The 44642-nt window shown below is 64.6% G+C and carries 28 protein-coding genes, 1 tRNA gene, 5 pseudogenes and 1 other annotated feature; of the genes and pseudogenes, 8 read left to right on the top strand and 26 right to left on the bottom strand.

The features are described from left to right. Positions 1-124 precede the first annotated feature (124 nt). Positions 125-1663 (top strand): AMP-binding protein, encoded by a 1539-nt coding sequence (locus tag ACIDOCELLA78_RS93935; RefSeq protein WP_249676452.1) that lies wholly within the window; start codon positions 125-127, stop codon positions 1661-1663. 42 nt (positions 1664-1705) lie between these two features. Here the strand turns inward: ACIDOCELLA78_RS93935 and ACIDOCELLA78_RS93930 are convergent, their stop codons facing one another. From ACIDOCELLA78_RS93930 to ACIDOCELLA78_RS93895, 8 genes and pseudogenes are all read right to left on the bottom strand, one after another. After that, on the bottom strand, positions 1706-2284 hold the full coding sequence (locus ACIDOCELLA78_RS93930) for a YceI family protein (RefSeq protein ID WP_201729489.1): 579 nt from the start codon (positions 2282-2284) through the stop codon (positions 1706-1708). 110 nt (positions 2285-2394) lie between these two features. Next, entirely contained in the window at positions 2395-4179 is a 1785-nt protein-coding gene (locus ACIDOCELLA78_RS93925; protein ID WP_201729488.1) for a glycoside hydrolase family 15 protein, read from the bottom strand. Between the two features lie 67 nt (positions 4180-4246). After that, entirely contained in the window at positions 4247-5515 is a 1269-nt protein-coding gene (gene rpiA / locus ACIDOCELLA78_RS93920) for a ribose 5-phosphate isomerase A (protein ID WP_201729487.1), read from the bottom strand. Beyond that, complete coding sequence (pgl, locus tag ACIDOCELLA78_RS93915) at positions 5505-6104, bottom strand: 6-phosphogluconolactonase (RefSeq protein ID WP_249676454.1); 600 nt, start codon at positions 6102-6104, stop codon at positions 5505-5507. Before pgl ends, rpiA begins: the two co-directional genes overlap by 11 nt. A 151-nt stretch (positions 6105-6255) precedes the next feature. Then, the gene (locus ACIDOCELLA78_RS93910) at positions 6256-7077 is read right to left on the bottom strand and encodes a Cof-type HAD-IIB family hydrolase (protein WP_201729486.1); all 822 of its coding nucleotides are present in this window, start codon (positions 7075-7077) and stop codon (positions 6256-6258) included. Between the two features lie 190 nt (positions 7078-7267). Next, positions 7268-8677 (bottom strand): annotated as a pseudogene (zwf, locus tag ACIDOCELLA78_RS93905) (glucose-6-phosphate dehydrogenase); the annotation flags it as partial. After that, on the bottom strand, positions 8674-9678 hold the full coding sequence (gene gnd / locus ACIDOCELLA78_RS93900; RefSeq protein WP_201729485.1) for a phosphogluconate dehydrogenase (NAD(+)-dependent, decarboxylating): 1005 nt from the start codon (positions 9676-9678) through the stop codon (positions 8674-8676). The pseudogene zwf and the gene gnd, both read right to left, overlap by 4 nt. A gap of 341 nt (positions 9679-10019) precedes the next feature. Beyond that, on the bottom strand, positions 10020-12851 hold the full coding sequence (locus ACIDOCELLA78_RS93895; RefSeq protein ID WP_201729484.1) for a bifunctional transaldolase/phosoglucose isomerase: 2832 nt from the start codon (positions 12849-12851) through the stop codon (positions 10020-10022). 279 nt (positions 12852-13130) lie between these two features. Here ACIDOCELLA78_RS93895 and lepA point away from each other — a divergent pair, with 279 nt between their 5' ends. From lepA to ACIDOCELLA78_RS93880, 3 genes are all read left to right on the top strand, one after another. Further along, on the top strand, positions 13131-14936 hold the full coding sequence (lepA, locus tag ACIDOCELLA78_RS93890) for a translation elongation factor 4 (protein ID WP_201729483.1): 1806 nt from the start codon (positions 13131-13133) through the stop codon (positions 14934-14936). Between the two features lie 5 nt (positions 14937-14941). Next, positions 14942-16297: a DNA recombination protein RmuC gene (rmuC, locus tag ACIDOCELLA78_RS93885; protein ID WP_201729482.1), complete on the top strand. Its 1356-nt coding sequence runs from the start codon at positions 14942-14944 to the stop codon at positions 16295-16297. A 53-nt stretch (positions 16298-16350) separates the two neighbouring features. After that, positions 16351-16440: transfer RNA gene (locus tag ACIDOCELLA78_RS93880), tRNA-Ser, on the top strand. A gap of 564 nt (positions 16441-17004) precedes the next feature. On the opposite strand, the pseudogene ACIDOCELLA78_RS93875 reads toward ACIDOCELLA78_RS93880, so the two are convergent. From ACIDOCELLA78_RS93875 to ACIDOCELLA78_RS93830, 10 genes and pseudogenes are all read right to left on the bottom strand, one after another. Next, positions 17005-18030, bottom strand: a pseudogene (locus tag ACIDOCELLA78_RS93875) (recombinase family protein); the annotation flags it as partial. A gap of 379 nt (positions 18031-18409) precedes the next feature. Then, positions 18410-18916, bottom strand: coding sequence for a GNAT family N-acetyltransferase (locus ACIDOCELLA78_RS93870; RefSeq protein ID WP_201729481.1), 507 nt, complete (start codon positions 18914-18916; stop codon positions 18410-18412). Next, entirely contained in the window at positions 18913-19203 is a 291-nt protein-coding gene (locus ACIDOCELLA78_RS93865; RefSeq protein WP_201729480.1) for a DUF1778 domain-containing protein, read from the bottom strand. The genes ACIDOCELLA78_RS93870 and ACIDOCELLA78_RS93865 overlap by 4 nt, the downstream gene beginning before the upstream one ends. Before the next feature lie 56 nt (positions 19204-19259). Further along, positions 19260-21371: a DUF3363 domain-containing protein gene (locus ACIDOCELLA78_RS93860; protein WP_201729479.1), complete on the bottom strand. Its 2112-nt coding sequence runs from the start codon at positions 21369-21371 to the stop codon at positions 19260-19262. Positions 21372-21802: 431 nt separating this feature from the next. Next, positions 21803-24820, bottom strand: coding sequence for a type I restriction endonuclease subunit R (locus ACIDOCELLA78_RS93855; RefSeq protein WP_201729478.1), 3018 nt, complete (start codon positions 24818-24820; stop codon positions 21803-21805). Then, a complete protein-coding gene (locus ACIDOCELLA78_RS93850; protein WP_201729477.1) occupies positions 24807-25004 on the bottom strand; it encodes a restriction endonuclease subunit S in 198 nt (65 codons plus the stop codon). The genes ACIDOCELLA78_RS93855 and ACIDOCELLA78_RS93850 overlap by 14 nt, the downstream gene beginning before the upstream one ends. Before the next feature lie 20 nt (positions 25005-25024). After that, complete coding sequence (locus ACIDOCELLA78_RS93845) at positions 25025-26059, bottom strand: IS630 family transposase (protein ID WP_201727480.1); 1035 nt, start codon at positions 26057-26059, stop codon at positions 25025-25027. A 32-nt stretch (positions 26060-26091) separates the two neighbouring features. Continuing rightward, complete coding sequence (locus ACIDOCELLA78_RS93840) at positions 26092-27294, bottom strand: restriction endonuclease subunit S (protein ID WP_201729476.1); 1203 nt, start codon at positions 27292-27294, stop codon at positions 26092-26094. Then, positions 27291-29657: a class I SAM-dependent DNA methyltransferase gene (locus ACIDOCELLA78_RS93835; RefSeq protein ID WP_201729475.1), complete on the bottom strand. Its 2367-nt coding sequence runs from the start codon at positions 29655-29657 to the stop codon at positions 27291-27293. The genes ACIDOCELLA78_RS93840 and ACIDOCELLA78_RS93835 overlap by 4 nt, the downstream gene beginning before the upstream one ends. Further along, on the bottom strand, positions 29654-31873 hold the full coding sequence (locus ACIDOCELLA78_RS93830; RefSeq protein WP_201729474.1) for a helix-turn-helix domain-containing protein: 2220 nt from the start codon (positions 31871-31873) through the stop codon (positions 29654-29656). The genes ACIDOCELLA78_RS93835 and ACIDOCELLA78_RS93830 overlap by 4 nt, the downstream gene beginning before the upstream one ends. 232 nt (positions 31874-32105) lie before the next feature. Here ACIDOCELLA78_RS93830 and ACIDOCELLA78_RS93825 point away from each other — a divergent pair, with 232 nt between their 5' ends. The 3 genes from ACIDOCELLA78_RS93825 to ACIDOCELLA78_RS93815 all read left to right on the top strand — a co-directional run bounded on the left by ACIDOCELLA78_RS93825 (position 32106) and on the right by ACIDOCELLA78_RS93815 (position 37557). After that, positions 32106-35870: an AAA family ATPase gene (locus tag ACIDOCELLA78_RS93825; RefSeq protein WP_201729473.1), complete on the top strand. Its 3765-nt coding sequence runs from the start codon at positions 32106-32108 to the stop codon at positions 35868-35870. Between the two features lie 221 nt (positions 35871-36091). Next, a complete protein-coding gene (locus ACIDOCELLA78_RS93820; RefSeq protein ID WP_249676447.1) occupies positions 36092-36277 on the top strand; it encodes an Arm DNA-binding domain-containing protein in 186 nt (61 codons plus the stop codon). A 48-nt stretch (positions 36278-36325) separates the two neighbouring features. After that, a protein-coding gene (locus ACIDOCELLA78_RS93815) for an IS3 family transposase (protein WP_201729472.1) occupies positions 36326-37557 on the top strand; the annotation gives its coding sequence in 2 pieces (ribosomal slippage) (positions 36326-36617 and positions 36617-37557; 1233 coding nt in all). Further along, positions 36610-36726 (top strand) — a sequence feature (AL1L pseudoknot). It overlaps the preceding gene by 117 nt. A 332-nt stretch (positions 37558-37889) precedes the next feature. On the opposite strand, the gene ACIDOCELLA78_RS93810 is transcribed toward ACIDOCELLA78_RS93815, so the two are convergent. The 8 genes and pseudogenes from ACIDOCELLA78_RS93810 to ACIDOCELLA78_RS93775 all read right to left on the bottom strand — a co-directional run bounded on the left by ACIDOCELLA78_RS93810 (position 37890) and on the right by ACIDOCELLA78_RS93775 (position 43056). Continuing rightward, the gene (locus tag ACIDOCELLA78_RS93810; RefSeq protein WP_249674923.1) at positions 37890-38153 is read right to left on the bottom strand and encodes a hypothetical protein; all 264 of its coding nucleotides are present in this window, start codon (positions 38151-38153) and stop codon (positions 37890-37892) included. Then, positions 38114-39031 (bottom strand): annotated as a pseudogene (gene tnpC / locus ACIDOCELLA78_RS93805) (IS66 family transposase); the annotation flags it as partial. The gene ACIDOCELLA78_RS93810 and the pseudogene tnpC, both read right to left, overlap by 40 nt. Before the next feature lie 71 nt (positions 39032-39102). Beyond that, the gene (istB, locus tag ACIDOCELLA78_RS93800) at positions 39103-39897 is read right to left on the bottom strand and encodes an IS21-like element helper ATPase IstB (protein WP_013641220.1); all 795 of its coding nucleotides are present in this window, start codon (positions 39895-39897) and stop codon (positions 39103-39105) included. Beyond that, on the bottom strand, positions 39887-41416 hold the full coding sequence (gene istA / locus ACIDOCELLA78_RS93795; protein ID WP_201727493.1) for an IS21 family transposase: 1530 nt from the start codon (positions 41414-41416) through the stop codon (positions 39887-39889). Before istA (ACIDOCELLA78_RS93795) ends, istB begins: the two co-directional genes overlap by 11 nt. Positions 41417-41522: 106 nt before the next feature. After that, positions 41523-42227 (bottom strand): annotated as a pseudogene (locus tag ACIDOCELLA78_RS93790) (IS66 family transposase zinc-finger binding domain-containing protein); the annotation flags it as partial. 81 nt (positions 42228-42308) lie between these two features. Next, positions 42309-42656, bottom strand: coding sequence for an IS66 family insertion sequence element accessory protein TnpB (gene tnpB, locus ACIDOCELLA78_RS93785; protein ID WP_201727519.1), 348 nt, complete (start codon positions 42654-42656; stop codon positions 42309-42311). Then, a complete protein-coding gene (locus tag ACIDOCELLA78_RS93780; protein ID WP_201729471.1) occupies positions 42653-42811 on the bottom strand; it encodes a hypothetical protein in 159 nt (52 codons plus the stop codon). Before ACIDOCELLA78_RS93780 ends, tnpB begins: the two co-directional genes overlap by 4 nt. Further along, positions 42808-43056 (bottom strand): transposase, encoded by a 249-nt coding sequence (locus tag ACIDOCELLA78_RS93775; protein ID WP_214006287.1) that lies wholly within the window; start codon positions 43054-43056, stop codon positions 42808-42810. The genes ACIDOCELLA78_RS93780 and ACIDOCELLA78_RS93775 overlap by 4 nt, the downstream gene beginning before the upstream one ends. Before the next feature lie 208 nt (positions 43057-43264). Here ACIDOCELLA78_RS93775 and istA (ACIDOCELLA78_RS93770) point away from each other — a divergent pair. Continuing rightward, positions 43265-44642: pseudogene (gene istA / locus ACIDOCELLA78_RS93770) on the top strand (IS21 family transposase); the annotation flags it as partial.

Below are 44642 nucleotides of genomic sequence, written 5' to 3'. Positions count from 1 at the left end.
ATCGCGACGGCGTGCCTCACGACATCGGCGAGCAGATCGACGGCATTCCCTCGCTCAACCACATGCTGGAGGCCTGGGTGCGGGACTATGGTTCACGCCCGCCTTCGTCAGCGCCGGCTCGCCGATGACTTATGCGCAAACCCGCGAGCGCGCCGGCGCCTTCGCCGGGTTCCTGCAATCACGCGGGCTTGGAAAAGGCGACCGTGTCGCGCTGATGATGCCGAATTCGCTGCAATATCCGGTCGCGGTGTTTGGCACGCTGCTGGCCGGCGCCACCGTCGTCAACGTCAATCCGCTCTACACCGCGCGCGAGCTGAACCACCAGCTGCGCGACAGCGGCGCACGCCTGCTCGTGGTCTTCGAGAATTTCGCCGCCACCGCCGAACGCGGCATCGAGGGCACCGAGATCGAAACCGTCGTCCTCGCCGCCATGGGAGATCTGATCGGCGGACTCCACGGGATCGTGCTCGATGTTTCGCTCCGCTACCTGGCAAGGACAGTGCCTCGGCACGGGCTGCGCGGCGTGCGGTTCAACGCCGCGCTGGCGCAAGGGCGCAGGGCTGGTCTCACCGAGGTCACGACCGGGCCGGAGGACATCGCCTTCCTGCAATATACCGGCGGGACGACCGGGGTGGCCAAGGGCGCGATGCTGACGCACCGCAACATCATCGCCAATGTTCTTCAGACCTCTGCCTGGAGCGGTGGCGAGCTTGCCGGCGAGCGGCTCAACATCCTCACGTTGTTGCCGCTCTACCATGTGTTCTCGCTGACAGTGAACCTGTTCATGTTCATGGCGCTCGGCGGCCGCAACGTGCTGATCGCCAACCCACGCGACACCGGGAGGGTGCTGCGCAGCATCCGCCACGAGAAATTCGAGGTGATGGTCGGGATCAACACCCTGTTCAACAACCTGCTTAACCATGAGGGCTTCCGCCGCCTCGATGTCTCGCGGCTGCGCCTCGTCATCGCCGGCGGCGCGGCGACCCAGTCCGAAGTCGCGGCGCGCTGGCAGGCGGCGACCGGCCTGCCGGTGAGCGAGGGGTATGGGCTGACCGAGTGCTCGCCCGTGGTCTGCATGAACCCGATCGACATGCAGCATCCCGAACGGATGGGATTCAACGGCACGGTCGGCCTGCCACTGCCCTCGACCATGGTGCGGCTGCGGCGTGCCGATGGCAGCTGGGCCGGCATCGGCGAGGAGGGCGAGATCTGCGTGCGCGGCCCGCAAGTGATGCGCGGCTACTGGCAGCGCCCGGCGGAAACCGCGCTGATGATCGACGCGGCGGGCTGGCTGGCGACCGGGGATATCGGCGTGATGGATGAGCAAGGCTTCATCCGCCTCGTCGACCGGCTGAAGGAAATGATCCTGGTCTCGGGCTTCAACGTCTATCCCTCCGAGATCGAGGAGGTGGTGATGATGCATCCGGACGTGCTGGAGGCCGCCGCCATCGGCGTGGCCGACGATGCCTCCGGCGAGCGGGTGAAGATCATCGTCGTGCCGAAATCGGACCGGCTGACCGAGGCCGCGCTGCTCGAACACTGCCGGCGCAACCTCACCTCCTACAAGATGCCGAAAATCGTCGAGTTCCGGCACGAGGAACTGCCGAAATCCCCGGTCGGCAAGATCCTCCGACGCGAGCTGCGCACCCCGGCGGCACACTGACGCGCCGCTCCGTCGCGCCCCGGCCGCCCGGCTGGAATCCGATCAGCCAGCCGGGTGCGGCCTGCGGCCATCGAGCGAAATGTCGTCGATCACGGTGATGGTGCGGCCGACCAGCATATCCAGCCCGTCGATCCCCCAGTGCTCCCGGTCGAGCCGGCCGATCGAATGAAATCCGACCAGCTTGCCGCCGGAGAAACGCTTCGTCAGGGCCATGCTGAAGCGATGGGTCTGCCCGTGCATCGTCAGCCTGCCGTCGATCCGGGTGCCGCCCGCTTTGCAACGCCCGATGAAGCGGGTCTGCGGATATTGATCGGGATCGAGAAACCCGCGCGACATCACCTGCGCCCGCACCAGGGCGTTCGGCAAGGCGAGGCTGGCGGTGGCGAACGTCACGTCGATCCGGCAGGTATTCGCCGCAGGGTCGAACACGAGCGTGCCGGAGAGCTGCCGGTATGTGCCGGTGATGGTGAAGAGCAGCGCGGTCGAATGAGTCTGCGCCAGCATGTTCCCCGGCGTCAGCCGCAGCTGCTCCTCGCCTGCGCGGGCGTTGCCGCCGAGGAGCGGCACCGCTGCGAGGGTCAGGGCGGACAGCGCGGCGAGGCGGTTGGCAAGGCGTGGCATGGCAGTCTCCCGGACCGGACGACCAATCGTCGCACGCGGGGATGAACATTTGGTAATTCTGTCCCGGCGGCCGGCCGTGGTCAATGACGATGCGCCGCCGCCGTGCGGCCTTATCCCGCCACTTGTGCCGCGCCACTCAGCCGCAGCGCCGCGTTGACCAGCGCGACATGGGTGAACGCCTGCGGGAAATTGCCGATCTGCCGGCGGTTGACCGTGTCGTATTCCTCGGCGAACAACCCGACATCGTTGCGCAGGGCAACGAGTTTCTCGAACAAGGCCTCGGCCGCTTCCTGCCGGCCCATCATCGCGTAATTGTCCACCAGCCAGAAGCTGCACGCGAGGAACACGCCCTCGTTGCCCTCCAGACCATCCTTGCCGGTCTGCGTATCGTAGCGGCGGACGAAGCCGTCCTGCATCAGGGTGCGCTCGATCGCGGCGATGGTGCCGAGCATCCGCGGGTCGTCCGGCGGCAGAAACCCCACGATCGTCATCAGCAACAGGCTGGCATCGAGGGTTTTCGAGCCATAGGCCTGCACGAAGCTGTTCATCCCGCTGTCGAACCCCTTCGCACAGACCTCGTCGTGGATCTGCTGACGGACCTCGCGCCAGCGCGCCACCGGACCGTCATAGCCATATTCCTCGACCGAGCGGATCGCCCGGTCGAAGGCGACCCAGGCCATCACCTTGGAATGGACGAATTGCTGCCGCCCGCCGCGCACCTCCCAGATCCCCTCGTCCGGCTCGGCCCAGATCCGCTCGAGGGTTTCGAGCAGCACGCGGCGGATGCTCCAGCTGTTCTCATCGCGCTGCGCGCCGCCGACATGCGCCTGGTAGAGCGCGTTCATCACCTCGCCGAACACATCGAGCTGGCGCTGCCCTGCCGCTCCATTGCCGACGCGCACCGGGCGAGAGCCCTCGTAGCCGTCGAGCCAGTCGATCGTCCGCTCCTCCAGCCGCCGCTCCCCGGCGATGCCGTACATGATCTGGATGTCGTCCGCGCCGCCGGCGATCGCGCGGTCGAGCCAGCGCGACCAGGCATGCGCCTCCTCGCGATAGCCCGCATTCATCAGCGCCTGGAGCGTGAAACTCGCATCGCGCAGCCAGCAGAACCGATAATCCCAGTTACGCCCGCCGCCGAGCTGCTCGGGCAGCGAAGTCGTCGCCGCGGCGACGATGCCGCCGGTTTCCCAATGGGTCAGCGCCCGCAGCGTGATCAGCGACCGGCGGACGATTTCCGCCCACCGCCCGGCCACCGGCACCCGCCGCGCCCAGCCGCGCCAGCTCTCCGCCGCCTGTTCCACCCCCGCCGCGATATTGAACCGCCGCGGCACCCGTCGGTGCGAGGGCAGCCATTCGAGGCCGAATTCGACCGTCTCGCCGGCGGCGACGCTGAACGCCGCCTCGGTGTGCTGGTTGCGCCCGGTCATCGGCACATCGCCCCACACCGCCACCATATCCGGCCCGGCGATGGCGACCAGCCCCTCATGGCCCGGCAGCCGCTGCACCCAGGGCACGACCGCGCCGAAGCCGAAGCGGAAGACGAGATCGAGGCGCAGATCGACCCGCCCGGACAGGCCGGTGACGATGCGGGCCAGCCGCGTCGTATCGTGCGGATGCGGCACCATGCAGTCGGTGATCCTGACGGCGCCGTCATCGGTGTGAAGGTCGGTTTCCAGCACCAGCGTCTCCGGCCGGTAGCGCCGCTCCACCCGCCGCACCGGCGCGTCAGGGGCGATCCGCCAGCGGCCATTCTCGCGCGTGCCGAGCAGAGCCGCGAAACACGGATCGGAATCGAAACGTGGCAGGCAGAGGAAATCGATCGATCCGTCCTTGCCCACCAACGCCGCCGTCTGCCGGTCGCCGATGATCGCGTAATCCTCAATTCTCTGGCTCATGATAGCTCCCGTTGCCTGTGCGCCCGCCACCGCGCCGCCGCGGCCGCGGACATCCCGAAACCGGATGTCAGCCTCCCTGTCGCCGCGCGAGTTCCGCAACGACCCGCCGCACGATGGAAACGGGTGGCTCATCGATCCGCACCACGATCGCATCTTCGTCCGCCATCGGCGGTTCCAGCGTGGCGAGCTGGCTGTCGAGCAGCGAGGCCGGCATGAAATGGCCGCGCCGCGCCGCGATCCGTGCAGCCAGCAGCGCCCGCGACCCATCGAGATGGACGAGCGTGAACGGCCCCGCGCCCGCGCGCACCAGATCTCGATAACGGCGCGTCAGCAGAGAGCTGACGATCACGCCGCCCGTGGCGTTCGCCCGCCATTCGCCAAGGCGCATGGCGATGCGGTGTAGCCAGGGCATCCGGTCCTCGTCGTCGAGCGGCTGGCCCGCGTGCATCTTGGCGCGGTTCGCCGGCGGGTGCAGATCGTCGCCATCGCAAAACGGCACGCCGAGGGCATCGGCCAGAAGAAGGCCAATGGTGGATTTGCCGGATGCCGAAACCCCCATCACCGCGAGGCGCGGCGGCGCAGCCGGCTTCGGCAGTTCGAGGCAGCGCAGCATGGCGGCTACCGGCGCAAGCCCGGCGGCCGAAACCGGATCGCCGTCGAAGGCGCGGGCGGCGCCGTGCTCATCACCGATGATCGCCGCAGCACAGCCGGAGAGGAAAAACCCGGTCTCGACGATGCCGGCGATCGTGCGCAATGCGGTGTCGATCGTCTGCGGCGCGATGTCGGCCGGCAGGGTGCAATCGGCGATGTGATGGCCGCCATCGGAGACGAAGAGTCCTCCCGGTGCCGCGCGCAGCACCGGGGCAAGACCCAGCTCGGCGAGCCGCGCGCAGGTGCGCTCCGCCCCGTGCCGGACGATCTCGACCGGCAGACGCGCGCGCCCGCCGAGCCGCGAGACCAGCTTGCTCCGGTCGGCGATGACGATGAAGCGCCGCGCCGATTGCGCCACCAGTTTCTCGCGCAGCAGCGCGCCACCGGCGCCCTTGATCAGCCGCAGCGTGCCGAACTCGATTTCGTCGGCGCCATCCACCGCCAGATCGAGCACGCCATCGAGCGGGGCGAGGCGCAGGCCGAGCGCCGCCGCCTGCGCGGCCGTCCGCTCCGACGTCGCGACGCATTCGATATCGAGCGCCTCGGCGCGGACGCGCGCGGCAAGCTGGTCGATGAACTGCGCGGCCGTCGTCCCGGTGCCGAGCCCCACCCGCATGCCGGAGGCGACAAGGCCAGCCGCTTCACGCGCCGCCGCGCGCTTGCCGATTTCAGGATCAATGCCCATGCGTCGCCTCAGCCTGCCCAGCGCCCGGCGGCCGCACGATCGGCGAGCCAGACCAGCCGCCCCCCGGGTTCAGGCGGGACGCCGGAACATCGCGATCCGTGCCGCCAAGAACGCGGTCAAGCATCTCGCGCTTGCCGGCGCCGGAGACAAGAAACACCACCAGCCGCGCGCTCTCCAGGATCGGGTAGGTGAGGGTGACGCGCGGTTCCGGCCGCCCCGTCGTCACCGGCACAACCCAGCGCTGGCGTTCCCCGAGCAACTCCTCCTGCCCGGGCAGCAGGGAGGCGGTGTGGCCGTCATCGCCCATGCCGAGCAGGCACAGATCGAAGACCGGCCTCGCCGGATCGAGGCGCGCCGCGCCGTGAAGGGCGATGAGGTCCCGCTGATAGGCGGCGGCGGCCTGATCGACGGTCAGGCCCGCGAACGGCACCGGGTGCAGGCGGGGCGCTACAGGCAGATGCGCGATCAACGCCTCGCGGATCATCCGGACATTGCTCTTCTCGTCCTCCGGCGCGACGAACCGCTCGTCGCCGAGCACGAGATCGACGCGCGCCCAGTCGATCGTGTCGCGCCAGGGCGCCCCGGCCAGCCGCTCATACAGTGCCCGCGGGGTCGATCCGCCGGCAAGGCAGGCGAGGAAGCGCTCGCCGCCGCCGCGGCGGCTTCCGCGAAAAGCCGCGCCCCCTGCTCCGCGAAGGCCTCTGCATCCGGCACCACAACAAGTTCGCCACGCACGGGTTTCATCCGCGTCTCCCCTCCAGCACGAAGCGCTTCATCGCTTCGGCAAAGCCGTCCTCGTCATTCGATACAGTCACGTGATGGGCCTTGCGCCTCACATCGTGCTCCGCATTGCCCATCGCGATCGCGCAGCCGCTGCGGGCGAACATCGCAACATCGTTGGGCATGTCGCCGATGGTCGCGATCCGCGCGTGCGGAATGCCCAGATGCTCGGCCAGCGCATCGACGACCGCGCCCTTGTTCGCCCGCGTGCTGGTGATATCGAGATAATAGGGCTGCGAGCAATCTGCCGTCACGCCCTCGCCAAACGCCTTGCGCGCGGCATCGCGGCAGGATGTCATCCGCGCTTCGTCGTCGGTCACGCCGACGATCTTAACCACGCCATGCAGGGCGGCAAGGTCGAACCGCCCGACGATCTCGGGGGCGAACGCCACCGTTCGCCGCTCGCGCGCGACATGCGGCGCGGCGCCGTCGCGCACCAGCCAGCGGTCATGCGTATAGACCCAGGCATCGAGCCCGTGATCGTCGAGCAGCCCGACCGCCCGGCCGATCACCCCGTCATCGAGATCGTGCGCGGCAACGACCTGGCTGAAATCGGGCGCCATCATCACGCCGCCGTTGAAGCCGGCCAGCGGCGTGTCGATGCCGAGCGGTTTGCTCAGCATCCGCATGCCGCGCGGCGGCCGCCCGCTGGTGATCGCGAAGCGGATGCCAGCCTCCCGCAACGCGGCCACGACCTGCGTGGTTGCCGGCGTCAGCCGCTTGTCGTCGGTGACCAGCGTGCCATCGACATCGGCGATCACGAGATCGATCGCCCGGCTCACGACCCGTCCTCCGCCGGATCGAGCGCGACCGGGCGCCACCGCCGCGTCGGATCATCGTCGGACAGCAATCTTTCCGCCTCCTCCGGCCCGGCGCTGAAACTGCGGTAATTCGGAAACCCGCCGCCGGCCTGCCGCTCCAGTCATCGAGCACCTCGCCGACCACGCGCCAGGTTTCCTCGACCATGTCGGCCCGCTGAAACAGCGTCTGGTCGCCGGTCATGCAGTCATACAGCAGGGTTTCGTAGCCGACATTCGGCTCCGGATCGAACCGGTCGCGATAGCGGAACTGCATCTGCGCCGGAGCCAGTTGCATGGTCTGGCCGGGCCGCTTCACCTCGAACTCGATGGCGATGCCCTCATCGGGCTGGATGCGCAGCACCAGCCAGTTGGGCGGCAGATCGTCGATCGACGCGCCCTTGAACGGCGCCAGCGGCTGCTTGCGGAAGCGGATGGCGATTTCCGTCATCCGTTCGGAAAGATGCTTGCCGGTGCGGAGATAGAACGGCACGCCGGCCCAGCGCCAGTTGTCGATGGCCAGCCGCAGCGCGACATAGGTTTCGGTGTTCGAATCCGCCGCGACGCCGGGCTCCTCGCGATAGGCGCGCGCCCGTCGTCCGGAAACCTCGCCGGTGTCATACTGCCCGCGCACGGCGTCCTCCGGGCGCACCGTGCGGATGGCGGAGAAGAGTTCCAGCTTCTTGTCGCGGATCGCCTCGGCCCGCACGCCGACCGGCGGTTCCATCGCGACCATGGCGACGAGCTGGAACACATGGTTGGGCACCATGTCGCGAAGTGCTCCGGCCTGCTCGTAGAATTTCGCCCGTCCCTCGACGCCGACCGTCTCGGCGACGGTGATCTGGACGTGATCGATGCGGTCGCGGTTCCAGAGCGGGTCGAAGAGCCCGTTGCCGAACCGCAGCGCCATGATGTTCTGCACCGTTTCCTTGCCGAGGAAATGATCGATCCGGTAGATCTGCCGCTCCGCGACCACGTCCAGCAGCCGCCGGTTCAGCGCCTTCGCCGAGGCGAGGTCGTGGCCGAACGGTTTTTCGATCACGATCCGCCGCCAGGGGCCCTCGCCCGACTCCCCCTCGGCCAGCAGGCCGGCCTTGCCGAGATGCTCGACGATCGGCGCGAAGAACCGGTCGGCCACGGCGAGGTAGAACAGCCGGTTGCCGCCGGTGCCTTGCGATGTTTCGATCGCCTCGAGACGGGATTTCAGGGTTTCGTAGAATTCGTCCCGGGTGAAATCGCCCTGAACGTAATCGGCATGGGCCGTCAGGCGCTCCCATGCGGCATCGTCGACCCGCCCGATCTGGTCTTCGGCCTCGGGATCACCGACGAAGCTTTCCAGCATCGCGCGCAGCGAGGCGGTCCAGCCGCGAGCATCGAGATCGGCGATATCGGCGCCCAGCAGGCCGAAATGTTCGGGCACCAGCCCGGTATTGGCGAGGTTGAAAAGGGCCGGCACCAGCAGCCGCTTGGTCAGGTCGCCGGCGGCGCCGAAAATCACGACGCTGCACGGTCCGGCCGGCGCGGCCGAGACGACGCCTGCCGCCCCCGCATCGGGACGGGAGGGATGTTGCGCGAGGGGGTTCATTCGTTCCCTCCCCGCGGCGCGCCGGGCTGCCCCTGCTCGATATGGCCGCCGAATCCCTGGCGCATGGCCGAGAGGATCTTCTCGCCGAATGTATGGTCGAGCCGCGAGCGGAAGCGGGCGAAGAGGGCGGCGGTCAGCACATCCGCCGGCACCGCCTCCTCGATCGCGGCGTTGATTGTCCAGCGCCCCTCGCCGGAATCCTCGACATAGCCGCTATAGTCCGAAAGCGCCCCGTCGCGCGCCAGCGCCGCGGCCGTCAGGTCGAGCAGCCAGGATGAGATCACGCTGCCGCGCCGCCACACCTCGGCGATGTCGGCGACATCGAGATCATAGCGCTCGGCTTCGGGCAGCGCCTCGGCGTCGCGGTTGCGCAGGATCGCGAAACCTTCCGCATAGGCCTGCATCAATCCGTATTCGATGCCGTTATGCACCATCTTCACGAAATGCCCGGCGCCGTTCGGCCCGGCATGGATGTAGCCAAGCTCGGCCCGCGGATCGCGCGCGGCGCGGGCCGGCGTGCGCTCGATCCCGCCAAGCCCGGGCGCGAGCGTGCGGAACACCGGGTCGAGCCGGCGGACGATCTCGTCCTCGCCGCCGATCATCATGCAATAGCCGCGCTCCAGCCCCCACACGCCGCCCGAGGTGCCGACATCGACGAAGTGGATGCCGTTGCGCCCCAGCCGCGCGGCATGTGCGATGTCGTCGCGATAGAAGCTGTTGCCGCCATCGATGACGACGTCGTCCCGCCCGAGCATCTCGCCCAGCGCGTCGATCGTCTCGCTGGTGATCCGCCCGGCCGGCAACATCACCCAGATGGCGCGGGGCGGCTCCAACGATTTGACGAGACCGGCGAGATCGCGCGCCCCCGTCGCCCCCGCCGCCGCCAGCGTCTCGACGGCATCCGCGGATGTGTCGAACACCACGCAGTCATGGCCGCCGCGCATCAGACGGCGGGCAATGTTGCCGCCCATCCGGCCAAGGCCGATCACACCGATCTTCATGGCTCTGTCTCCGTTCCTGTTGCCGCGCCGGACCGCTGACGGTCCCGCGATGCGGGGCCGCCGGGCCAGGCGCTCGTCAAAGGTCTCCGGTCGGGCGCGGAGCTGCGCGCCCGCTAGAGCATCATCCGATCAGATGGAGTCATCTGATCGGATAAATATGCTCTATTTATCAATACCATAGAGCACTACATCCGATCCGGATGGATCGGAAAGTGCTCTAGTGTCGCGACGCTGAAACCCGATGGATTTCAGGTTCAAGGCCGACACTGGAAAACTCAGTATCCCGGCGGCCTGCCCATCCCTGAAATTCCCCCACGAATTTCAGGGACAGGACACCAGGGTCAGGCGAAGGCGTGGTCGATGGCCTTCGCCAGTTCGGCCAGACCCGCCTCCACCTCGGTGAGGTGAACGCGGATGGCCCGGCGCTCGCGTTCGACGAGGACGCCGAGATCGCCTTCCGCCTGCGCCCCCTTCACCTGGCCGAAACTGTAGCGATGGCCGGGCACGGGAAGATCCGCCGCATCGTCAGCGGTGATCTGCAGGAAGACGCCGGTATTCGGCCCACCCTTGTAGGCCTGGCCGGTGGAGTGGAGGAAGCGCGGCCCGAAGCCGACGCAGGTCGCAACCTTGCGTGCGTCGCGCAACCGCAAGCGAATGGACGCCAGCGCCGCCTCGTGCGCCCGCGTATGTTCGATATAGGCGAGCAGGCCGATATAGTCCCCGGCATGGGCGCGGTGGAAATGCTGCTTCAGCCAGGCCGCCAGCGTGTTGTGCCGGCCGAGCGCAGCTTCATTGGCCGCATCGGCATAGATGGCGATGCCGTTCGCGCGGAACACCGGCTCGGGAGATGCGACCGGCGTGCCCGCCTCGTACGCGTCGGTCAGCGCGCGGGTCTTGACCTTGCTCGCCTCGACATCCGGCTGGTCGAACGGATTGATGCCGATGATGGCGCCGGCCACCGCGGTCGCCATTTCCCAGCGGAAGAATTCCTGGCCGATCTGCGCCACGTCGTCGAGCACGATCCGCACCACCGGGTGCCCGGCCTTGGCCAGTGCGGCGAGCTTCGCATCCTGCGCCGCATCCTCCTCGCCCTTGAGGACGAGTTGGGCGAAGACGCGGTCATCGCCATAGACATCCGGCGCGCCCAGCGCCTCGCCATCGACCGGGATCAGCCCATGGCCATGCTTGCCGGTCGATTCGGCGATCAGCTGTTCGAGCCAGGCGCCGAGGCCGGCGATGCGCTTCGTGGTCACGATCGTGACCTTGTCACGGCCGAACCTCGTTGCCGCGGTGCCGAGTAGCAGCCCGAGCCGCACACCGGGATTGCGGTCCGCCGGCACGCTCGCGGCGCAGGAGGCGACCATGCGAGCCGTCCGCGCCAGCAGGTCGGACACATCGATCCCCATCGCCGCCGCCGGCACCAGGCCGAATTTCGACAGCACCGAGTAGCGCCCCCCGATCGATTTCACGCCATGGAAGAGATGCGCGAAATGCGCCTGTTTCGCGACCTGTTCGAGCGAGGAGCCCGGATCGGTGACAGCGGTGAAATGCCGCGCCCAGCCGGCCTCGCCCACCGTCTCGATCATGCGGGCGCGGAAATGCGCGAGCATGATGTTCGGCTCAAGCGTGCTGCCGGATTTCGACGAGACGATGAACATCGTCTTAGCGAGATCGAGCTTCGCCTCCAGCGCGCGGAGCTGGGCGGGGTCGGTGCTGTCGAGCATGTGAAAGCGCGGCGAGCCGGGCTGGTGGCCGAAACTGATGGCGAGCACCTCGGGGCCGAGGCTCGATCCGCCCATGCCGAGCAGTGCCACATGGGTGAAGCCGGCCTCGCGGATCGTGTTGGCGAAACGGACCAGCGTGCCGACATGCGCGTGCTCCTGCCCGACGATGCCGAGCCAGCCGAGCCAGTCGGCCTCGTCCGCACCGCTCCACACGCCGGCATCGCCCGCCCATAACCGGCGGATCGTGCCATCGTCCCGCCAGCCGGCGGCGGCCTCGTCCACCGCGCGGGCGATGTCCTCCGGTGCCTCGATGCGCGCCGCATTGACCGCGACCAGCGCCTCGCGCTTCGCCGCGACCGCGCCGAGCAGCTTGTCGAACGCCTCGGCGAACTGCCGCACGCCGTCCTCGACCAGGTCCTGGGTAACGCTCGCCAGCGAAATCCCCTGCGCCTCGATCGCGGTGAGTGCTGCGTGCGCCGCCTCGACCTCATGTTCCACCGCGTCACGCACCACCGTGCCGTGATCGCGGAACGCGTCCATCGTCGCCGGCGGCATGGTGTTCACCGTGTCGCGGCCGATCAGCCGCTCGACATAGAGCGTGTCGGGATAGGCGGGATTCTTCACGCTGGTCGAGGCCCAGAGCAGGCGCTGCACCTGCGCCCCCCTGGCCGCCAGCGCGGCCCAGGCCTCGCCGGCGAAGATCCGGCGGAAACTCTGATAGGCGACCTTCGCATTGGCGATCGCCGCCTGGCCGAGCAGCGGCTGGATCGTGCCGGCCGGCCCGCCGGCATCGATCCTGGCCTGCAACTCACGGTCGATCACGTTGTCGATCCGGCTGACGAAGAAGCTCGCCACGCTGGCCACCTTCGAGACATCGCCGCCCTTCGCCGCATAATCCTCAAGCCCGGCGATGTAGGACTGCGCCACCGCCTCATAGCGCGGCACGGCAAACAGCAGCGTGACATTGACCGACAGCCCCTCGGCGATCAGCGCGTGGATCGCGGGGATTCCGGCCGAGGTGGCCGGCACCTTGATCATGAGGTTCGGCCGGTCCACCGCCGCCCAGAGCCGCCGCGCCTCGTCGATCGTCCCCTGCGTGTCGTTGGCGAGATAGGGCGACACCTCGAGGCTGATGAACCCGTCGCGCCCGCCGGTGGCGCGGTGAACCGGCGCCAGCGCGTCCGCCGCCGCCTGGATGTCGGCGATCGCCAGATGCTCGTAGATCTCCATCGGCGTGCCGTCATGCGCGGCGACGAAGCGCTCGAATGCCGCGCCATATTCCGGCGCGTGCGCGATCGCCTTCTCGAAGATCGCCGGGTTCGACGTCACCCCCATGATCCCGTCGCGCTCGATCATGGCGGCAAGCTCGCCCCCCTCGATCAGGCCGCGCTGCACGAAATCGAGCCAGGGCGCCTGCCCGGCTTCAGCGAGTTGTTTCAGGGGGTTCATGCAGATCTCCTCAACGCAGGTCGTGATGGACGACGGTCCGGTGCCGGAGCGGGCGTATCGGCAGGACGCCGATCCTGCCCGGGACATGGGAAGGCACAGCCCCGATGTCACGTCCCGCCGCGTCACCGTTCCGTGACCGCAAGCGTGTGTGGCGCAACCGACCGCTCTTTTCAATGGCGCGACGCGACCGAGATATACGGGTGAGCGCCGGCCGGACGGGCGCTGGCGATCCCGCGCAATGAAGCTGACAGAAGCCCCGATCTCGATTAAAGAGCGCGCATGACCTCGACCCCCACCGAACTGATCCGCAACTTCTCGATCATCGCCCATATCGACCACGGCAAATCGACCCTGGCCGACCGGCTGATCCAGACCACCGGCGCGCTCTCCGCCCGCGAGATGACCGAGCAGGTGCTCGACAACATGGATATCGAGAAAGAGCGCGGGATCACCATCAAGGCGCAGACCGTGCGCCTCAACTACAAGGCGAAGGACGGCAAGACCTATGTCCTGAACCTGATGGACACGCCGGGCCATGTCGACTTCGCCTATGAGGTGAGCCGCTCGCTCGCCGCCTGCGAGGGCTCGCTGCTGGTGGTCGACGCCTCGCAGGGCGTGGAGGCGCAGACGCTGGCGAATGTGTATCAGGCGATCGACGCCAATCACGAGATCGTCCCGGTACTGAACAAGATCGACCTGCCGGCCGCCGAGCCCGAGCGGGTGAAGCAGCAGATCGAGGACGTGATCGGGCTCGACGCATCTGACGCGGTGGAAATCTCCGCCAAGACCGGCATCAATATCGAAGCGGTGCTGGAAGCGCTCGTCACCCGCCTGCCGCCGCCGAAGGGCGACGATACCGCCCCGCTCAAGGCCATGCTGGTCGATAGCTGGTATGACCCGTATCTCGGCGTGATCATTCTGGTGCGCGTGCGCGACGGGCGGCTGCGCAAGGGCCAGCGCGTGCGCATGATGTCGACCGGCGCCGTCCACACCATCGACCAGGTCGGCACCTTCTCGCCCAAGCTCACCCCGCAGGCCGATCTCGGCCCCGGCGAGATCGGCTACATCACCGCCGCCATCAAGACCGTGGCCGATTGCAACGTGGGCGACACGATCACCGACGACCGCGCCCCCGCCACCGAACCCCTGCCCGGCTTCAAGCCATCGATCCCGGTGGTCTGGTGCGGACTGTATCCGGTCGATGCCGACGATTTCGAGAAGCTGCGCGACAGCCTCGCCAAGCTGCGGCTGAACGATGCGAGCTTCCATTACGAGGCCGAGACCTCGGCGGCGCTCGGCTTCGGCTTCCGCTGCGGCTTTCTCGGCCTGCTGCATCTGGAAATCATCCAGGAGCGCCTGTCGCGCGAATTCGATCTCGACCTGATCGCGACCGCGCCCTCGGTGGTCTACCGGCTCTACAAGACGAGCGGCGAGATGATGGAGCTTCACAACCCGGCGGACATGCCGGACGGCTCGATCATCGACCATATCGAGGAGCCGTGGATCCGCGCCACCATCATGGTGCCGGACGACTATCTCGGCGCCGTGCTCACCCTCTGCAACGAGCGCCGCGGCCAGCAGGTCGACCTCACCTATGTCGGCAACCGGGCAATGGCGGTCTACCGGCTGCCGCTCAACGAGGTGGTGTTCGATTTCTACGACCGGCTGAAATCGGTCAGCCGCGGCTACGCCAGCTTCGACTACCAGATGGACGACTATGTCGAGGGGGACCTCGTGAAGATCTCCATCCTGGTCAACCAGGAGCCGGTGGATGCGCTGGCCTTCATCGCCCATCGCTCGGTCGCCGACACCCGCGGCCGCGCGATCTGCGCCAAGCTGAAGGACCTGATCCCCCGGCAGCTCTTCAAGATCGCCATCCAGGCGGCGATTGGCGGTCGGGTAATCGCCCGTGAAACGCTGGGCGCGCTGTCGAAGGACGTCACCGCCAAGTGCTATGGCGGCGACATCAGCCGCAAGCGCAAGCTGCTGGAGAAGCAGAAGGAGGGCAAGAAGCGGATGCGCCAGTTCGGCAAGGTCGAAATCCCGCAGACCGCCTTCCTCGCGGCGCTGAAGATGGACGCCTGAGCCCAGTGCTCGCCGCCGCCATCGCCGCCACCATCGCCGCCCTGGGCGCCGCGATCCTCGTCGTCCTCGCGCTCCTGCAATCCCGCCAGATCGCCGCCCTGCGCGCCGAGGTGGCCGAACAGTCCCGCGCCGGGCTGCGCGAGGCGTTCGACCGGGTGCAGGAGGGCGCGCGGGCGCAGGGCGAGCAGCTCGCGCGCCTGCACGGCGCCATGAGCGAGCTTTCCCTCCTGCTCGCCGGCAAGCTGGCCGAGGCCGAATCGGCGGCGCAGGCTGGCCGCGCCCAAGGGCTCAGCGAAACGATGGCCGCGATCGCCCGGCTGACCGAGAGCCAGACCCTGCTCGCCGACCGGATGAACCGCGATCTCGCCGGCGTTTCGCTTGCCCTGCGCGAGGGGCAGGAGGCGCTGCGCGGCCGTGTCGAGCAGAAGCTCGACGAAATCCGCACCGGCAACGAGGCCAAGCTCGACGCGATGCGCGCCGCGGTGGACGAAAAGCTGCAATCGGCGCTGGAGCAGAAGATCGGCGAGAGCTTCCAGCGCGTGGCCGAACAGTTCGCCCAGGTGCAACAGGCGATCGGCCAGGTGCAGTCGGTCGCCACCCAGGTGGGCGATCTCAAGCGGCTGTTCGCCAACGTCAAATCACGCGGCGGCTGGGGCGAGGCGCAGATCCGCCAGACGCTCGACGACACGCTGCCGCCCGGCACGTTCGAGGCCAATTTCCGCGCCGATCCGAACGGCGCCGAGGCGGTGGAATTCGCGCTCCGGATGCCGGTGCGCGAAGGGGATCAGCCGGTCTGGCTGCCGATCGACGCGAAATTCCCGACCGAGGATTACGACCGCCTGCTGCTCGCCGCCGAGGCGGGCGACCGCGATGGCGAAACCCAGGCGCTGCGGGCGCTGAGCACCCGCATCCGCGACGAGGCGAAGAAGATCGCGCAGAAATACATCCGCCCGCCGCGCACCACCGACATCGCGATTCTCTACCTGCCGAGCGAAGGCCTGTTCGCCGAGGTCGCCCGGATTCCCGGCCTGGTCGAGCAGGTGCAGCGCGAGCACCGGGTGCTGATCCAGAGCCCAAGCCTGCTGCCGGCCTTGCTGCACACGATCCGGGTCGGTCATTTCACCGTCCAGCTCGAGCGCCGCGCCGGCGAAATCGGCCGCATCCTCTCGGCGGTGAAGCTCGAATGGGGCAAACTCGGCGAAAGCATCGAAGCGCTGGCGAAGCGCGCCGAACAGCTCTCGAAAGGGATCGACAGCACCCAGGTGCGCATCCGCGCCGTCGGCCGCAAACTGCGCGACATCGACGAGCTCGACCCCACCGAAGCCCCTGCCCTGCTCGGCCTCGACACAGCAGAGGAATAACGCCACCCCCCGCTTGAGCCCGGCGCGGTTGTTGGCTATGAAGCCGTTGCGCCGGAGGGATGGCCGAGCGGTCGAAGGCGCACGCTTGGAAAGCGTGTGTGCGTGAAAACGTACCGTGGGTTCGAATCCCACTCCCTCCGCCACTTCAGTCCCTGAGTGGGCACTGAATTTACGCCATTTTTTCCGGTTAGCACCTTTAGCAGCCGGGACTTCGATCCCATGATCCGGACCTCGCCATCTGCGACTTCCACGCGCTGGGCGAGCGCACGAAGATGGTCGCGGCGATAGCCGCCACCTTCAAGGCGGATATGCCGCCGCGCGGTTTCGGCCAAGGTGCGCACCATCTGCGGGGTAATGGCCTTGCTGCCGGAGTTCTCAAGCATGGCCTGGGCGCGTTCGGCGTCGGCCTTCGCCTGGTCGCGGATGGCCTTCAGGCCGTCGATGCGGTCCTTGAGCGCCGGATCGTTCAAGTCGGCGACACCCGCCTCTATGGCGTCGTAGAGGCGCTTGAGGCGGGCTTCGGCTTCCGCCGCACGCCGGTTCAGTTCCCCAATGTGCTCACGCTGGCGCTCCGATCTCTCCTGCCGGCGGTCGAGCACGGTGGCGAGGATCGTTTCCAGCCTTTCGGGCTGGAGGAGACGGTCTTCGAGATGGCTGGCGACAAGATCGTCCAGCTTGTCCATCGGCACGGCCATACCTTCGCAGGCTGTTGGCCCCTGCCGGGCTTTCATCGAACAGGCGTAATAACGATAGCGCCCGCCCTTGCCGGTGCGGATGGTCATGGCGCCGCCGCACTTGGCGCAGTGGATCAGGCCGGTGAGCATCGTCGGGCCGCTGATGACGGCGGATGGCGTCACCGTGGGATGTCGGGCCTTGAGCAGCGCCTGCACCGCGTCGAAGGTCTCGCGGTCGATGAGCGGCGGGACGGGCACGACCACGATCTCGCTGACCGGCTTCAATTCCTTGGACTTCGACCGTTTGTTGAACTCATGCTCGCCCATATAGGTGCGGCGGGTCAGGATGCGGTGGACTTGGCCGATGCCCCAACGGCCTCCGTCGCGCGTGAAGATGCGGTTGCGGTTCAGGTGGCTGACGATGTTCTTCACGCCCATCTGGCCCTTGGCGCCGTCGCCGTGGAGCGCCAGCCGGTAGATCAGGCGCACCGTTTCGGCGTGGAGCGGGTCTATCTCCAGCTTCTTCTTGACCTTCGCGCCGCGTTGCTCGGCCGCGACGACACGGTAGCCGATGGGCGGCAGCGAGCCGTTCCAGAAGCCCTGCCGGGCGTTCTCCTTCAAGGCGCGGATGACGTGCTTCGCGTTTTCCTTCGACTGGTATTCGTCGAACAGCGCCATGATCTGGCGCATCATGACGTGCATGGGATCGTCCCCCATCTCCTGGGTGATGGAGACGAGCTTAACCCCATTCTTCGCGAGCTTCCGGACGTAGAATTCCAGCTCGAAGTGATCGCGGAAAAAGCGGCTGAACGAATGGACGATCACCACGTCGAACGGCGCGGGCTTCGACGTGCCCGCCTCGATCATCCGTTGGAACTCGGGGCGCCGATCATTGGTGGCCGACGCGCCGGGCTCCACATAGGTCTCGACGAGCTGGTAGCCGCGCGAGACGCAATAGGCTTCGCCCTGGCGCTTCTGATCGGGGATGGAGACATCATGCTCGGCCTGCCGCGCTGTCGAGACGCGCAAGTAAAGGGCGGCCCGCAGCGGCACGGTCATGGCGTATGTCTCCTTCTCACCTCATCGGCGCGGCCCGAACAACTCATCGAAGAGTTCGCCGAACCACGCCTCGAACACATCCACCTCTGCTTCCGTGACCGGGATATGCGCGGGCCAGTCGTCGGTGACGATCCAGGTCGAGAGGTCATGCTTCGGCGGCCGGCCCGGAAACGGCCAGGGTCGGCCGAGCAACGCTTCAAGTTGTTCCGATGCAGTCGGGGGGCGTTCTTTGCGAAGTCTGGCCATTGCACCAGAATCGCCGAACCTGACGCCTGAAAGAATAGCCTTTTCTTACGCTGGAAGCCCCCGCGTACCTTGGCGCAAAAAGACTTGCGCGCGGCGGCGTGGAGCGGAAACCGCGTAGGGGCGAAGGCGGTCATCATGGCGACATCAGGCTCAACGCCGTCGCCACCGGAAGATAGAGGGTGCGCGGCCGTTGCACCAAGGGTGCGAAGCCGAATGCCACGTAGAAGGCCGCCGCCTGGTCGTCGATCGCGTCGGCGAAGATGGCGTGGGCGCCGATCGGCGCGGTCGCCACGGTCTTGATGGCGTCAAACAGCAGGGCTTCTCCCAGCCCTTGTCCGGCATAGTCGCTATGGCGGCCAAGCCAGCCGATCAGCACTGCCGGGACGGTCGGGTAGCGCGGCAGTTTCTTCGCCAGCGGCTCGGGAACCTCGGTCAACGGCACGTTGCTGGACGACAGCGTGTAGAAGCCCGCCACCCGGTCCGTCGCGATCTCCCTGGCGACGAAACAGGTGGCGTATTTACGCTTCACGTCCTGGGAGACGGTCTCGCGGAAATAGCTGTCGATACGGTCGTTGCCGCAGGTGAAGTCATCCCGCTTGTGCGCCTTCGCCAGCGGCTCGATGGCGAAGCGGACGTTCACCGGCGCTCGATCAGCTCGGCATGGCGCTTCGCCGCACGAGCCAGTCGCGCGTTCGGCTGGGGCGGATTGATCAGCGCCTCGGCGAAGCGGATTTGGTCCTCACGCGCCAGGCGCATGATGTCGGCGTCCTCGACGACGCGGCGGGCGTCCTCGCCGGCGGTGGAGATGAGATAGCCGGTCAGGGTCATCCCACGTAGACGGGCGGCGCGCTGCATCTGGTCGTAGACCTGCACGGGGACGCGCGCTTCCAGTCGGGCAGTCTCGGCTTCGATTTGGGGCTTGGGCATGGGCGACTCCTTCGGCTCCAACATATACGGCATAATGCCGTATTGATCAAGGCGGATCAAAGCCCCAGTCCGATCTGCCGCTTGCGGCTAAAGCTCCACTCGATCCCGCCATCGTCGCGGCGGACACCGCTGATGTGCTGGTCGAGGCGCTTTTCCAGCACGGGCTGCCAGGGCACGAGCTGGAAGCCCAGTCCGTCCTCAATCATGGCGAAGCGCCCGCTGGCGAGATTGGCGACGCCCGCCAGCCGGCCGGAGACGTACTCGCCGGGCCCAGACGGGCTGTAGGTCAGTCCACGCTCGGCGGCCATATCTTTGCCGACTCGATCGAACTCCTGGCGCTCCAGCGCAGCGACCGTGCGCCGAGGAATGGAAATAAGGCCGTCCTTCACGCTGGCATGGCCCATTTCGACGAGACGCGCGGCGCGCCGGTCGAGCGCGGCATTCACCTCCTGGCCGAAGCCCGTCCCGGCAAGGGCCAGATGGTCTTTCGCCACCAACTCACGGTCGAGCCAGGTCGCCCCGTCGCTGCCAACCTGCCGGTCGAGGTCGAGCGTGGACAATGTGCGGATGCCGAAATCCTTGGGTCGGCCGGGGGCGTCATAGGCCATGCCTCGCTCGGCGATGTCGCCGGGAATTTTCCAATGGTCGGCGTCGATGCGCTCGACGTGCCCGGCGCGGCGCAAGGCTTCCAGCCGGCGCACATGGGAGCGAATGAAGGCGTCGGGGTCGCCGTGGCGCTGCTCGATGATGTCACGCGTTGCCTCCAGATGCAGGCTTGGCTGGTAGATGCCGCCATTGGCCTCCGCCATGATCTGGATGTTGACATCCGCCGGCCGGGGCTCGGCCTTGGTCGGCGTCGGATCGAGCGCGACGATGTGGCCGCGTCTTATCTCGTCGAGGCGGCCGGCGTCCGCCATCTCGACATAGTGGGTGCGCCCGTCCACGCCATCGATGACGAGGTGCAACCGGTCGCCCATCTCGTCGCCGGCCAGGCCTTTGGAGAGCACGCGGCCCACGATCGGTTCGGTGATCTGCTTGCCGTGCGCCACATATTGCGCGGGGGCGCGTTCGTCGGCGAGGCCGTAGTCGGCCAGCGCCCGGTGCATGGTCTTGATGATGTCGCCGCGCTCGCCCAGTTCGCGCAAGGTCGGCTCGGCCTGTGCCGAGATGGACCAGCGGCCAACCTCCACCTCGGTCGCCAGTCCCATGCTTTCCAGCCTGCGGGCGCGGGCGATCAGCAGCGCCCGGTTCCGGCGCGCGGTCTCCAGCATGTCTTGGTCGGGGCGCAGATCGGCGAACCCGTGGCTGGCCTCCTGCTCGGCGATCAGCATCCGGTCGAGCCGGGTGAAGCGCTCGGCGTCCACCTCGCGCTCAAGCTGGCGGCTGACCTCCTGCTCGGTCTGCCGGCCCAGCTCCAGCGTGACGATCTCGCTGGCCCGTTCGCGGATGCCGTGGGCGATGTAGTCGCCGGCGATGTTGAGTATCTTCCCGTCGTCGGTGACACCGCGCAGCAGGATGTGGGTGTGCGGGTGACCGGTGTTATGGTGATCGACCGCGATCCAGTCGAGCCTTGTGCCGAGGTCAGCCTCCATCGTCTTCATCAGGTCGCGGGTGGTCTCTCGCAAGTCGGCCAGCTCTACGCCGTCCTCGGCGGAGACGATGAAGCGGAACTGATGGCGGTCGTCGCGGCTCCGGTCGAGGAAGGTGCTGCCGTCCTCGGCGTCGCGCTCAGCGGAATAAACCTGTCCCTTCTCGCCGTCGCGGTTGACGCCATCGCGCTCCAAATAGCGCAGGTGGGCGTCCACCGCCTTCGCGCTGACGAACGACCGTCCGCGCGCCGCGCCGCGCTGCGGGTTGAGCTTCACGATCCGCGCCTTCACCGTCACGCGCCGGGCGCGGGTTCGCCCGCCGCTGGCGTCCTGGCTCCAGGCGCTCCGCCCCTTCAGCACGGCGGCGGCCGTAGCGCCCCGGCCTCGCGCGTTGAACCGGCCGCTTCCCTTCCCGGCCGAGCCCAGCCGATTGGGGTCGCCGCCGGCGCGGCGGATAGCCTGATGCACCTCGGCAAGGAACGTCTTGGGGCGCGGCCGGACGGCGCGCGTGGTGCGCCCGCCAGCCCGGTCGCGGACCCGGCCGGGACGGATGCGGAAATGGTCTTCGTCGGTCGCCATGATGCGACGATTGGAAGATAAAACTGCCGACACAAGGTCGAAAATGGCGGCGTAAGGCCGTGGCGTAGAAATACTTGCCATAGCGTAGAAGCGGCGGAACGGCGCACGCCCCACATTGCGGGTGCCACCCAAAATGCCATTGAAAACATTGCAGAAATCGACTTCCCCGGCGCCGGCGCACCTCGCGCCCTCGGCGGAGAGCCGCTAAAAAACAATGTGCAGACAAACACTTAGGAACGAAGTTCCGGTAGCGAGGCAACTCGCTTTATCTTGCCCTCATACTCCCCATCATATTCAAGCCCGCAAATCACCGCTGAGCCTCCGTCCATATACCAATCAAAGATACCGCCGGATCGACAGACAGCAGCGCCTACCCGATCCTGCCTAATCTGCGATGAAACGCTTGTCGCCGGTCCCGGAAAACACAAACATCATGCCGGCGGCGGCACCGGCGTCTGCGCCCGCTTTGCGGCGTCGAATAGTCTTTCTTGCAGCCAGGCCTTGAAAGCCTTGTCCGTATTGTAGAGCGCATAGAGGTCGGTGTGATCGGCCAAGCTGCCGAGCAATTCATCATCGACGGCGCGGTCGTGTTCGATCCGGGCGTTCTGATTGTCGCTGTTCCGCAGTGCATTTTGAACACGGTCGTTTGCGCCAATTTTCCCCGGCAACTCCTCGAACAGAAACCGGGTGACACGATCCTGATCGCGAAACTCCGTGGCGCCAAAGCGTTCGTTGAAGTCACGGATGACGCTGCTCAGTTGGTCAACATCTTGCTCTGGACGACTTCCCGCCGCACCTGTTGGAACCGGCTCGATCTCTGCATTCGCATCAGCCAGGGCGATCTCCATGGCCGCCTCGACCTCAACCCGATAGCTGTCCATGTCGATGGTTTCCAGCACGTCGACGGGCGTTTCGTCACTTGCGGGACTGGGCAACTTCGGGATTAGCAAGGTGAGGAAAGTCGACAACTTCTCCCACTCCGGCACCGCATATCGCAGGATCGCGCCGAGGAACGCATAGGTCCGAACGAACGCCTTGGCCGCACCCTTGAACGCGATCTGATCGTCTTCCGGGAGTGCTTCGTACTGCGCCGAACATGCATCCAGGATGGGGTCGATCTGGTCGCGGGGCGCCGCTTGCAGGAACAGCGAGACGACGTTCTCGACGTTGGTCTCTGTGTAGACACCCGCCTCGTCGAGCGCGCGTTTCAGGTCATGCAGCTTGTTGGGATCAGTCTCGCCGGACAGGATTGTCGTGCGGTAAAAATCAGAAAACGCAGCTTCGATGATGGCGGGGTCGTTGCGGAAATCCAGCACGATCGGCTCGGTCTTTCCCGGCCGGGCACGGTTGAGACGTGACAAGGCCTGCACCGCTTTAACGCCGGCAAGCGTCTTGTCGATATACATCGCGAACAGTTTGGGCTGATCAAATCCGGTCAGATATTTGTCCGCGACGACGAGGAATCGGTAGGGGTCGGCGTCGAATTTGTCCTCCAGTTCGCTGCTCGGAAATCCGTTGAACGACGCCTCCGTGCGCTGCTCGCCCGCGTCGTCGACGGTGCCTGAAAACGCTATGATAGCCTTGTAAGGTGAGCCCCGTTTAACGAGGGCTGCGTTGATTGCGCGCCAATAATCGATTGCTCGCTCGATGCCGTCAGCGGCCATGATCGCGCGGGCTTCGCCGCCGACCTTGCGCCGGGCTATCACCTGATCGAGGAAATGATCGACCACGATGCCCGCCTTGGTGGCGATTGCATGGTCATGGCCTTCGACATAGTGGCGCAGCGTTTTCAGCGTCCGGGACACATCGACTTCAGGGTCATCGGCCGCGGTCTTGGCGAGGCGATAGTAGCTGGAAACCGGCGTGTAATGGGCCAGCACGTCGAGGATGAATCCCTCCTCGATCGCCTGCTTCATGGAATAGAGGTGGAATGGCCGATGCTTCACCACCCCGTCTTCCTCATAGCGCTCGCCGAACAGCTCCAGGGTCTTGTTCTTTGGCGTCGCGGTGAAGGCAAAGTAGCTGGCGTTATCCAGCATCCGGCGGCCCTCGATGATGGCGAGGATGCGATCCTCGGTCGTCATCTCGTCATCCGCAGCACTTCCGCCGAGCGCCGTGTTCAGCGCCCCGGCCGCACGTCCGCCCTGGCTTGAATGCGCTTCGTCGATCACGATCGCGAAGCGGCGACCGCGATGTGCGCTGCCGATATCGTCCAGGATGAAGGGAAACTTCTGCACCGTCGTGACGACGATCTTCTTACCGCTTTCAATGAAGCCGCGCAGGTCGCCGGAGCGCTCGGCATGGCCCATCAGGCGCGCGGTCTGCGCAAAGCCGCCGATGGTGTCCCTCAGGTTTTTGTCGAGCACCTGGCGGTCTGTCACCACGATGACGGTATCGAAAACCGATGCACCCGCACGCTCCAACCCGACCAGCTTGTGCACCGTCCAGGCGATGGAATTGGATTTGCCCGAGCCCGCCGAATGCTGGATCAGGTAGCGCTTGCCCGCGCCCCGTTCGGCGGCGTCGGCGCACAGCGACCGCACAACGTCGAGCTGGTGATAGCGAGGGAAGATCGGCTTGCGTGCGGTGATCCGGCCGCGCGCGTCGCGTTCTTCGATGATGCCTGCGAAGTTTTCGATGATGTCGGCCAGGCTGCGTTTGGCCAGCACCTGACGCCAGAGGTAATCGGTCTTGATGCCGCCGGGATTGGGCGGGTTGCCGGCGCCGTCGTTCCATCCGCGATTAAACGGCAGGAACCAGCTTTTCTGCCCGGCAAGCTGGCTGCACATGCGTACCTCACGGTCGTCGACCGCGAAGTGAACGGCGCAGCGGCCGGAACGGAAGATGAGCTCCCTAGGGTCACGGTCGGTTTTGTATTGTGCCTCGGCATGGGCGACGGTCTGGCCGGTTAGGCTGTTTTTCAGCTCGAAGGTGGCGAGAGGCACGCCGTTGATGAACAGACCCAGGTCGAGCGCGCGGCGGGCGGCATCCAGCGAATAGCCGAGCTGCCGCGTGACGGAGAAGCGATTGGCGTCGAAGCGCGCGGCCGCCGCCGTGTTGCCTGGCGAGGGCAAGGAAAAGTACAACTTCACCTCGTGCGGACCATGGCGGACGCCGGAGCGCAGCACATCGATGACGCCGCGATTGGTGATCTCGTCGCGGACGCGGGCGAGGAAGGCGCGCCGCACCGGCGTGTCGGCGTCGATCGATAACGGGCCGGCAAGGTCGGGCTGGGTGGCGTGAATGAAAGCCGCGAGCTGGACGAGGTCCAGCGCGTATGCGCGGTCGTAGTCGTCCCGGCGGCCCTCGATATAATCGTCGGGGCCTGTGAAGGGCGCGGCCTCCTCCGATAGCCCCGGTGTCGAGGATGCCCGCGCGGACGCGGCGCCCGTGAGCGCGGCGACGATCAGCGCCTCCAGTCCGCCCTCGCTTACGTCAGTCGACCGCATCGAGCGCATCCTCCATGTCTTCTTCGTTGGTCGCTGTTTCCTCGGCAAGTCCGTCGCCCTCGACGATGCGGACGGCGGCTTCGCGCACATCGAGCTGTCCGGTGACGACGGCGGCGATCAGGTTGTCGCGGTATTCGAGGATGAGGTCGATCTGGCTGCGCTCCTTGGCGATGGCTTCATCCACTAGCTTGGTATCGGTCTTACTCAGCAGTCGGTAATATAGGCGACAGTTGGTGCTTTGAAGAATGATTGCACGAGACGTGGTTTGCGCTTGATGGCGGCGAGTTGGGCTTCGATTTTGTCCTGAAGCTTTTCGCCTTGGCGTAGCGGAGTCCGGGCGACGCCCGTCCGCTTCATGTGGCTCCAGACCAGTTCATCTGGGTTCAGGTCAGGGGCGTAGCCTGGCAGAAAATGCAACGTCAGCATTCCATTGGTCGACGCCACGTAGGCTTTCACCAGCGCTGTTTTGTGGGCAGGCAGCCCGTCGAGGACCAGGTGCACCGGCCTCGTGCGGTGCCGCATCATCCGGCGTAGCAGCGCTACGAACAACTCAGCATTCAGGCCGCCTTCATAAGTGCAATACCAGAACCCGCCGCGGGCTGTCACCGCCGAGGCGGCGCTGATCGATTGCCGTTGGCCCGGACGCTCGACGATCGGCGTCTGTCCCTTCACGCCCCAGGTCTTGCCATGCACGGCGTCGGCCCGAAAGCCGGACTCGTCCCAGAAAAAGACCTCGCCGCCACAGGACTTGGCCTGCCTGGCGATTTCAGGAAACCGCTCACGTCGCCATGCCTCGATCGCCTCCGGATCGCGCTGATAGGCACGCTGCAACGGCTTTTGCGGCGTCAGGCCCAGTTTCGACAGCAGTTCGCCCACAGCCGTCACACCGAGTTTGATACCAAACTTGCGCTCGATCAGTTCGGCCACAACGTGCCGGGTCCACAGCCCGAAATCCAGGCCGTATTGGCGCGGATCGCGGCCATTGATCCAACGCAACACCTGCTGCTCCTGGCGCGGCGTCAGACGCCGCGGCCGGCCGGTTGCCGGCCGTGACCGCAAGGCTTTCACCCCGACCCCAGGCTTCGATGCCGCGCTGAGCCATTTATAGATTGTTGTGCGGCTGAACCCGTATGAGGCAATCACCAAAGAGGCCGCTTCGCCCTCGCGCACCCGCTCTACAGCCATCAGCCGGATGGTTTCCAGGGTGCGATGATCAAATCTGCGACCGTCCCGTTTCATGCCAGAATTATATCATCCCCGCAAACATACGACTAGCAAAATGTCGTCTTAATTACCGACTGGTGAGTAATCGCATTGAGGATCAACTGCTGCTCGGACTCATCGGGCGGGAGCGCAAGGTGGAGCGCCGAAAGCCGCGTCTCAGCGATGGCGGGGTATGCGACACCTACTGATCGTGAAATGACACTGTCAATGAAACGCGGTGTCATCAACGCATATGCCAACAGTTCAGGAATGATGCCAGGTTTCGGTGTCAGGACAGCAAATCCAGTCGATGCAACGGCATCGCGTGGCCAGTCACGGAAAAAATAGATAGCCTTGAGGTAGGTCCGAACGGTCGAGATCAGGATATCGTTTGGGGCCAAGCGCCTGCGTGCCCGCGAAGGCGCGGCATCGAACGCTATTTCTTGTGGCTCGCCTGACAGGATGCCGGTGCCAACGGCGGATATGTCGAAATAGTCGAATGTGTAATCCCCTGGCGTGCTTTCGGGCAGCGTCCGCGCATTGACCTGGCACCAGTCTTTCAATCGACCGACGCGCCAATGAGAAGGAATAGCACCGATGACTGGATGCTGGACGGTAGCAGAGTTCTGGACAACGCCAGCGCCGAGCAACCCCTCTATAATCGCCTGTTTCCGTTCGACGAGAGCGGCGATGGTGCGGCGCTTGGCGACGATGAGGCGGTGGACCTGGGCGGTGTAGGCGTCGAGGAAATCGGCGATCCGCCGCTGCTCCTCGGGCGGGGGCGAAGGAACCATCAGCTTGCCAAGATCGGCAGAATAGAGACGCCAAAAGCCTTCTACTATCCCCTTAACGGACTTCCTCAACTCACCACGGAAAGCTGTAGAGCGGTATGTATACTCAAAATACCGTGGTTCGATGTCACCGTCTGATCGCAGCACAGTATAGTCTGGGCTGACGACACCCTGATGGTTCGCCCGAGCGAATACACCAAGATGCGCCTTAAGCCGGTTCAATACGATGTCGCCGGGGAGGCAGCGTTTTGCCCCTGCGTAGGAGGCGGACCGCGTATGTTTCGTAGCGAGGTCTGCGCTCGGGACCAGCCCGAATTTTTGACTCATAGCAAGGTGCGTTTCGGTACCGTCGCTCCCCCGATCATCGACCTCACGAAAGACGCGCTTGGAACGCACAACTTCCCAATGCATCGGCACGCGGGGCAGCCAATCGATGCCGCTATCGCTGTATTCAGGATAGGGCTTCAGCTTCGCGCTCATGCGTCGGCCTCGATCAGCACAGCGTCGAGCAACGCCTGGGTCTGGCGCTCCAGCGCGTCGATCTCGGCCTTGATCGCCGCCAGCGGACGCGGCGGCTTGGGCTTGTAGAAATGCCGCGCGAACGAAATTTCATAGCCGATCTTGGTCTTTTCCCGGTCGATCCAGGCGTCTGGCGCATGGGGCAGCACCTCGCGCTCGAAGAACGCTTCGATCCCGCCGGACTCGCCGAACGCCACGATCTCGGTATCCGACAGCGACTTGTCAGGTTCATAGGCGACCACTGTCGCCTTGCCTTTGACGGTAACCGCAAACAGCCCGCCGCGCGGATCGGCGGTCTTCTTCGACACCGATTTGACGATCGGCTTGGCATCCGCCGCGCGCCAGCTCATCGCCCGCGCGATCAGCCGCGCCTCGGCGGGTTTCAAGGCGAGCATTTCGGCCTTGATCGCCGCCGCGACCTTCGCCTCGAACAGCGCGTAATCGTCATGCTCGGCATCGCCGATCACCGCCATCAACCGCTCGGCGGCGCGATGCAGGCGCCGGTCGCGCGCCCAGGTGGCCGCGTCGAGCAACTTCTTCACCGTCTTGCGCGGCAGTTTCGGCGTGGCGTCCTCAGCCTCGGCGGGGGTTTCGTCGCCGTCCGCGCCGGCCTCCTCATCGCCCTCGGTCAAGTCCTCGACCTCCGCCTCGGGCGGATCGAGATGCGCTTTCAGCCGCTCGGCGACGCCGGCGAAATCGTCGAACAAGGCGTCACCGAACTCGGCGTGCAACGCCTCTCGCAAGGCGCGGTGCCCACTCTGGAATCGCAACGCCTCGACCGCTTCGCGCGTGAAGCGCGAGCGCAGCCGCAGTGGACGTTCGACGATGATCTTCCAGTAGCCGAAGGACGAATTGGGCAGCACGACGGAGGTGTCGCTCGTCTCCATCGTCTCATAGGCATCGAGCACGGCCTGGATATGCTCAGGCGTCATCTCGCAATTGCGCTTGCCCAGATTGCGGCGGAGAGGCCTGAACCACTTGGTCGCGTCGATAAGCTGAACCTTGCCCTTGCGGGCTTCCGCCTTGCGGTTGCTCAGCACCCAGACATAGGTGGCGATGTCGGTGTTGTAGAAAATGTTGAGCGGCAGGGCGACAATGGCTTCCAGCCAGTCGTTCTCGATGATCCAGCGGCGAACATTGCTCTCGCCCGAGCCCGCTTCGCCGGTGAACAGGGCCGATCCGTTGTGAACGTCGGCAATGCGCGAGCCGAGCGGCGTGTCCTTCATCTTGGACAGCTTGTTGACCAGGAAGAGCAGCTGGCCATCCGACACGCGCGGCAACAGGCGCAGCCGATCCTCGTCGCCGGCCAGGCCCTCATGCTGGACCACGAAGCGCGGATCGTTGGCGGCGGCCTTGCCGCCCATCTCGGCCAGGTCGATCTTCCAGGTTGTTCCGAATGGCGGATTGGCCATCATGAAGTCGAACTTCAGCCCGTTTCGCCCATGCGCGTCGGCGGACAAGGTAGAGCCGAAGGCAATGTTTCGGGCTTCTTCGCCCTCGCCCTTGAGCAACAGGTCGGCCTTGCAAATGGCGTAGGTCTCGGGGTTGAGTTCCTGACCATAGAGGTGGATTTCGGTCTTCTTTCCCTCCCTGCGGGCAAGGTCGCGCAATTTGGCTTCGCCAACCGTCAACATGCCGCCGGTGCCGCAAGCGTCATCGTAGAGAAGATAGGTGCCGTTGCCGATGCGGTCCTTGATCGGACGGAACACCAGTTCGGCCATCATCTCCACGATGTCGCGTGGCGTGAACTGTTCACCGGCGCCCTGGTTGTAATCTTCGTTGAAGCGCCGGAGCAGCTCCTCGAAAATCGTGCCCATGGTGTGGTTGTCGAGACCGGGCAGGCTCACCCGCCCCTGTTCGTCGCGAACCGGGGTCGGCGCTAGATTGATCCGCTCGTCACAGAATTTCTCGATCAGCGCGTGGAGCCGCTTATGTTCGACAAGTCGTCCCAGCTCTTCACGAAACTTGAAGCGCGTGATGACTTCTCTGACGTTTTCAGAAAATCCATCGAGATACGCCTCGAAGTCCGCCTTCTGCGTTTCTTCATTTGGCCGGGCCAAAAGCTGGCGGAGGGTAAAGGGGGAGCGGTTGTGGAACGCCTGACCGGCCGCACGATCAAGCGCGGGGCCTTGCGCGGCCTCCGGAATGCCCGCCGCGTCCAGCTCCGCCTTGCGGGCCAGAACGGCAGCGCGGGTGGGTTCAAGCACCGCGTCAAGCCGACGGATGACCGTCATCGGCAGGATGATGTCGCGATATTTGGTCCGGTCGTAGACATGGTGGAGCACGTCATCGGCGATGCTCCAGATGAAGCCGTTGATGTTCATGCCGGCACCCGACGCGCGAAGGGCACAACATTGGCGGGACGAATATCCTCGGGTAGATCCCCGGCGCTTTCGTCCGACAGGCGTTCCAGGGGCCTGACAACCGCTTCTTCCCACAAAGCAGCCATGACGCCTTCCAGCTTCTGGTTCAGCTCGGTTTGCTTCTCGAACCAGTCACGGACGATCCGCTCCACGCGGACCTTGAAGCCCGGCCCTGCGCCCCATTGCGCCGCACAGTGAGACCACAGCCCGACATCGGCTTCCAATGGACCGCGATAAACCTCGACGGCCGCCGTGCGCGCCGCCTCGGCGAAGGCACGCCGCCAGCCCTCAGCGCTAACCTCGACCTGCTGGATGGTCTTTTGCGCCAGAACGAGATCGTCGTCCTGCTTCAAGGTGTCGAGCACGCCCTGGAGCTTTTCAAACCAGGTCTTGGACCGGAGAAGCGCATCCTTCGCACCGCCCGCGCCGACCTGATGGCTGACGCTGAAATTGTAATATTCGCCGTTTCGGCGCGTCATCGCCCAAATGGTCGATGCATACCGAATTGCGCCCAAGGCCTCGATCAGTTCCGCCGATGGCTGCCGGACACGGGGGGGCAAGGGAGCATGTGCCCCTAGAAAGTTACTAAGTTGATCGGCGACCGCCTGCACCGCCGATGTGAAAGCCTGGGTCTCGTGGTGCCGAACCACTTCGTCGGCGGCGGCGCATTCGTCGAGCAGCCGGTCCTCGTAGGATTTGCGGAGGCGGACGATCTGGTCGATGAGTTGGCCCCGCACCTTCGCCGCGTCGTCCTTCTTGGCATTGAAGAACAATATCGGCACACCGTTCAGGGCTCCGTCGCCGCTGGCCAGGGTGCGGAGGATCTGGTCACGCTTCAGATGATAGCCGTCCTCGTCGTCGATCGGCGGCTCGCCGCTGTCGTCCTTGACGGCCATCGCCTCGTCATCGCGCGGCAAGGCCAGCACCGACACCTTGCCCGCGTCCACGCGCACACCGTGAGCATTGCGAAGATGATCGAGCAGAAGTTGCACTGAGGTGCTGGGCGCCTGGTTGAAGGTCGAGCACAACACAACATGCGTCCGGGGGTCTTTCAGGCGGGCGTCGAGGTCGGCTCGCACCGCGACTTCATCTAGGCCCTTTGTATCGACCGCGGATAGCGCCAGGCCGGGCACCTCCGAGTCAAAGCCTGGGATCAGAAGGTCGATCGATGCCGGTAGCGGCACGTCACCCAGGCGACCGTTATTGATGTCGCGGAATAGCTTGCGCAGTTGCTGCATGGCCGCTTTTGCGCCGCCGTCCTCGATCCATATTTCACGCCGCGTCCGCAGCTCGAGCTTCATCCGCTCGATGACGCGGGCGCGGAATTCTTCCTCGGTGGCGCATTGGCTCGCCAGTTCGGCCGCTTGGTCGCGGGAGTTCGTCCTGCCCTTGGCGTCTCGCTCGCGCCTGACCGTCAGACCGGACATGTTGCGAAGCGCGCGCTGCACCTCCTCGCTGACATTGACGCTGTCGTTCTTCTGGCTGTCGCCACCGGAGCGGCGCAGCCACGTCGCGGCGCAGAAGTCGCCAACGAGGTTCCGCATTTCTTCGTCGGACTGCGCCTGGACAACGATGCCGAAGCCCGGCCCGCGACGGATGTTGACTTCGCACAGGGTCGTATGGCCACCGCCCGTCTCAAGCACCACGCGCTCGCGCAGGTCGCTTGGGGGCGAAGACGGATCGAGCAGGCCATACAGAAAGCTGATAGCGGTCGATTTCCCGACGCCGACTTCGCCGATGAATGCGATCTGGTGGGCGTTCTTACCCAGATACACGGCCGACGTTTCGATCGCCGCACGCTGGCGTTCCAACTGGCGCTTCAGGGGCCAAGGACGCTCTTCCTCCTCCAGGAAGTCCGCAATTTGACGAAGGCCTTCCTCGGCTAGCTCCAGGATGTTCCTTTGCGGATTAGAGAAGTCGGGGCGCTCCACGTACTGCCAGTCCTTGGCGAGATACGCGCCATAATCCGCCGCGCCCTTTGATCCGAGCGCCGCCAGCGCATCCAGAATTTTGCCGAGTTCGCTTGGCGTTCCGGTCTCACCCTTCTCAATGCGTGAAACCCGGCTCTGATCGACGCCGGATTTGGACGCGAGCTGGCTTTGGGTTGCGCTAATCTCAGCGCGAAACTGGGCGATGTCCTGGCCGATACCCATCGGCGCCGAGGCGATTGCTTCCATGGTCTTGCTCCTGCCGACCGCCAGGCCACCCCAGCGCGTTGGAGTCTATGTAGAAGATAATTAGCATATATGCAAGGGTAGTTTTCATATTTGATTCTGCGACAAGGCTTTAGCCGCCAGAAACGGTCCTAGGCGCCCGCGTCGCCGGGATATACCAGTGGCATAGATCAGCGATAGAAACGGGCTATAAGATTACGATTGACGACAGAGAGCGAAGCCAAGGGGGCTGGTCATGATGCAGGGCGCGCGCAAGTTACCAACACAACACGTCTCGATTCGCGTGCCGTGGCACGATTCGGGATGGTCTGGTCGTATCTGCGCGAACCCCCTCGGCAACACTCATTGTATCGCGCTGCCGCGTATCGGCGACACTCGAGATGACGCATGGGAGTCATCTGTCCCCGGAGAATTGTTTGAAGTTGAGGGTGGCCGACTCCCCGCCTGCGCTGCCGAACGCGGCGCCTTCATGGCGGAATTCTCATATGAACGCCGCTTTCCACACCCCTACGAGCATCACGCGCTTTACACGCATTTCCGCCGGACGACATATGTTCACGCGCCCCGATCGGCGTCGGGTGTTCCGTTCGCGTGGATGATGAAGGGCGATGACGGCATACCTGACATAGCCAACCGCCTGGCGCTCGGCTTCCGCCCCGAGTTGGAACCGGAGCTCGGCTTCGAGAGCATCTGGGTTCAGGAACGGCGCAATCAGCTTGTCATGCTGGACACCTTCTTCAGCGCGATCGAACCGCAAGTTTCGCTCGTATTTTTCTATGCCAAGAAGACTCCCCTTGCCGAGGACCCACGCCGCGTCATCGTCGGGATCGGGCGGGTGGTTGGAGTCGGCGGCGCCACAGAATATGCCTACGAGAACGCGGCCAAGAACGCCCTGCGCTCGATGGTGTGGGAGCGCAACGTCAACCACTCAATTAAGTCCGAGATCGGCGATGGTTTCTTATTGCCGTATCGCGAGTTGTTGGCGCTGGCTGAAAGCGATATCGACTTCGATCTCAAACCGTTCGTGTTGCACGCTCCAGAGGAAAGTTTTGACGCCTTTTCGATGGGCACGGAGCACGTAAGTCACGACCAAGCCGTATCTGCACTGCTTTCCGCGGCCACCGTTGTCGGGCGCTATGAGACGCTGCTCCCCGGCGATTGGACCGCTGCGCGGCGGTGGATCGACGCAGAGCTGAACCGACTCTGGCGGTTGCGTGGAGCATATCCGGGCCTCGGGTCGACGTTGAGTGCCATGGGCCTCCCGAACGGCACGCTGCTCGCACACTCAGTCGGCGGGCTGTTGCACGCTGACGGCGGAAAGGATATTCGCGACCCATGGCCAGTCGTTGAGTCTATACTTCACGACCCAAAGCAACTACCCCCAGACCTTGCCAATTCGGTCGGCCCTGTCGCAGCGAAGTTATGGGACAGCTTGCAGCCGGATCGTCGCGCACTCCTAAAGCTCCTCGCTCGTTTCGAGCTCTCCGCCGATCAGGCGCAGCGATGGTGGGTACAAGAGGAGCGCGCGAAGGCCGGAATAGACCTCAACGACGCCGCAATCCTCGCCAACCCCTACCTCTGTTTTGAGGCAGACCGAGGTCGCCTGGACAGCATTCCGCTGCCCGTCATTGACCGGGGTCTGTTCCCCGATCCGCAGGTTCTCGCCGCCATTCCTATCCCCGATCCGTCCGCATGCGCGGAAGCCATCGACCCGCGCAGAGGCCGGGCGCTCATGATTCAGGCTCTCGAAAATTCTGCTGGTGAGGGCCACACGCTTCTTCCGCAGGACTGGTTAGTGGAGCGTGTGCGCAGTGCCGAGGTATCGCCGCCTTGCGCCATCAGCGGGGATTGGATCGCCGCATTCAAAGAAAGTTTCGTGCCCCATTTGGAAAGTGTCGAAACCGCAGATGGACTCTCGGCTTGGCAGCTTGATCGGTACACAGCTACGCGCGCGTTAATCAGCGCTCGCATCCGACGCCGCCTGGGCGGGGCTCGGCACGCCGGCGAGTACGACTGGCGCGAGCTCATCGACACAGCCTTGGGCGGCGGGTCCAAGAACGGGGACGTGTCAGAAGAGGCGGCACGCGCTGAAAAGGCGTCAGCACTCGAAGAGCTATACCGCGCCCGCGCTTCGGTACTGATCGGTCCCGCCGGCACAGGTAAGACCACGCTCCTGCTCGCGCTTCTGTCGCTTGACCAGGTTCGCAAGGGTGGCGTGCTGCTTCTGGCTCCCACGGGCAAAGCACGGGTGCAGATGCAGAAAAAAGCCGGCGACGTAAAGGCGTTCACGCTTGCCCAGTTTCTGCTCGGTTTGGACCGCTATGATACCCAGACAGGGGCATACCTTGTTACGAACGCACCGAGCCGAGAGAACGGTTTCGCCACGGTTGTAATCGACGAAGCCTCTATGCTCACCGAGGATCAACTAGCGGCGACCCTCGATGCGATTGACCCGTCAAGCGTCCAGCGACTTATCCTTGTCGGCGACCCCCGCCAGCTTCCGCCCATCGGCGCGGGGCGCCCGTTCGTGGATGTGATCCGGCTTCTCCGGGAGCAAGACACCAAGCCTGTTCGTGGCCTGGCTGAACTCACCATCGTCCGCCGTCAGGCTGAAGGTTCAGGCGATCCAAAAGCTACGCGAGACGATGTGCTGCTTTCACGCTGGTTCAGTGGCGAGGCGCCCGACGCGGGCGCTGACGAAGTATGGGACCGTTTGATGGCGGGCTCTGCGCGCGGTGTACGAGCAATAGCGTGGGAAAGTGACGCCGAACTACAAGCCAAACTGCTGGCCGAGCTCACGGCTTATGTACGGGCCGCTGTGGACGCATCGTCCAGCGATGAAACCGCGTTTGAGGTCAGCCTGGGCGGCTCAGAGTGGAATGGGCGGGCATATTTCAATCCGTCTCGCGAAGATGGAGAGGGGCTACGACATGGGGGTGGGGCGGGTGTCGAGGCTTGGCAAATCCTTGCACCTATTCGCGCCGGGGAGACGGGCGTTGATGGGTTGAATCGCTGGATCAAGCGGCTCTTCCGTACCTCGGTTCGAAGTTGGGCTGAAGCCGAGCCTCATTGGTATCGCAAGATAACCAAGCCGATGGGAAGTCAGGCTATCCTTTACGGCGATAAGGTCATCAATCTGTCAAATGGTCGCCGCTTCGACGTCTTTCCAGCGATGGATAAGGCATATCTAGCGAACGGCGAAATCGGACTCGTCGTTGGCCAATATAAGGGGAGGAATTGGAAGCCGAAGAAACTGCCCTGGAAGCTAGAGGTTGAGTTCGCAACCCAGCTCGGCTTCAAGTTCGGTTTCGGTGGATCGGACTTCGGTGAGGACGGCAATGAGCGCCTGGAACTCGCTTATGCGCTGACAATCCACAAGGCGCAGGGCAGCGAATTCGGAACCACGTTCGTAGTCATACCGAATCCCTGCCGGCCGCTTTCGCGCGAACTGCTCTATACCGCGCTGACCCGACAACAGCGCGAGGTCGTTCTATTACACCAAGGCGATTTGCGAGACTTAATGAAGCTGTCGGATGCGGAGCGCTCCGAGACAGCTCGGCGGCTTACGAACCTGTTCACAGAGCCCAAGTTGGTGGCGCACGGTGGCACTTTCCTGGAAGAGGGTTTGATTCATCGCACCACGCGTGGCGAACTTGTGCGGTCCAAATCGGAAGTGATCATCGCCAACCTGCTCGATGGCTTGAAACTGTCCTACGGATATGAGCAGCCGTTCACTGCCCCCGACGGCTCCGTGCGCTATCCCGATTTCACAATCGACGACGGTGAGACTGGTCGCCGCCTACTGATCGAACACCTCGGCATGCTCGATCGACCTGATTATGTTCGTCGCTGGAAGGCGAAGGAGGAGTGGTATCGTCAAGCTGGCGTTCTGCCGATCGGAGAGGGCGAGGTTCCGGTCGGACTACTGACGACATCCGAGGTCGGCGGCTTTGATGCGGCGACGGTGAAGGGACAGATTGTTGCAGCGCTTGGGCTCTGAGAGGGCTCCATAGCAGGTGAAGTTCATAGGGCTATGGCGTAAACGTAGTTATCATCGCTATCGGGCGTGGCCCGCCACCCCTGCATCCAGCACTGTCCGGCACCATCCCCTAAAGTCTTTGATATCAGTGCATTAAACCAGATTTCCGTCCACGCTCATCCACCCCAATTTGCCCGAATCCATAGTTTCCACGTGGGTAACTTTGTGGGTAAGATTCGGCCATGGCCCGAGTCGTCAACAAGCTGTCGCCGCTCAAGGTCGCCAGGCTGACCACCCCCGGCCTGCATGGCGATGGCAACAATCTCTACCTCCAGATCGCCCCTTCGGGTGCGAAATCCTGGTCGTTCCGGTTCATGATCCGCGGCCGGGCGCGCGAGATGGGGCTTGGCCCCGTCGCGCTGATGTGAACCGCCCTGGGTTTACCGGAGGCTCCAACTCCCAAATAGGATGGAGCCATGACGAGTCCGACGACGAACAAGTTTTCTCCTGAAGTCCGCGAGCGGGCGGTGCGGATGGTGCTGGAGCACGAGGGCGAACATCCCTCGCGGTGGGCGGCGATGGTGTCGATAGCCGCGAAGTTTGGCTGCTCACCGCATACGCTGCGTGAATGGGTGCAGAAGGTGGATCGCGACAGCGGCCGCTCGCCTGGTGTTCCGTCGGAAGTGTCGGCGAAGCTGAAGGCACTGGAACGCGAGAACCGCGAGCTTCGCCAGGCGAATGAGATCCTGCGCAAGGCGTCGGCATATTTTGCCCAGGCGGAGCTCGACCGCCGGTTCAAACCATGATCTCGTTCATCGATGATCACCGCGGGGCTTATGGGGTCGAGCCGATCTGCAGGGTCCTGCCGATCGCCCCATCGACCTACTACGAGCATGTCGCGAAGCGGGCCAACCCCGAGAGGCGGTCAGAACGGGCCCGGCGGGATGAGGCGCTCGAGGCGGATATCCGGCGCGTGTTCGCGGAGAATTTCGAGGTCTACGGTGCTCGCAAGGTCTGGCGGCAGTTGCAGCGGGAAGGATGCGCTGTTGCCCGCTGCACGGTGGAGCGGTTGATGCGGATCATCGGCCTGCAGGGCGTGATCCGCGGCAAGCCGGTCAGGACGACGATCAGCGACAGGGCGACACCCTGCCCACAGGACCGCGTCAACCGCCAGTTCCAGGCGCCGGCGCCGAATATGCTCTGGGTCTCCGACTTCACTTATGTCGCGACCTGGCAGGGCTTTGTGTATGTGGCGTTTGTCATCGATACATTCGCCCGGCGTATCGTTGGCTGGCGGGTAAGCCGCACCGCGCATGCCGGTTTCGTCCTCGATGCCCTGGAACAGGCTCTTCACGACAGACGCCCGGTACGTAGCGGCGGTCTCGTCCATCATAGCCATCGGGGCAGCCAGTATGTCTCGATCAAATACACCGAGCGCCTGATGGAGGCCGGCATCGAACCGTCCGTCGGCAGTGTCGGCGATAGCTACGACAACGCTCTCGCCGAGAGCATCAACGGCCTTTACAAGACCGAGGTCATCCGTCGTCGCGGGCCGTGGAAATCGTTGGAAGCCGTCGAGTTCGCAACGCTCGAATGGGTCGACTGGTTTAACCACAGGCGCCTTCTCGAGCCGATCGGCAACATCCCGCCCGCCGAAGCCGAACAACGATATTTCGCCACACTCGACCAGATGAAGATCGCCGCTTAGCTTAACCCAAATGGCCTCCGGTAAACCCGGGGCGGTTCAGGCTGCGGATATGAGAACGGCCCCTGCAGGGGCCGTTCTCATATCCGTCACGTCACAATCCAGTGGCTGGTTTTTACGCCGCCACGCCGGCCTGGTTTTGATCCGCCGTTGACATGCTGCGGTGTAGTCCTCATTGCCATCAATGTGCTCGCGGTCTCTCATCCTGAGACTCATTGTCTTCAGGAATCCTGCAACCACAAAAAACAATCTTGCAGCGCGAATTTTGGCGGCACCCGGATCACGCGTGCCGAGCGACGCGATCAGTACCCATCCGGTCAGAGCCGCGGACGAGTCTATTTGGCTCTATCTCGGTGGATCAGGATGAGCTCGCGCAGATTTTCGATACCAAAGTCGGTGAAGGCTATGACGCCGCCGTCGCTGAGGTTGTAAACCCAGATCAGGCCGTCTTCGGGTTCCATCTCATTGGCGATGTCCGCGAGCCACTCCTCATCCTCGCCGAGGTCCCTGGCGACACGGTCAATCGTGAAGACGTGGTGGATTTTATTGGTCTGCACGATCAGGCGGCCAGGGCCCAGGATTGCGGTGTCCAGTTCCATGGCATCAATTTCTCGATGCTGGCGACTGGATGACTGGCGATGCGCGCGAGGATGTCGGCGAGCCATGCCTGTGGGTCGACGTTGTTCATCTTTGCCGTCGTGATCAGGCTGTACAACATGGCGGCCCTTTGACCACCGCGATCGGAGCCGGCGAATAGCCAGGATTTTCTGCCCAGAGCAAGGGTGCGTAGGGCACGTTCGGCCGCGTTATTGCTGAGACAAATCCGCCCGTCGGTCAGGAACCGGGTAAATGATGACCAACGGTTCAGCATATAGTCGATCGCCTTCGCCACATCGTTGTGGCGTGAGAGTTTGGCGCGCTCGGCGCGCATCCAGATCTCGAGTTCAGCGACGAGCGGGGCGCCGAGTTGCTGGCGCACCGCCAGGCGTTCAGCGGGTGACTGACCGTTGATCTCCCGCTCGATCTCGAACAGCGCGTCGATGCGCTGCACCGCGGCCAAGGCCATCGGCGCCACGAAGGCGGGGGTCTTACCCTGGGCCTTGCGCTTCGCGTTCCGCGCGATATCGGCCAGCTCGAAGAATTTTCGTCGGGCGTGCGACCAGCACGCCGCCTCGATGATCGGTCCAGGAGATCGGTTCAACTCGTAGAGCTTGTTGTAGCCGCCATAGGCATCGGCCTGGAATATGCCGCGGTATCCGGCGAGATGGGTTTGCGGATGAACGCCGGCGCGGTCACGTGAATAGTAGAACACCGCGCTGGGGGAACCCGATCCGCCGAACGGCCGATCATCACGCACATAAACCCACACGCGCGCCGTATCGGTCTGCCCTCGTGCCATCACCGGCACGGTGGTGTCGTCGCCATGCAGGCGCGCACCCGCGAACACCATCGTCTCGATGTGCTTGAACACCGGCTGTTGATTTCCGCTGAGATCTGACCCGGGAATTCCATCGAGATTTGACCCGCCCATAGTTTATGATTTGAGTTTCATGATGGGGTCAAGGCTGGATTTTTCTCCTTTCGTTTTTGGGATTTCTGCACGGAGCTATTTTTGAACCTGAAGCTGTCATTTCCGGTCTCGAGGATATGGCAGTGGTGGGTGAGGCGATCGAGGAGCGCGGTGGTCATCTTGGCGTCGCCGAAGACGGCGGACCATTCGCTGAAGCTCAGGTTGGTGGTGATGACGACGCTGGTGCGCTCGTAGAGCTTGCTGAGCAGATGGAACAGCAAAGCTCCGCCTGAGGCGCTGAAGGGCAGATAGCCAAGCTCATCGAGGATGACGAGGTCGGCATGGATCAGACGGCCGGCGATTTGCCCAGCCTTTCCCTGAGCTTTTTCCTGCTCCAGAGCATTGACCAGCTCGACGGTGGAGAAGAAGCGGACGCGCTTTTTGTGATGCTCGACGGCCTGCACGCCGAGCGCGGTGGCGATGTGGGTTTTGCCCGTGCCCGGGCCGCCGACGAGCACGACATTGTCGGCGGGTTCGATGAAGTCGCAACGATGCAACTGGCGGACCAGGGCCTCATTGACCTCGCTGCTGGCGAAGTCGAAGCCGGCCAGGTCGCGATAGGCCGGGAAGCGGGCGGCCTTGAACTGATAGGCCATGGAGCGGACCTCGCGCTCAGCGGTCTCGGCCTTGAGCAACTGGGAGAGTACCGGGATGGCGGCTTCGAAGGCCGGGGCACCCTGCTGGGCCAGTTCATCGACGGCCTGTGCCATGCCGTGCATTTTGAGGCTGCGCAGCATGATGACGAGCGCGCCGGTGGCGGGATCATGACGCATGGCGGGCCTCCTCAGATTGGCGCAAGCTATCGTAGCGCTCGACGTCAGCCTTGGGTTCATTGGCCAATGTCAGTGCCTGTGGCGCGGTGATGACCGGAAGCGGAGCCTGTTTGCCGTCGATCAGCCGGTGGAGCCGGTTGATGATATGCGTCTTGGACGGCACGCCGTCCTCCAGCGCCAGTTCCACCGCCACCAACACCGCCTGCTCGTCATGGTGCAGCACCAGGGCCAGGATCTCCACCATCTCCCGGTCACCGCCAGGACGGCGCAGGAGATGTTGCTGCAGCCGCTTGAAGGCATCGGGCAATTCCAGGAACGGCGCACCGTTGCGCAAGGCGCCCGGCTTGCGCTGGATCACCGCCAGATAATGCCGCCAGTCATACACAGTGCGCCCTGGGCCGTTGTGCGTCCGGTCGATGATGCGCGGATGCTCGCAGATGATTTGCCCCTCCGCCGCCACCACCAGCCTGTCGGGATAGACCCGCAGGCTGACCGGCCGGTTGGCAAAAGAGGCCGGCACGCTGTAGCGGTTACGCTCCAAGTGGATCAGGCAGGTCGAGGAGACCCGCTTGGTGTGTTCCACGAACCCATCGAACGGACGGCCCACAGGCATGAGGCTCTCAACCTCGCTGGCCCAGACATCGGCAATGGTTCCCGGCTCGTTGCCATGCGCGGTCTGCTCCCACAGCTCCCGGCAGCGCCGCTCCAGCCAGTCGTTCAGGGCGTCCAAGCTTTCGAACGGAGGCATGGACTGCCACAGGCGGTGGCGTGCATCCTGGACGTTCTTCTCAACCTGCCCCTTCTCCCAACCGGCGGCCCGATTACAGAACTCGGCCTCGAAGAGATAATGGCTGGTCATCGCCAGGAAGCGGGCGTTGACGCTGCGCTCCTTGCCACGGCCGACCTTGTCAACGGCGGTGCGCATGTTGTCGTAAATCCCGCGCCGCGGTACGCCGCCGAGAGCTTGGAAGGCGTGGTTATGCGCGTCGAACAACATCTCATGTGTCTGCAGCAGATAGGCCCGAACAATGAACGCCCGGCTATGCGACAGTTTGGTGTGCGCCACCTGCAACTTGACGCGGACGCCACCGATGATCGCAAAATCTTCGCTCCAGTCAAACTGGAACGCCTCGCCAGGCGCAAAGGCCAAGGGCACGAAGGTTCCCCGGCCGGCGGTCTGCTGCAGCCGTTGGCACTCCCCCTTCCAAGCCCGGGCAAAGGCCGCCACACGATTGTAGGAACCGTCATAGCCCAGGCTGACGAGATCACCGTATAGCTGCTTGACCGTCCGCCGCTGCTTGCGCGGCCGGCCAGCTTCACGGCGCAGCCACGCCAAAAGCTTCTCGGCATAAGGATCAAGCTTGCTCGGCCGGTCCGGAACCTGAAACTTCGGCTCAATCACATCAGACCGAAGATATTTGCGGATCGTGTTCCGCGACACGCCTGTGCGCCGGGAAATCTCTCGGATCGGCACATGCTCACGCTTATGCCACCGGCGGATAATGCTCAAAAACGCCATGTCCAACACTCCGTTCGCCCCCGCCTCTTCCAGACGGGGAAACAGTCAAACATGGGTCAAATCTCAGTGGAAAAATCCGGCCTTCCCGGGTCAGATCTCAGCGGAAATCAACAACCGGCTCCAGCGCCACGCAGGTAGCACCAATCAGATCGGCCAGGGTCGAGACGCTGAGGTGGATGCCTTCCAGTGCGAACCGTTCAGATTGACGGTTCAGCGGCTGATGCTGGCCGAATTTATCGTAGGCGATCATCGCGAGCAGGCCGGGACCGGCAAAAGCGCGTGGAATGGTGTGGAAGGGTGCTGGTTCCTGGCTGATCTTCTCACAATCGCGGCAGGTGAATTTCTCCCGCACATGCTGGATCACCTTGTATTGGCGGGGGATGGATTCCAGTGTCTCGGTCACCGTCTCCCCGAGCTTGGCGAGCCGCGATCCACCGCAGCAGGCGCACTGGGTCGGACCTGGCAGCACAACCCGCTCGCGTGGCAGGTGTTCGGGGAAGGGTTGGCGTGATGGGCGGTTGCGAGTGAAGCCGGCGACAGTCGTGGTTTTGGCCTTCGCGGCCACCTGCTCGGCGCGGAGTTCGTCCTCGGTCGCGGTGGTCTCGAGATCTTCGAGTTCCAGTTCCATCTGATCAAGCAGCCGCGCCGTGCGTTCCGCCTTGGGGCCGTAGAGCGCACGCTTGAGCTTCTCGATCTGCAGCTTCAGATGCGCGATATACGCTGCGGTATCGGACCGCCGAGCACGGTCGCCCAGAATGATCGCCTTCAGCGCAGCGATATCATTCGGCAGGGTCGAAGGATCGAGATCCATGCCCCGTATAGAATCACGAATTTCCAGGGTTTCGCTACAGAAATCCGCTCTGGACCAGGATTTTCCCCAGAATCTTCGCGCCTACCCGGCCGCTTGCGGCCGCCAGGTTTGTTGTGGATTTCGCCAGTCGATCCCCTCCAGAAGATAACCGATCTGACCAGCGGTGAGGGACACAACGCCGTCCGCAGTCTGCGGCCAGATAAACCGCCCTCGATCAAGGCGTTTCGAATACAGCGACATCCCCACGCCGTCGTGCCAGATCGCCTTGACCAGCGACCCGCCGCGTCCGCGAAAGAAAAAAACATCCCCGCAGAACGGCTCCCGTCCCAGACCTTCTTGCACTTGCAACGCGAGCCCCTTCATCCCGCGGCGCATATCCGTATGCCCCGACGCCAGCCAGACCCGCACACCGGCCGAGACCGGGATCACCGCCGCACCGCCGTCAGCACCCGACGCAAGGCGGCAACCCCAACTCCATCATCAACCCGAACACACGTCCCGTCCGGCAGCACGATCTCGATCCGGCTCGCATCGCATCGCGTGGCTCGCCTCTGCGACATCGGATCAACGCTCGCGTCGTTCACCGAAGCTGACTTGCCTGCCGCCCGCGCATCGACAGTGCCGCACTCGCCATTACCCGCACCGGAATGAATTCCGGTACCATCGGCACCGGCACCAACTCACCACGCCGAACCTGACCGCGCCACTTCCACAATTGCCCTCTCGAAATCGCGTGCCGCCGCGCAACCAGCGCAAACACCGCACCCGGCGCCTCAGCCTCCGCCACAATCCGAAGCTTGTCCTCATCCCGTGCTGATTCCGGGCTCAATTCGCCCGGGATTCCGAGATTAACTCGCCCGGGATTCCGGGAATTATTCGCCCACCTATTCCGAGATTAATTCGCCCACCTGTTCCGACTTTTATTCGCCCAGGCGGGCGGGGTTGGCCGGGTTGGCTTGAGGTCTCTGCTGGCTGGTTCAGGTTCCCTCCCTTTGGCTGATCGAGGGAGCGGATGAATGCCAGTGGAGCGGATTGCGATGCGCGATGTGCGCGAGATTGTCAGATTGAGGATGGCGGGGCTTTCGACCCGCCAGGTGGGGATCCGGGTCGGGGTTGCGGCATCGACGGTGCGCTTGACGCTGCGGCGACTGGAGGCGGCCGGGCTCGATGGGCCAGGGGCTCTGGCGCTGTCCGAAGCGGCATTGGAGGCGCTTGTTCGACGGCGCGGTGGGCAAGCGGCCGGGGCATCGACGTGTGGATGAGCCGGACTGGGGGCGTATCCGCCGCGAGTTGCAGCGCAAGCACGTGACGCTGTCGATCCTGTGGGACGAGTATATTGCCGAGCACCCGGATGGGTATCGCTACAGCCGGTTCTGCGAGCTCTACCGGAGCTGGGAAGCCCGGCTACCGGTGACGATGCGCCAGACCCACGCATCGGGCGAGAAGCTGTTCGTCGATTATGCCGGCGACACGGTGCCGGTGGTGATCGACCGGCTCACCGGCGAGACGCGTGCGGCCCAGATCTTCGTCGCCGTTCTCGCGGCGCATCGAGCTTCACCTATGCTGAGGCGACCTGGACCCAGACCCTGCCGGACTGGATCGAGGCGCATAATCGCACTCTGGCAGCAATTGGCGGCGTGCCGGCGCTGCTGGTGCCCGACAACGCCAGGGTCGCGATCATCCGCGCCTGCCTCTACGATCCACAGGTCAACCGGACCTACACCGATATGGCGCGCCATTACGGCACGGCCATTCTCCCGGCGCGGCCGCGGCCGCGTGACAAGGCGAAGGTCGAGGTGGCGGTTTTGCTGGCGGAGCGGTGGCTGCTGGGCAAGCTGCGCAACCGGGCATTTTACGGCCTCGCCGAACTGAATGCCGCGATCGCTGAATTCTGCCGCTGGCTGAACGAGGAGCGGTCGTCCGTCGCCTGGGGCGACAAGACGGCATCTGCTGGAAACACTCGATCGTCCCGCGCTGAAGGAACTGCCGGCCGAACCCTATGTGCTGGCGCAATGGCGCGCCGGCGGGTCGGCATCGATTATCACGTCGAGATCGAGAAGCATTTTTACTCCGTCCCCTACCGGCACGCCCGCGCCGAGGTCGAGGCCCGGTTCACCGTGCGCACGGTCGAGATCTTTCTCCGTGGCGAACGGATCGCCGTGCACGCACGCAGGCCGGGTAACGGCAAACACACGACGATCGCCGAGCACATGCCCTCGAGCCACCGGCGTTATGGCGACTGGACCATCGCACGGATCCATCAGGAAGCCGCACGGCTTGGTCCCTCGGTCGCGACACTCTGCACCCTGATCCTCGAACGCCGGCCTCATCCGGAGCAGGGGTTCCGCGCCTGCATCGGCATCCTTCGCCTGGCCCGCAGTGTTGGCGCCGACCGGCTCGATGCCGCGGCCGAGC

Source organism: Acidocella sp. C78 (assembly GCF_907164655.1).
The sequence above is the reverse complement of the archived record's forward strand: the minus strand, read 5'-3'. Positions and strand labels throughout refer to the sequence as shown.

Coding starts and splice junctions, on each gene's coding strand:
- ACIDOCELLA78_RS93935 (WP_249676452.1), top strand. CDS start 125: ATGACTTATGCGCAAACCCGCGAGCGCGCCGGCGCCTTCGCCGGGTTC.
- ACIDOCELLA78_RS93930 (WP_201729489.1), bottom strand. CDS start 2,284: ATGCCACGCCTTGCCAACCGCCTCGCCGCGCTGTCCGCCCTGACCCTC.
- ACIDOCELLA78_RS93925 (WP_201729488.1), bottom strand. CDS start 4,179: ATGAGCCAGAGAATTGAGGATTACGCGATCATCGGCGACCGGCAGACG.
- rpiA (WP_201729487.1), bottom strand. CDS start 5,515: ATGGGCATTGATCCTGAAATCGGCAAGCGCGCGGCGGCGCGTGAAGCG.
- gnd (WP_201729485.1), bottom strand. CDS start 9,678: ATGAAGATCGGTGTGATCGGCCTTGGCCGGATGGGCGGCAACATTGCC.
- ACIDOCELLA78_RS93895 (WP_201729484.1), bottom strand. CDS start 12,851: ATGAACCCCCTGAAACAACTCGCTGAAGCCGGGCAGGCGCCCTGGCTC.
- lepA (WP_201729483.1), top strand. CDS start 13,131: ATGACCTCGACCCCCACCGAACTGATCCGCAACTTCTCGATCATCGCC.
- ACIDOCELLA78_RS93865 (WP_201729480.1), bottom strand. CDS start 19,203: ATGCCCAAGCCCCAAATCGAAGCCGAGACTGCCCGACTGGAAGCGCGC.
- ACIDOCELLA78_RS93860 (WP_201729479.1), bottom strand. CDS start 21,371: ATGGCGACCGACGAAGACCATTTCCGCATCCGTCCCGGCCGGGTCCGC.
- ACIDOCELLA78_RS93855 (WP_201729478.1), bottom strand. CDS start 24,820: ATGCGGTCGACTGACGTAAGCGAGGGCGGACTGGAGGCGCTGATCGTC.
- ACIDOCELLA78_RS93845 (WP_201727480.1), bottom strand. CDS start 26,059: ATGAAACGGGACGGTCGCAGATTTGATCATCGCACCCTGGAAACCATC.
- ACIDOCELLA78_RS93840 (WP_201729476.1), bottom strand. CDS start 27,294: ATGAGCGCGAAGCTGAAGCCCTATCCTGAATACAGCGATAGCGGCATC.
- ACIDOCELLA78_RS93835 (WP_201729475.1), bottom strand. CDS start 29,657: ATGAACATCAACGGCTTCATCTGGAGCATCGCCGATGACGTGCTCCAC.
- ACIDOCELLA78_RS93830 (WP_201729474.1), bottom strand. CDS start 31,873: ATGGAAGCAATCGCCTCGGCGCCGATGGGTATCGGCCAGGACATCGCC.
- ACIDOCELLA78_RS93825 (WP_201729473.1), top strand. CDS start 32,106: ATGATGCAGGGCGCGCGCAAGTTACCAACACAACACGTCTCGATTCGC.
- ACIDOCELLA78_RS93820 (WP_249676447.1), top strand. CDS start 36,092: ATGGCCCGAGTCGTCAACAAGCTGTCGCCGCTCAAGGTCGCCAGGCTG.
- ACIDOCELLA78_RS93810 (WP_249674923.1), bottom strand. CDS start 38,153: ATGGAACTGGACACCGCAATCCTGGGCCCTGGCCGCCTGATCGTGCAG.
- istB (WP_013641220.1), bottom strand. CDS start 39,897: ATGCGTCATGATCCCGCCACCGGCGCGCTCGTCATCATGCTGCGCAGC.
- istA (WP_201727493.1), bottom strand. CDS start 41,416: ATGGCGTTTTTGAGCATTATCCGCCGGTGGCATAAGCGTGAGCATGTG.